This window comes from Mesobacillus sp. S13 (assembly GCF_020422885.1).
In the GTDB taxonomy this organism is placed as follows: domain Bacteria; phylum Bacillota; class Bacilli; order Bacillales; family Cytobacillaceae; genus Mesobacillus; species Mesobacillus selenatarsenatis_A.
Genome location: NZ_CP084622.1, coordinates 4,010,669 through 4,067,207, shown reverse-complemented (window position 1 = coordinate 4,067,207; position 56,539 = coordinate 4,010,669). Strand labels below are relative to the sequence as shown.

The 56,539-nt window shown below is 44.3% G+C and carries 64 protein-coding genes and 3 riboswitches (1 of these 67 only partly in view); of the genes, 49 read left to right on the top strand and 15 right to left on the bottom strand.

Annotated features, from left to right (window positions below; all coding sequences use genetic code 11):
- The 23 genes from LGO15_RS20880 to LGO15_RS20770 all read left to right on the top strand — a co-directional run.
- Positions 1-74: the 3' end of a toprim domain-containing protein gene (locus LGO15_RS20880; RefSeq protein ID WP_167833579.1), read on the top strand. It extends 283 nt beyond the left edge of the window; the window shows 74 of its 357 coding nt (coding positions 284-357); its start codon lies beyond the left edge, outside the window; the stop codon is at positions 72-74.
- A gap of 6 nt (positions 75-80) precedes the next feature.
- Positions 81-392, top strand: coding sequence for a thioredoxin family protein (locus LGO15_RS20875; protein ID WP_226085784.1), 312 nt, complete (start codon positions 81-83; stop codon positions 390-392).
- A gap of 131 nt (positions 393-523) precedes the next feature.
- Positions 524-1,789: an MFS transporter gene (locus tag LGO15_RS20870; protein ID WP_226085783.1), complete on the top strand. Its 1,266-nt coding sequence runs from the start codon at positions 524-526 to the stop codon at positions 1,787-1,789.
- 182 nt (positions 1,790-1,971) lie between these two features.
- Positions 1,972-2,310 (top strand): hypothetical protein, encoded by a 339-nt coding sequence (locus LGO15_RS20865; RefSeq protein WP_226085782.1) that lies wholly within the window; start codon positions 1,972-1,974, stop codon positions 2,308-2,310.
- 86 nt (positions 2,311-2,396) lie between these two features.
- Positions 2,397-2,501: riboswitch (SAM riboswitch) on the top strand.
- Between the two features lie 83 nt (positions 2,502-2,584).
- Complete coding sequence (locus LGO15_RS20860) at positions 2,585-3,901, top strand: O-acetylhomoserine aminocarboxypropyltransferase/cysteine synthase family protein (RefSeq protein ID WP_226085781.1); 1,317 nt, start codon at positions 2,585-2,587, stop codon at positions 3,899-3,901.
- Between the two features lie 112 nt (positions 3,902-4,013).
- Positions 4,014-4,128, top strand: a riboswitch (SAM riboswitch).
- A 257-nt stretch (positions 4,129-4,385) separates the two neighbouring features.
- Entirely contained in the window at positions 4,386-5,411 is a 1,026-nt protein-coding gene (locus tag LGO15_RS20855; RefSeq protein WP_226085780.1) for a methionine ABC transporter ATP-binding protein, read from the top strand.
- Entirely contained in the window at positions 5,404-6,072 is a 669-nt protein-coding gene (locus tag LGO15_RS20850; protein ID WP_167833585.1) for a methionine ABC transporter permease, read from the top strand. The genes LGO15_RS20855 and LGO15_RS20850 overlap by 8 nt, the downstream gene beginning before the upstream one ends.
- 14 nt (positions 6,073-6,086) lie before the next feature.
- A complete protein-coding gene (locus LGO15_RS20845) occupies positions 6,087-6,926 on the top strand; it encodes a MetQ/NlpA family ABC transporter substrate-binding protein (RefSeq protein WP_226085779.1) in 840 nt (279 codons plus the stop codon).
- A 105-nt stretch (positions 6,927-7,031) separates the two neighbouring features.
- Complete coding sequence (locus LGO15_RS20840) at positions 7,032-7,403, top strand: carboxymuconolactone decarboxylase family protein (RefSeq protein ID WP_226085778.1); 372 nt, start codon at positions 7,032-7,034, stop codon at positions 7,401-7,403.
- 279 nt (positions 7,404-7,682) lie between these two features.
- Entirely contained in the window at positions 7,683-7,823 is a 141-nt protein-coding gene (locus LGO15_RS20835) for a YuzK family famiily protein (RefSeq protein ID WP_167833588.1), read from the top strand.
- A 1,129-nt stretch (positions 7,824-8,952) separates the two neighbouring features.
- Positions 8,953-9,738, top strand: a complete 786-nt coding sequence (gene sufC / locus LGO15_RS20830) for a Fe-S cluster assembly ATPase SufC (protein WP_167833589.1) — start codon at positions 8,953-8,955, stop codon at positions 9,736-9,738.
- 18 nt (positions 9,739-9,756) lie between these two features.
- Positions 9,757-11,064, top strand: coding sequence for a Fe-S cluster assembly protein SufD (gene sufD, locus LGO15_RS20825; protein ID WP_226085777.1), 1,308 nt, complete (start codon positions 9,757-9,759; stop codon positions 11,062-11,064).
- On the top strand, positions 11,064-12,293 hold the full coding sequence (locus LGO15_RS20820) for a cysteine desulfurase (RefSeq protein WP_226085776.1): 1,230 nt from the start codon (positions 11,064-11,066) through the stop codon (positions 12,291-12,293). The genes sufD and LGO15_RS20820 overlap by 1 nt, the downstream gene beginning before the upstream one ends.
- The gene (gene sufU / locus LGO15_RS20815; protein ID WP_213370732.1) at positions 12,283-12,729 is read left to right on the top strand and encodes a Fe-S cluster assembly sulfur transfer protein SufU; all 447 of its coding nucleotides are present in this window, start codon (positions 12,283-12,285) and stop codon (positions 12,727-12,729) included. Before LGO15_RS20820 ends, sufU begins: the two co-directional genes overlap by 11 nt.
- Positions 12,730-12,994: 265 nt before the next feature.
- A complete protein-coding gene (gene sufB, locus LGO15_RS20810) occupies positions 12,995-14,392 on the top strand; it encodes a Fe-S cluster assembly protein SufB (RefSeq protein ID WP_167833593.1) in 1,398 nt (465 codons plus the stop codon).
- Between the two features lie 365 nt (positions 14,393-14,757).
- On the top strand, positions 14,758-15,606 hold the full coding sequence (locus LGO15_RS20805; RefSeq protein ID WP_226085775.1) for a DUF72 domain-containing protein: 849 nt from the start codon (positions 14,758-14,760) through the stop codon (positions 15,604-15,606).
- A gap of 66 nt (positions 15,607-15,672) precedes the next feature.
- A complete protein-coding gene (locus LGO15_RS20800; RefSeq protein ID WP_226085774.1) occupies positions 15,673-17,043 on the top strand; it encodes a bifunctional metallophosphatase/5'-nucleotidase in 1,371 nt (456 codons plus the stop codon).
- A 410-nt stretch (positions 17,044-17,453) separates the two neighbouring features.
- Positions 17,454-17,756 carry a YunC family protein gene (locus LGO15_RS20795; RefSeq protein WP_102265174.1) on the top strand — a complete coding sequence of 101 codons (303 nt, stop codon included), beginning with the start codon at positions 17,454-17,456 and terminating at the stop codon, positions 17,754-17,756.
- Between the two features lie 333 nt (positions 17,757-18,089).
- On the top strand, positions 18,090-19,199 hold the full coding sequence (locus LGO15_RS20790) for an HD-GYP domain-containing protein (protein WP_226085773.1): 1,110 nt from the start codon (positions 18,090-18,092) through the stop codon (positions 19,197-19,199).
- A 96-nt stretch (positions 19,200-19,295) separates the two neighbouring features.
- Entirely contained in the window at positions 19,296-20,054 is a 759-nt protein-coding gene (yunB, locus tag LGO15_RS20785; RefSeq protein WP_167833597.1) for a sporulation protein YunB, read from the top strand.
- Positions 20,055-20,120: 66 nt separating this feature from the next.
- Positions 20,121-20,305: riboswitch (Lysine riboswitch) on the top strand.
- 143 nt (positions 20,306-20,448) lie between these two features.
- Complete coding sequence (locus tag LGO15_RS20780; RefSeq protein ID WP_226085772.1) at positions 20,449-22,035, top strand: Na+/H+ antiporter NhaC family protein; 1,587 nt, start codon at positions 20,449-20,451, stop codon at positions 22,033-22,035.
- 251 nt (positions 22,036-22,286) lie between these two features.
- On the top strand, positions 22,287-23,798 hold the full coding sequence (locus LGO15_RS20775; RefSeq protein WP_226085771.1) for a sodium-dependent transporter: 1,512 nt from the start codon (positions 22,287-22,289) through the stop codon (positions 23,796-23,798).
- Positions 23,795-23,899, top strand: coding sequence for a methionine/alanine import family NSS transporter small subunit (locus LGO15_RS20770; protein WP_226085770.1), 105 nt, complete (start codon positions 23,795-23,797; stop codon positions 23,897-23,899). Before LGO15_RS20775 ends, LGO15_RS20770 begins: the two co-directional genes overlap by 4 nt.
- A 40-nt stretch (positions 23,900-23,939) precedes the next feature.
- Here the strand turns inward: LGO15_RS20770 and LGO15_RS20765 are convergent, their stop codons facing one another.
- Entirely contained in the window at positions 23,940-24,941 is a 1,002-nt protein-coding gene (locus LGO15_RS20765) for a M23 family metallopeptidase (protein WP_318999803.1), read from the bottom strand.
- 252 nt (positions 24,942-25,193) lie between these two features.
- On the opposite strand from LGO15_RS20765, the gene lipA reads away from it, so the two are divergent.
- Positions 25,194-26,108, top strand: a complete 915-nt coding sequence (lipA, locus tag LGO15_RS20760; protein ID WP_226085769.1) for a lipoyl synthase — start codon at positions 25,194-25,196, stop codon at positions 26,106-26,108.
- 71 nt (positions 26,109-26,179) lie between these two features.
- Here the strand turns inward: lipA and LGO15_RS20755 are convergent, their stop codons facing one another.
- On the bottom strand, positions 26,180-26,878 hold the full coding sequence (locus LGO15_RS20755; protein WP_167833602.1) for a YhcN/YlaJ family sporulation lipoprotein: 699 nt from the start codon (positions 26,876-26,878) through the stop codon (positions 26,180-26,182).
- Between the two features lie 148 nt (positions 26,879-27,026).
- Here LGO15_RS20755 and LGO15_RS20750 point away from each other — a divergent pair, with 148 nt between their 5' ends.
- Complete coding sequence (locus LGO15_RS20750; RefSeq protein ID WP_226085768.1) at positions 27,027-27,317, top strand: YutD family protein; 291 nt, start codon at positions 27,027-27,029, stop codon at positions 27,315-27,317.
- Positions 27,318-27,368: 51 nt separating this feature from the next.
- On the opposite strand, the gene LGO15_RS20745 is transcribed toward LGO15_RS20750, so the two are convergent.
- The 3 genes from LGO15_RS20745 to glpX form a co-directional block, all read right to left on the bottom strand.
- Positions 27,369-27,656, bottom strand: coding sequence for a cytosolic protein (locus LGO15_RS20745; protein ID WP_167833604.1), 288 nt, complete (start codon positions 27,654-27,656; stop codon positions 27,369-27,371).
- Between the two features lie 78 nt (positions 27,657-27,734).
- Complete coding sequence (locus LGO15_RS20740; RefSeq protein ID WP_167833605.1) at positions 27,735-28,001, bottom strand: DUF3055 domain-containing protein; 267 nt, start codon at positions 27,999-28,001, stop codon at positions 27,735-27,737.
- A 39-nt stretch (positions 28,002-28,040) separates the two neighbouring features.
- Positions 28,041-29,009, bottom strand: coding sequence for a class II fructose-bisphosphatase (glpX, locus tag LGO15_RS20735; RefSeq protein ID WP_226085767.1), 969 nt, complete (start codon positions 29,007-29,009; stop codon positions 28,041-28,043).
- A gap of 921 nt (positions 29,010-29,930) precedes the next feature.
- Here glpX and LGO15_RS20730 point away from each other — a divergent pair.
- The 3 genes from LGO15_RS20730 to LGO15_RS20720 all read left to right on the top strand — a co-directional run bounded on the left by LGO15_RS20730 (position 29,931) and on the right by LGO15_RS20720 (position 32,550).
- Positions 29,931-31,166 carry an EAL domain-containing protein gene (locus LGO15_RS20730; protein ID WP_226085766.1) on the top strand — a complete coding sequence of 412 codons (1,236 nt, stop codon included), beginning with the start codon at positions 29,931-29,933 and terminating at the stop codon, positions 31,164-31,166.
- Positions 31,167-31,188: 22 nt separating this feature from the next.
- Complete coding sequence (locus LGO15_RS20725) at positions 31,189-31,626, top strand: DUF86 domain-containing protein (RefSeq protein ID WP_226085765.1); 438 nt, start codon at positions 31,189-31,191, stop codon at positions 31,624-31,626.
- A 159-nt stretch (positions 31,627-31,785) separates the two neighbouring features.
- A complete protein-coding gene (locus tag LGO15_RS20720; RefSeq protein ID WP_226085764.1) occupies positions 31,786-32,550 on the top strand; it encodes a TIGR01457 family HAD-type hydrolase in 765 nt (254 codons plus the stop codon).
- Positions 32,551-32,609: 59 nt separating this feature from the next.
- Here the strand turns inward: LGO15_RS20720 and LGO15_RS20715 are convergent, their stop codons facing one another.
- Positions 32,610-33,119 (bottom strand): phosphatidylglycerophosphatase A family protein, encoded by a 510-nt coding sequence (locus LGO15_RS20715; protein WP_167833610.1) that lies wholly within the window; start codon positions 33,117-33,119, stop codon positions 32,610-32,612.
- Between the two features lie 97 nt (positions 33,120-33,216).
- Positions 33,217-33,342 (bottom strand): hypothetical protein, encoded by a 126-nt coding sequence (locus tag LGO15_RS24265; RefSeq protein WP_264163795.1) that lies wholly within the window; start codon positions 33,340-33,342, stop codon positions 33,217-33,219.
- Positions 33,343-33,504: 162 nt separating this feature from the next.
- Between LGO15_RS24265 and yutH the strand changes: the two genes are divergently transcribed.
- The 5 genes from yutH (at position 33,505) to thrB (ending at position 39,296) form a co-directional block, all read left to right on the top strand.
- Positions 33,505-34,515 carry a spore coat putative kinase YutH gene (gene yutH / locus LGO15_RS20710; RefSeq protein WP_318999802.1) on the top strand — a complete coding sequence of 337 codons (1,011 nt, stop codon included), beginning with the start codon at positions 33,505-33,507 and terminating at the stop codon, positions 34,513-34,515.
- Between the two features lie 87 nt (positions 34,516-34,602).
- Positions 34,603-35,577 (top strand): 2-hydroxyacid dehydrogenase, encoded by a 975-nt coding sequence (locus tag LGO15_RS20705; protein WP_226085763.1) that lies wholly within the window; start codon positions 34,603-34,605, stop codon positions 35,575-35,577.
- A 196-nt stretch (positions 35,578-35,773) separates the two neighbouring features.
- Complete coding sequence (locus LGO15_RS20700; RefSeq protein WP_226085762.1) at positions 35,774-37,072, top strand: homoserine dehydrogenase; 1,299 nt, start codon at positions 35,774-35,776, stop codon at positions 37,070-37,072.
- Positions 37,069-38,130 (top strand): threonine synthase, encoded by a 1,062-nt coding sequence (thrC, locus tag LGO15_RS20695; RefSeq protein ID WP_226085761.1) that lies wholly within the window; start codon positions 37,069-37,071, stop codon positions 38,128-38,130. The genes LGO15_RS20700 and thrC overlap by 4 nt, the downstream gene beginning before the upstream one ends.
- Positions 38,127-39,296, top strand: a complete 1,170-nt coding sequence (gene thrB, locus LGO15_RS20690) for a homoserine kinase (RefSeq protein ID WP_226085760.1) — start codon at positions 38,127-38,129, stop codon at positions 39,294-39,296. The genes thrC and thrB overlap by 4 nt, the downstream gene beginning before the upstream one ends.
- Positions 39,297-39,349: 53 nt before the next feature.
- Here the strand turns inward: thrB and LGO15_RS20685 are convergent, their stop codons facing one another.
- Positions 39,350-39,586, bottom strand: coding sequence for a NifU family protein (locus LGO15_RS20685; RefSeq protein WP_041966137.1), 237 nt, complete (start codon positions 39,584-39,586; stop codon positions 39,350-39,352).
- A 151-nt stretch (positions 39,587-39,737) separates the two neighbouring features.
- Between LGO15_RS20685 and LGO15_RS20680 the strand changes: the two genes are divergently transcribed.
- Positions 39,738-40,064 (top strand): YuzD family protein, encoded by a 327-nt coding sequence (locus tag LGO15_RS20680; RefSeq protein WP_167833615.1) that lies wholly within the window; start codon positions 39,738-39,740, stop codon positions 40,062-40,064.
- 276 nt (positions 40,065-40,340) lie between these two features.
- On the opposite strand, the gene LGO15_RS20675 is transcribed toward LGO15_RS20680, so the two are convergent.
- Positions 40,341-41,408 carry an NAD(P)/FAD-dependent oxidoreductase gene (locus LGO15_RS20675; protein ID WP_167833616.1) on the bottom strand — a complete coding sequence of 356 codons (1,068 nt, stop codon included), beginning with the start codon at positions 41,406-41,408 and terminating at the stop codon, positions 40,341-40,343.
- 247 nt (positions 41,409-41,655) lie between these two features.
- Here LGO15_RS20675 and LGO15_RS20670 point away from each other — a divergent pair, with 247 nt between their 5' ends.
- The gene (locus tag LGO15_RS20670; RefSeq protein WP_079507135.1) at positions 41,656-41,895 is read left to right on the top strand and encodes a YuzB family protein; all 240 of its coding nucleotides are present in this window, start codon (positions 41,656-41,658) and stop codon (positions 41,893-41,895) included.
- Between the two features lie 88 nt (positions 41,896-41,983).
- On the opposite strand, the gene LGO15_RS20665 is transcribed toward LGO15_RS20670, so the two are convergent.
- Entirely contained in the window at positions 41,984-42,679 is a 696-nt protein-coding gene (locus LGO15_RS20665) for a DUF2225 domain-containing protein (RefSeq protein ID WP_226087951.1), read from the bottom strand.
- A gap of 199 nt (positions 42,680-42,878) precedes the next feature.
- Here LGO15_RS20665 and LGO15_RS20660 point away from each other — a divergent pair, with 199 nt between their 5' ends.
- Positions 42,879-43,058: a hypothetical protein gene (locus LGO15_RS20660; protein WP_226085759.1), complete on the top strand. Its 180-nt coding sequence runs from the start codon at positions 42,879-42,881 to the stop codon at positions 43,056-43,058.
- A gap of 94 nt (positions 43,059-43,152) precedes the next feature.
- A complete protein-coding gene (locus tag LGO15_RS20655; protein WP_167833618.1) occupies positions 43,153-43,515 on the top strand; it encodes a HesB/IscA family protein in 363 nt (120 codons plus the stop codon).
- 63 nt (positions 43,516-43,578) lie between these two features.
- Here LGO15_RS20655 and LGO15_RS20650 read toward each other — a convergent pair whose 3' ends face one another.
- Positions 43,579-44,574 carry an NAD(P)/FAD-dependent oxidoreductase gene (locus LGO15_RS20650; protein ID WP_226085758.1) on the bottom strand — a complete coding sequence of 332 codons (996 nt, stop codon included), beginning with the start codon at positions 44,572-44,574 and terminating at the stop codon, positions 43,579-43,581.
- A gap of 373 nt (positions 44,575-44,947) precedes the next feature.
- On the opposite strand from LGO15_RS20650, the gene LGO15_RS20645 reads away from it, so the two are divergent.
- The 5 genes from LGO15_RS20645 to LGO15_RS20625 all read left to right on the top strand — a co-directional run bounded on the left by LGO15_RS20645 (position 44,948) and on the right by LGO15_RS20625 (position 48,391).
- On the top strand, positions 44,948-46,165 hold the full coding sequence (locus LGO15_RS20645) for an NAD(P)/FAD-dependent oxidoreductase (RefSeq protein ID WP_226085757.1): 1,218 nt from the start codon (positions 44,948-44,950) through the stop codon (positions 46,163-46,165).
- A 101-nt stretch (positions 46,166-46,266) separates the two neighbouring features.
- Positions 46,267-46,749: an NUDIX domain-containing protein gene (locus LGO15_RS20640; protein ID WP_226085756.1), complete on the top strand. Its 483-nt coding sequence runs from the start codon at positions 46,267-46,269 to the stop codon at positions 46,747-46,749.
- Positions 46,750-46,904: 155 nt separating this feature from the next.
- Positions 46,905-47,030, top strand: a complete 126-nt coding sequence (locus LGO15_RS20635) for a YuiA family protein (RefSeq protein ID WP_158651598.1) — start codon at positions 46,905-46,907, stop codon at positions 47,028-47,030.
- A gap of 133 nt (positions 47,031-47,163) precedes the next feature.
- Positions 47,164-47,484: a YuiB family protein gene (locus LGO15_RS20630; RefSeq protein ID WP_167833622.1), complete on the top strand. Its 321-nt coding sequence runs from the start codon at positions 47,164-47,166 to the stop codon at positions 47,482-47,484.
- 196 nt (positions 47,485-47,680) lie between these two features.
- The gene (locus tag LGO15_RS20625; RefSeq protein ID WP_318999801.1) at positions 47,681-48,391 is read left to right on the top strand and encodes a 3D domain-containing protein; all 711 of its coding nucleotides are present in this window, start codon (positions 47,681-47,683) and stop codon (positions 48,389-48,391) included.
- 43 nt (positions 48,392-48,434) lie between these two features.
- Here LGO15_RS20625 and LGO15_RS20620 read toward each other — a convergent pair whose 3' ends face one another.
- On the bottom strand, positions 48,435-49,202 hold the full coding sequence (locus LGO15_RS20620; protein ID WP_226085755.1) for a cobalamin-binding protein: 768 nt from the start codon (positions 49,200-49,202) through the stop codon (positions 48,435-48,437).
- Between the two features lie 38 nt (positions 49,203-49,240).
- A complete protein-coding gene (locus LGO15_RS20615; RefSeq protein ID WP_167833625.1) occupies positions 49,241-49,714 on the bottom strand; it encodes a divergent PAP2 family protein in 474 nt (157 codons plus the stop codon).
- 124 nt (positions 49,715-49,838) lie between these two features.
- On the opposite strand from LGO15_RS20615, the gene LGO15_RS20610 reads away from it, so the two are divergent.
- The 5 genes from LGO15_RS20610 (at position 49,839) to LGO15_RS20590 (ending at position 54,330) form a co-directional block, all read left to right on the top strand.
- Positions 49,839-50,216 carry a DUF309 domain-containing protein gene (locus LGO15_RS20610; protein ID WP_226087949.1) on the top strand — a complete coding sequence of 126 codons (378 nt, stop codon included), beginning with the start codon at positions 49,839-49,841 and terminating at the stop codon, positions 50,214-50,216.
- A 79-nt stretch (positions 50,217-50,295) separates the two neighbouring features.
- A complete protein-coding gene (locus LGO15_RS20605) occupies positions 50,296-51,807 on the top strand; it encodes a leucyl aminopeptidase (RefSeq protein ID WP_226085754.1) in 1,512 nt (503 codons plus the stop codon).
- Between the two features lie 226 nt (positions 51,808-52,033).
- Positions 52,034-53,347, top strand: a complete 1,314-nt coding sequence (locus tag LGO15_RS20600) for a Na+/H+ antiporter family protein (protein WP_226085753.1) — start codon at positions 52,034-52,036, stop codon at positions 53,345-53,347.
- 97 nt (positions 53,348-53,444) lie between these two features.
- The gene (locus LGO15_RS20595; RefSeq protein WP_226085752.1) at positions 53,445-54,041 is read left to right on the top strand and encodes a sulfite oxidase-like oxidoreductase; all 597 of its coding nucleotides are present in this window, start codon (positions 53,445-53,447) and stop codon (positions 54,039-54,041) included.
- A gap of 94 nt (positions 54,042-54,135) precedes the next feature.
- Positions 54,136-54,330, top strand: coding sequence for a hypothetical protein (locus tag LGO15_RS20590; protein ID WP_226085751.1), 195 nt, complete (start codon positions 54,136-54,138; stop codon positions 54,328-54,330).
- A gap of 47 nt (positions 54,331-54,377) precedes the next feature.
- Here the strand turns inward: LGO15_RS20590 and LGO15_RS20585 are convergent, their stop codons facing one another.
- Complete coding sequence (locus LGO15_RS20585; RefSeq protein WP_226085750.1) at positions 54,378-54,728, bottom strand: YuzC family spore coat inner layer protein; 351 nt, start codon at positions 54,726-54,728, stop codon at positions 54,378-54,380.
- A 201-nt stretch (positions 54,729-54,929) separates the two neighbouring features.
- Between LGO15_RS20585 and LGO15_RS20580 the strand changes: the two genes are divergently transcribed.
- A complete protein-coding gene (locus LGO15_RS20580) occupies positions 54,930-55,562 on the top strand; it encodes a DedA family protein (protein ID WP_226085749.1) in 633 nt (210 codons plus the stop codon).
- A 125-nt stretch (positions 55,563-55,687) separates the two neighbouring features.
- Here LGO15_RS20580 and LGO15_RS20575 read toward each other — a convergent pair whose 3' ends face one another.
- Entirely contained in the window at positions 55,688-55,870 is a 183-nt protein-coding gene (locus LGO15_RS20575; protein WP_167833633.1) for an asparagine synthase, read from the bottom strand.
- A gap of 103 nt (positions 55,871-55,973) precedes the next feature.
- On the opposite strand from LGO15_RS20575, the gene LGO15_RS20570 reads away from it, so the two are divergent.
- Positions 55,974-56,360: a PaaI family thioesterase gene (locus LGO15_RS20570; RefSeq protein ID WP_167833634.1), complete on the top strand. Its 387-nt coding sequence runs from the start codon at positions 55,974-55,976 to the stop codon at positions 56,358-56,360.
- Positions 56,361-56,539: the final 179 nt, after the last annotated feature.

The following is a 56,539-nucleotide window of genomic DNA, read 5'->3' as shown; positions in this document are numbered from 1 at the left end:
CAGAAAATCATCTTGCTACAGTTTTAATCGGGGCAAATATTGATGTTCATGCAGAGTACTTAGAAAAAGGATGACTGTAGATGGAAGAATGGAATAAGGAAGAGATCGAAACCTTTCTGGGGGAAAAACGAACGGGTTACCTATACTTTTACACGCCCATGTGCGGCACATGTCAGGTGGCAAGCAAGATGCTGACGGTTATAGAACAGCTATTACCGGATGTGCCTTCAGGGAAAGCTGACTTAAATTATCTGCCTGAAATGGCGGAGCGTTTTGAAATTGAAAGTGTTCCATGTTTGATTGTATTAAGAAAAGGAGAAGAGCAGGAGAAAATCTATGCTTTTCAGTCCGTTCCTTATCTTCATGAAAAACTGAAAGAACTACAGGTTTAATTAAGCGGCTTAGCCGTTTTTTTTTTGCTGATTTGGGAGGATTTTATAAGATGGATGAGTTTAAACATATTTACATATCGTTCCAAAAGGATTATATTTAGTGTATCGAAATAATTGTGAGGCGAAATATAGTGGCTCTATATCAGGAATGGGCTTCCCATATAAAAAGCTATAATCGAAACGTGAAACTTACCTTTTTAGCCAATATCCTGACTCAGGTGGGTCTTGGGATCTTCATGGTGATTTACAACTTTTACATACGTGAGCTCGGATTCAATGAACTGGTTAACGGAAAAGTGATTTCGATGACTTCGTTAGCGACGGCACTGATTCTTATACCTGCAGGAATCTTAAGCGATAAAGCAGGCAGAAAAAAGCTGATGCTTTTTGGAGCTATATCGACAGGCTTCATCTTATTTACCCGCAGTATGGTCGAAACGCAGTCATTGTTGATTTTGTTTGCATTTGGAACAGGTCTGGCGTCCGCTTTTATTCAGGTTTCCATTATTCCGTGGCTTGCGGAAAATTCCAAGCCTGAACAAAGAGTGCACCTTTTCAGTATCCACTTTGCAGCAATGACGGCAGCGAACGTGGTTGGCAGCCTTTTAGGCGGCATTCTTACGGACTTATTTTCATTGGTCGTCCCTGGTTTGGAAAGCATCCGATACACTTTGATTATTGGCTCTGCTCTGTTTATGTCAGCATTGATTCCGATTATGAGGTTAAGTGAAAGTCGGAAATCACACATATCGGCTAGCGATATAAAAGGAAAAACTAAAGGCATTCCCCACAAAGCAAGCTTCAAAATCATTCTCCTATTTGCTGTTGCGCAATTGATGATAGGCTTTGGTGCTGGATTGGTCATACCGTATTTGAATCTTTATTTTGCAGATCGTTTCATGGCTTCTAATTCACTGATAGGTTTGGTCATTTCACTGGGACAGGGAGCTACTGCTGTAGCAATGATTATCGGCCCTATGGTCGTTCGCAGACTTGGCGAAGTGAAAGCAGTAGTGGTTTTGCAGATGTTATCTCTGCCGTTTCTATTGCTGACAGCCTATACGCAAAATTTTTGGTTGGCAGCTTTAGGGTTTTTGTTTCGTCAGGCACTTATGAACGCTGGCAACCCGATACAGATGTCATTAATGATGTCGAAGGTTGATGACTCAATGAAGGGTTTGGCCAACTCTGTGAATCAAATGGTGTTTAATCTCGGTTGGGCCGTCATGGGACCTGTGTCAACTGGGATTGTCCTCAAATACGGATCTTATTGGGGATATGCTACCGTATTTACGATCACTGCGATGCTGTATTTAGTTGGTTCCACGTATTTCTTTGTCGTTTTTAAAAGTATGGATAAGCCAAAATCCGGCATAGTGAGCCCCAAAACAGCCTGATGACCATTTTTCTTGGATTTATTTCTCGGGAAATGAAAGACAATGCCGAATTATCAAAGGGCATTGTCTTTTTTTACGTTATACACGTTGCAAAATCTATTTTAATCGAATTATTTGTCGAAGGATTCTAACAGGTTTTTCCCCTTATTCAAGGAATAGTTATGGTAGGGGAGTTGATCGGAATGCGAGAATGCATTGATAGGTTTGTAACTGTACTTGCCAATAAGGAACATGTTTTTCAACTAGTAAAGAAACTGGACCTGGTGTTGAAAATAGAAGCTGATCATGGCATTCACTATTTACTCTTCAGGGATGGCAAGGTCAGTTACTGCCAATTTTCTAGTCCTAATGGAAACATCGTAACAATCTCAGGAAATGATGCTTATTTGGAGCAATTACTTGATGGAGACCTGAAACTGATGCATGGAGTCAAAATGAATTACTTTAAAACGGATTGTCCATTTCGAGTCCAATTGGTTTTGGAATCATTATTTTACCTTACAAAACCGATTCCATTATAAAACTTTATCTGAAAAGTCTAAATATATTGACCATTATCTATTCACATGATATTATCACTTTAACGCAATAAAAACTTAATTGAATATTCTTATCCAGAGAGGTGGAGGGACTGGCCCTATGAAGCCCGGCAACCGGTTGTGAAAACACGGTGCTAATTCCAGCAGAGTTATTGGCTCTGCAAAGATAAGGAGAGATGATAAATCACCCTCTTCTTAGGAAGAGGGTTTTTTGTATCAGTTTTTCCAAATAATCATGGTGATTGGAGAGATGGAGATGGCAAATGAGCAAAAAAATTATCGGATTGAAACGCTGGGGGTACATGGTGGCCAGTCACCAGACCCGGTGACTGGGGCGAGAGCAGTTCCGATTTATTCGAGCAATGCATTCCAGTTTGAAAACACGGATCATGCCGCAGATTTATTCGCGCTTAAAGAACCGGGCTATATCTATTCACGGATACATAATCCGACCGTAACAGCCCTCGAAGAAAAAGTAGCTTTGCTTGAAGGTGGTGTTGGTGCGCTTGCATTATCAAGCGGAATGTCAGCCATAATGATGGCCATCCTGAACATAGCGCATGCTGGTGATGAAATTGTTGCTGCTGGTAATCTATATGGCGGAACTTACAATCTATTTGCTGTCACCCTGCCAAAGTACGGTATAAAAGTCCATCTGGTGGATTCCACTGATCCTGAAAATTTCCGTAGCGCTATTACTCCAAAAACAAAAGCGGTTTATGCCGAAACAATCGGGAATCCAAGTCTCAGGATCCTCGATATTGAAGCTGTGGCTGAAATTGCTCATGAAGCAGGAGTACCACTGATTATCGATAACACTTTTGCGACTCCTTATCTTTGCCGGCCAATAGAACATGGCGCCGATATCGTCATCCACTCGGCTACCAAATGGCTGTTAGGAAACGGAACAGTTATGGGCGGAATTATTGTGGACGGAGGGAAGTTTGATTGGAAATCAGCTAAGTTCCCAGGTTTCAATGAGCCCGATTCCAGCTATCATAATATTGTCTATAGCGAGGCAATCGGTGCAGCGGCTTATATCGTAAAGGCAAGGGTCCAGCTTTTGCGTGACCTTGGACCGGCAATCAGTCCACAGAGTGCGTTTCAATTCAATTTGGGCATAGAAACCTTGCATGTACGTATGAAGGAGCATATCGCCAATACACGGAAAATCGTAGACTATCTTGAGTCGCATCCCGCTGTTACATGGGTCAGCTATCCTGGCCATGAGTCCCATGCTGATAAAAGTCTTGCAGACCGCTACCTTCCAAAGGGAGCAGGGGCAGTCGTCATCTTTGGGATTGAAGGAGGCAGGGAAGCAGGAGCCAAACTAATTAACTCATTAGAATTATGGTCCCATGTCGCGAATGTCGGCGATGCAAAAAGCCTGATCATCCATCCTGCAAGCACGACACATCAGCAGCTGGATTCTGATGGCCTTAAAGCAGCCGGTGTTCCTGAGGATCTGATCCGTCTTTCGGTCGGGATTGAAAATGTGGACGATATCATTGAAGACCTTGAACAGGCAATCGAAAAAGCGACCGGAGTACCAGGTGTACCGGCAGGAACCTGACATCCATAAGCTTCCAGTTGATATTTAAGAATAATTTTTATTGACACTCTTTTTCACTCCGTGCTACAATCACACTCGTAACTTAAAACCGATTAGATAATTTAATAGCGTGCTCTTATCAAGAGAGGTGGAGGGAAGTGCCCTATGAAACCCGGCAACCGTCATTAAGCTTTGCTTACTGAAATGGTGCCAATTCACACAAAGCAAATTGCTTTGGCAGATGAGAGAAAGGAATCCACTATTACTATGCCTTTCTGCTCACTTGCAGGAAGGCTTTTATTTTGTCTTTTTTTGAAAAAGTTTTTCGAAAAGAGTTTTTCCGAGAGCATGATCATCTCCGATTAAGAGGCTATTTCCCATTTTAGCTAAAGTTTGAATTTTTTCGGTTAGGGAATGGGAAACTAGATTGATAACCTTCTTAAACATAGGAGATTTAACGGTTTTAATAAGTGTAGAATACTCGGTTGCAAAGAGGGGGAGTCAATTGATCACGATAAAGAATGCCAGAAAAATTTACCCTTCCAATAAAGGGGAGGTTAAAGCGGTAGATGATGTCAACCTTGAAGTCAAGGAAGGCGAAATATACGGAGTCATTGGTTACAGCGGCGCCGGTAAAAGTACTTTAATTCGGATGCTGAACGGGCTGGAGATTCCAACATCTGGTTCAGTGGTAGTAGCTGGAAGGGAAGTTTCCCGGATTAAAGGAGCGGAACTTCGCAAGGCCCGTCAGGAAATCAGCATGATTTTCCAGCATTTCAATCTGCTCTGGTCGAGAACGGTAGCGGAGAATATCGCTTTTCCGCTAGAAATTGCCGGAGTGGCTAAAGCAGAAAGAGAGAAGCGGGTCAAAGAATTGATCACACTTGTGGGCCTTGAGGGCCGGGGAGATGCCTATCCTTCCCAGTTGAGCGGAGGCCAGAAGCAGAGGGTCGGAATTGCAAGGGCGCTTGCCAATAATCCAAAGGTTTTGCTTGGAGATGAGGCAACTTCAGCACTTGATCCGCAGACGACTGACCAGATTCTTGATCTCCTTGTTGATATTAATAAAAGACTGGGTCTTACAATCGTCCTGATTACTCACGAAATGCATGTGATTAGGAAAATCTGCCATCGTGTCGCTGTAATGGAAGGCGGAAAAATAGTTGAAACAGGACCGGTATTGGAAGTGTTCAAGAATCCGCAGCAGCCTATTACAAAAAGATTTGTCCAGCAGGTAACAGAACCGGAGGAAACAAAGGAAACAGTTGACCACTTATTGGAGCGTTATCCACATGGCCGCGTTGTTCAGCTGACTTTTGTAGGTGAAGGGACCGAGCAGCCGCTGATCACCAACTTGATTCGTGAGTTTCCGATAACGGTCAATATTGTCCAGGGTAAAATTTCTCAGACACAGAATGGGTCATATGGAACTTTGTTCATCCATCTAGATGGTGACGAAAGCGAAGTAGCCCGGGCAATTGAGTATATTAGCCAGCATGAAGTCGGCGTGGAGGTGATTTCCAATGGCTGAAACATTGTTTCCGAATGTTAATTGGGACCGAATGTGGGAAGCGACACTTGAGACACTATATATGAGTGCCATTTCTGTTCTTGCTACTTTCATCCTTGGAGCCATCCTTGGCCTGCTGCTATTTTTGACATCGAAGGGCAATATATGGGAAAACAAACCGGTCAATTTAGTATTGAGTGGGGTTGTCAATATTTTCAGGTCTATCCCATTCATCATCTTGATCGTTCTGCTAATTCCTTTTACGAAATTCATCGTAGGTTCGATGATTGGCGAAAATGCAGCCTTGCCTGCACTGATCATTGGTTCGGCTCCATTTTACGCGAGAATGGTAGAAATCGGCTTGCGTGAGATTGATAAAGGGGTCATTGAAGCGGCAAAATCCATGGGGGCTAAGACGACGACGATTATCTGGAAGGTGCTATTGCCGGAATCGATGCCAGCCTTGGTGTCCGGTATCACGGTGACGGCAATCGCGTTAGTCAGCTACACAGCGATGGCCGGAGTCATCGGGGCTGGCGGTCTTGGGAACCTTGCCTACATGGAAGGCTTCCAAAGAAGCAGGAATGATGTCACCTTGATGGCGACCATTATTATTTTGATTATCGTGTTTGTAATTCAGTTTGTTGGTGATTTCTTCACTAGAAAATTAGATAAGAGATAAAGGAGAGATATGAATTGAAAAAATGGTTATTAGCACTTTTAACATTGATTTTAACAGCGGGGCTTGCAGCTTGCGGAACATCTGAGGATAACACATCAGGAGAAGGCGGCAAGGAAGAAAGTAAGAAAATCGTCGTGGGTGCCTCAAACGTACCTCACGCAGAAATTTTAGAAGAAGCAAAAGCATTGCTTGAAGAAAAAGGGTTTGAAATGGAAATCAAGACTTTCAATGACTATGTTGTTCCAAACCAGGCACTTGATTCTGGAGAACTAGATGCGAACTACTTCCAGCATATCCCTTACCTTGAATCACAAATGGCTGAACACGGCTATAAGTTTGAAAATGCAGGCGGCATCCACATCGAGCCAATCGGTGTGTATTCCAAGGAACATACTACACTGGACGATCTGCCAAAGGGAGCGCACATTATTATGAGCAGCTCTGTCGCAGACCATGGCCGTATTTTGACAATGCTTGAAAAAGAGGGATTGATCACGCTTAAAGAAGGCGTTGAAAAAGTAAAGGCTACAATTGATGATATTGCAGAAAATCCTAAAGAATTGAAGTTCGATACAGAATATGAAGCGGCATTGCTTCCACAGATCTTTAACAATGGCGAAGGCGACGCAGTATTGATCAACTCTAACTATGCAATTGACGCTGGACTTAACCCTCTGAAAGATTCAATCGCAATTGAGGAGAGCGATTCTCCATATGTGAACGTAATTGCGGTTCGTGAAGGAGACGCTGACAAGCCGGCAATCAAGGCGCTAGTTGAAGTGCTTCATTCAAAAGAAATCCAGGATTTCATCCTTGAAAAGTATGAAGGTGCAGTCGTACCGGTAAAAGAATAACCCTTTAATGAAAGCAGGCGAGCAGCCTGCTTTTTCTTTTTGTCGCATAACTGGCAAGGAAAATTAACATACTAACCGAGAAAAAAGCAGATTGGAGTGGAAACAATGGAGCATCATTATGAACCGCGGAATTCAACAGAAGCAGCTCTTCATGAATATAAGCAAGGATTGGGTGTTTTCACAAAAAAAATGCCGGAGCTTGCAAGCCACTATAATGCCTTTACGGAAGTATGTTTCCAGGAAGGAACTTTGTCGCAAAAGGAAAAACAATTGATTGCCCTCGGAATTTCATTGTATTCCCAGGATGAATATTGCATCATATACCATTTAAAAGGATGCCTGGATCAGGGAGCCACTGAGGAACAAATTTTAGAAGCGGTTGGGGTTACAGCTGCATTCGGCGGCGGCGCGGCAATGAGCCAGGCCGTGACACTCGTCCAGGAAGCAATGGTCGAATTGAACACATTGAAGCAGTAAAACCTGTTCCAAACAGCAAAACCGGCTGTTGGATAACAGGGAAAGGCTTTATTTGGGAGGATATTGCCAGTATTCTAAGAATGGCAGAGGTGAAGCCGCGTTAAGCCTCCTTATTCCATCACATCCAAAAATTAACGGTTTTAAACGCTTTGATAGTGGTAAATAAAAGGTGTTAAGATTGCACTATCAAAAAAACGCTTTTTACAAAGCGAAAAACCGAAGGGATGATTCACTATTAGTCAGCTAAAACTGAACTACACAAGTGAAATGGAGAAGGCGATGCATGGAGCTCATGGAATTAGTTACGAGGTATACAGCATGAACCATGACGCAAGAATGGAAGTCGAAAGAAAACGTGAAAGAGATTACATCAAAAGCCAACGGATGGTTGCGGACCTGGATCGAAAAGTCCACTCGTAACCGAGGATATATAATAATAGAAGAAACGATTTGGAACCAGTGTGATTTTTGCACTGGTTTCTTTATTATTTGGATAACGTGAAGATGGACTTGAAAGCTTCTTGTGCCTTTACGGTCGTTTTCCTGTTCACGCTACCCGTTATTGTGACAGGTTCGAGGTGTTGGAGCGGAAAGCTGTCAAGAAAAGCCCGTTATTGTGACAGGTTCGAGGTGTTGGAGCGGAAAGCTGTCAAGAAAAGCCCGTTATTGTGACAGGTTCGAGGTGTTGGGACGAAAAGCTGTCAAGAAAATCCTGTTATTATGACAGGTTCGAGGTGTTGGGACGAAAAGCTGTCAAGAAAAGCCTGTTATTGTGACAGGTTTGAGGTGTTGGGACGAAAAGGTGTCAAGAAAACGTCGTTATTTTGACAGGTTCGAGGTGTTGGGACGAATAGCTGTCAAGAAAAGCCTGTTATTATGACAGGTTCGAGGTGTTGGAGCGGAAAGCTGTCAGAAGCCTGAGCAAGTTCGGACAAGTTTGGTCTCAAAAGAGAAAAAGCTGTCAGAAGTCCGAGCACCTTCGGACAGAATAGGCTCTAATACAACAAAAGCTGTCCGAACAAGTAGTGCTGAGTACATTTTTTTATAATAGAAGGTAAAAAATAAAATGATGTACAAGCTGTGAGCGGTATATCCGACTTTAAAGGGCTTGGTCTGTTAAAATGGAATTGTGTTATGTCGTCGTATGTCGCGATTCAGTAAGCTGAATCGCGGGGTGAGGGAAGTGGAAAGAAAATAAGGAGATCCACTGAAGATCTAGATGTCCATCAAAGTTCCTGCTGATTTTCGGCTCACTTACGTGAAGCTTACGCTTCACTGGCTTTTCAGCCTCAGCTGAAAAGCTGCCGAGTGGAAATGAAACGCTGAGAGCAAATGAATTTGCTCGGTCGTTTCCTTCCCACTCGGCATGAGCCAAAAATCATTTGGGGTTTGACAATTATCTACAGGGTTCTTTGTTTTTCTTTCCACTTTTAAGGTGTTGCTAACACTTTTCATTTGTTATAAGATTGTAATGAGAATAAAATGAGAATAGAGCTTTTGACGGCTAAAGTCGGCATAAAATCTTTTCTATATTGACGGAGGTAATATTATGGCAGGATCTGTATTATCAATTAAGGACCTTCAAGTTGAGATTGAAGGCAAGCAGATATTAAAAGGTGTGAACATTGAGGTTAAGGGTGGGGAAATCCATGCGATCATGGGACCGAATGGTACTGGTAAATCCACTTTGTCTTCTTCTATCATGGGACACCCTAAGTATGAAGTAACGAATGGAACAGTTACGCTTGATGGCGAAGATGTTCTTGAAATGGAAGTTGATGAAAGAGCACGCGCTGGTCTTTTCCTTGCGATGCAATATCCAAGTGAAATCAGCGGCGTAACGAATGCTGACTTCTTGCGTTCTGCTTTGAACAGCCGTCTTGGCGAAGGAAATGAAATTTCTCTTATGAAGTTCATCCGCAAGATGGATAAGCAAATGGAATTCCTTGAAATGGATCTTGATATGGCACAGCGTTATCTTAACGAAGGTTTCTCCGGCGGTGAGAAGAAGCGTAACGAGATTCTTCAATTGATGATGCTTGAACCTAAAATCGCAATCCTTGACGAAATCGACTCAGGTCTTGATATCGACGCACTGAAGGTTGTTTCTAAAGGAATCAACGAAATGCGCGGCGAAGATTTCGGCTGCTTGATCATCACTCACTACCAGCGCCTTCTTGACTACATCACTCCTGACTATGTTCACGTTATGATGCAGGGCCGCATTGTGAAGTCTGGCGGACCAGAACTTGCACAGCGCTTAGAAGCAGAAGGATACGACTGGATTAAGAAAGAACTGGGCATCGAAGACGAAACAGTTGGGCAAGAAGCTTAAGCGTTGGGGGGATTTATAATGACTACGGAAACGAAATGGGCTTTTGACCAGGAGTACATTACTTCCTTCTCAAAAGAAATGAACGAACCGGAATGGCTTACAGAGCTTCGCACGCAATCTCTTGCAAAAGCAGAAGATCTTTCTATGCCAAGACCGGATAAGACGAAGATCGATAAATGGAATTTCACACAATTCGAGAAGCTGCTCGTTAAAAGCGATGTTTTTTCATCCATCGATGAGCTTCCTGAAGAAGTAAAAGCACTTGTAGGCGAAGAAGCTAAGGATAGCAGCCTGTATGTTCAACGCAACAACAAACCTGCTTACCTTCAGCTTTCTAAGGAAATGCAGGAGCAGGGTATTGTTTTCACTGATATCTTTACAGCTGCTCGCGAATACAGCGACCTGTTGAAGAAATATTTCATGACGGCTGTTAAAACTGATGAGCACCGTTTGACTGCGCTTCATGCTGCATTCATGAACGGCGGAGCATTCCTTTATGTTCCGAAAAATGTTCAAATCGAAAATCCAATCCAGGCAATCTTCCTGCATGATGATGCAGAAGCAAGCCTATTCAACCACGTGCTTGTCGTTGCAGAAGACAATAGCTCTGTAACATACGTTGAGAACTACATCTCAACAACTGGTAAAGTGAACGGATTGGTAAACATCGTTACTGAAGCAATTGCTGGCCAAAATGCGAAAATCCAGTATGGCGCTGTTGATACACTTGCTGAAGGTCTGACTACGTATGTAAACCGTCGCGGCCATGCAGGCAGAGATGCTCGAATTGAGTGGGCTCTAGGCATGATGAACGATGGCAACACTATTTCTGAGAACACAACAAATCTTGTTGGTGACGGTTCTTACGGTGACACTAAGACAGTTGTTGTCGGACGCGGAGAACAGACTCAGAATTTCACAACCAGCATCATCCACTTCGGCAAAAATTCAGAAGGCTATATCCTGAAGCACGGTGTTGTCAAGGATAGCGCGACTTCTATTTTTAACGGTATTGGCAAAATCGAGCACGGTGCATCCAAGTCGAATGCAGAACAGGAATCACGCGTTCTTATGCTAAGCGAAAAAGCACGTGGAGACGCTAACCCAATTCTTCTGATTGATGAAGATGATGTAACAGCTGGCCACGCTGCTTCTGTTGGACGCGTTGATCCATTGCAGCTTTACTACTTGATGAGCCGCGGTATTCCGAAGCATGAGGCAGAGCGCCTTGTCATCCACGGATTCCTTGCGCCAGTTGTAAATGAGCTACCAATCGAAGGAGTTAAAAAGCAATTGGTTGAGGTAATCGAAAGGAAAGTTAAATAATGAACGCCCGCGAAATTCGTGAATTATTTCCGATTTTAAATCAGGAAGTCAATGGCAGCCCGCTAGTCTACCTTGACAGTGCGGCAACATCACAGAAGCCGGTGCAGGTGATTGAAGCGCTGGACAAATATTATCGCGAATACAATTCCAACGTACACCGCGGTGTCCATACTCTTGGAACCAGAGCTACCGATGGGTACGAAGGATCAAGGGAAAAGGTTCGTAAGTTCATTAACGCAAAATCTATTGAAGAAATCATCTTCACTCGTGGTACCACTACTGCAATCAACACGGTAGCTGCAAGCTATGGCCGTGATAATCTTAAAGAGGGCGATGAAATCGTCATCTCCTATATGGAGCATCACAGCAATATCATCCCGTGGCAGCAGGTGGCAAAACAGACGGGTGCAACATTGAAATATATTGACTTGCAGGAAGATGGTACGATTTCGCTTGATACTGTCAGAGAAATCGTGACAGAGAACACGAAAATCGTCTCCATCATGCAGGTTTCAAACGTCCTTGGGGTCATGAACCCAATCAAGGAGATTGCCGAGATTGCCCACCAAAATGGTGCGATCATGGTGGTCGATGGAGCCCAAAGCGCACCGCATATGAAAATCGATGTCCAGGATCTTAATTGCGATTTCTTCGCTTTTTCCGGACATAAGATGTGCGGGCCGACGGGTATCGGCGTATTATATGGCAAGAAGGCACTTCTTGAAAAAATGGAGCCGGTTGAGTTTGGCGGCGAAATGATTGATTTCGTAGGTCTTTACGAATCAACATGGAAAGAGCTGCCGTGGAAATTCGAAGGCGGAACACCGATCATCGCTGGTGCGATTGGTTTGGGTGCTGCAATCGACTTCCTGAACGAAATCGGACTCGACAATATTGAGAAGCATGAACACGCTCTAGCGGCCTATGCGATGGAAAAAATGTCTGAAATCGATGGCATGACCATCTATGGACCGAAGGAAGCCGGTAAGCGTGCTGGTCTTGTAACATTCAATATTGATGACGTACATCCACATGATGTGGCAACTGTATTAGATGCTGAAGGAATCGCCGTTCGCGCTGGACACCATTGTGCACAGCCGCTGATGAAGTGGCTGAAGGCGTCCGCGACAGCACGTGCAAGCTTCTACCTGTACAACACAGAAGAAGATATTGACAAGCTTGTAGCCGGACTTGTCAAAACAAAGGAGTATTTCAGCGATGTCTTTTAATAATTTAGATAACCTTTATCGTCAAGTTATTATGGATCACTATAAGAACCCTCGCAATAAAGGTGTGTTGGAAGAAGGCAGCCTGACAGTCAATATGAACAACCCGACATGCGGCGACCGCATCCAGCTTACGATGAAAGTCGAAGACGGCAAGGTAGCGGACGCGAAATTTGAAGGGGAAGGCTGCTCGATTTCGATGTCGTCTGCTTCCATGATGACGCAGGCGGTCAAAGGAAGAAACATTGAGGAAGCTTTAAAGCTTTCAACGGTTTTTTCTGACATCATGCAGGGAAAAGATTATGAAGAGGATGATCTTGACCTCGGGGATATCGAAGCACTGCAAGGTGTCGCGAAATTCCCGGCCAGGATCAAATGTGCTACTCTTGCGTGGAAGGCAATGGAGAAAGGCCTGAAGGAAGAGGAAGACAGCCAATAAGAAATCATCGCTTGGTGATTTATTTGGCTGTATAAGAAAGGTTGACTTATTAACTTGGATTAGTGTCTAGCTTCAGCGCCTAGCCCCTCGAGTCGCTTCGGTCCGCCCAATGAAGTCAAAAAACGACTTCACTGGTCGGTCCTCCAGCGCTTGTCGGGGCTGACCAAGGCGCTTACGCTTTTGCAGTTGCAGGGGATTGGCCTGCAGCAACAACTACAAAGCAGGAAACATTGTTTCGTTGCTTTAAGAATGGAGGAATTCGACGATGGCTAAAAAAATGCCAGAGATCGGTGATTATAAATACGGATTTTCCGATAAAGACGTTTCCATCTTCCGGTCTAAGCGCGGTCTGACGCGTGAAATCGTTGAAGAAATTTCAAAAATGAAGGAAGAGCCCCAGTGGATGCTGGACTTCCGCTTAAAGTCTTTGGAGCACTTCTACAACATGCCAATGCCTCAATGGGGCGGCGACATGGCTTCATTAAACTTTGATGAAATCACTTACTATGTAAAACCTTCTGAGCGCTCTGAAAAATCATGGGATGAAGTTCCAGATGAAATTAAGCAGACGTTTGATAAGCTTGGAATCCCTGAAGCTGAGCAAAAATACCTTGCGGGTGTTTCTGCACAGTACGAATCAGAGGTTGTATACCACAACATGAAGGAAGAGCTTGAAGAGCTAGGAATTGTCTTCAAGGACACAGATTCAGCTCTTAAAGAGAATGAAGATATTTTCCGTGAGCATTTCGGAAAAGTTATCCCTCCAACAGACAACAAGTTTTCAGCGTTAAACTCTGCGGTCTGGTCTGGCGGATCTTTCATCTATGTTCCAAAGGGCATCAAAGTGGATACTCCACTTCAGGCGTACTTCCGCATCAACTCTGAAAACATGGGTCAGTTCGAGCGTACACTGATCATCGTTGACGAAGGTGCGCACGTACACTATGTTGAAGGATGTACTGCTCCTGTTTACACAACGAACTCGCTTCACAGTGCGGTCGTTGAAATCATCATCAAGAAAGACGCATATTGCCGTTACACAACAATCCAGAACTGGGCAAACAACGTCTTCAACCTTGTTACAAAGCGTGCAGTCTGCGAAGCGAACGCGACAATGGAATGGATCGATGGCAACATCGGTTCCAAGCTGACAATGAAATACCCAGCAGTCATCCTTAAGGGTGAAGGCGCACGCGGTATGACATTATCCATCGCAATCGCTGGTAAAGGCCAGCATCAGGACGCAGGTGCGAAAATGATTCACCTTGCGCCAAACACATCATCAACCATCGTATCTAAGTCGATCTCAAAGCAAGGCGGAAAAGTAACATACCGCGGTATCGTCCACTTCGGACGCAAAGCCGACGGCGCCCGTTCTAACATCGAGTGCGATACGCTGATCATGGATAACAAGTCTACTTCAGACACGATTCCATACAATGAAATCCTGAACGACAACATTTCTCTTGAGCACGAAGCGAAGGTTTCCAAAGTATCAGAAGAGCAATTGTTCTACCTGATGAGCCGCGGAGTCTCCGAAGAAGAAGCAACAGAAATGATCGTCATGGGCTTCATCGAGCCATTCACGAAAGAATTGCCAATGGAATACGCAGTCGAAATGAACCGCCTGATCAAGTTCGAAATGGAAGGTTCTATCGGTTAATAAAGATAAATACGGAATCCACCTGCCTCGGCAGGTGGATTTTTTTTAATTATTATGGAATTCGTAGAGATTCGTGCACATTTCGTAGAGATTAACAATGAAATCGTAGAGAATCAATGTCTATTCGTAGAGATTAAATAAAATTCGTAGAGAATATCAATCAAACCATAGAGAATATCATAAAGTAACCCAGACTCCGCGGTGATTATCAGCAATAAACCTGTATTCATCGGCCAAAACGTGCGAAGCACCTGACTTCATCAATGTTTTTCCTTCTCTACAAGCGGGAAATAAGGTTAGAACATGTCTTAGTTCTTATTCAGCGCTTAATTATGCTATCATGAAGATAAAATGGAGGTGCACAGATGATTATTGTTGGCTTAACGGGCTGGGGGGACCATGACAGTTTATATGAGGGCAAGGTTTCTCCGCGTGATAAACTGAAGGAGTACTCCAGCCACTTTCCGGCAGTCGAGGTCGATGCCTCTTTTTACGCTGTGCAGCCTGTGAAGAATGCCGCGAAATGGGTAGAGGATACACCTGATAAATTTCAATTCATAGTGAAGGCTTACCAGGGAATGACCGGGCATCAGCGCGGTGAGATTCCTTTTACCGATAAAAATGAAATGTTCAATGCGTACAAAGAATCACTGAAACCTTATCTTGAGGCGAATAAACACGCAATGACGCTGTTCCAGTTTCCGCCGTGGTTCGACCTGCGCAAAGAGAATGTAGACTATTTGCGTTGGTGCCGTGACCAGATGGGGGATATCGACTGTGCGCTCGAGTTCCGAAATCAGTCCTGGTTTGCAGGTGAAATGCGCGAGAAAACTCTCGATTTTATGAAAAGTGAAAAATGGATCCACAGCATCTGCGATGAGCCGCAGGCAGGGGAAGGCTCGATTCCGACCGTTCTTGAATCTACATCGAAGCATAAAGTGCTTGTTCGCTTTCATGGCCGGAATGTCCATGGCTGGAACAAGAAGGGAAAAGGACAAGATTGGCGTGAAGTCCGCTATTTGTATCGCTATAACCAGACAGAATTAAAAGAGTGGGCAGAAAACCTGCAAAAGCTCAACGAGAGCACGTCCCAGGTTTTCGTCTTGTTCAACAACAATTCCGGCGGGGATGCTGCTGATAATGCGAAACAAATGCTGGAGTTAATGGATATCGAATATGAAGGGTTAAACCCGAGGCAGCTTGATTTGTTTTAAATATTTTTTACCCTCCTGGCAACAATCAGGGGGGCAATTCACTTTAACAAGAGGATGGATGGTTAGATGGAAGAAGTTATTCATATTTACCATACGAATGATTTGCACAGTCATTTGGAGCACTGGCCAAGCATCCATAAGCTTGTGACCGAGCGCCGGCGTTGGCACGAGGAAATGGGTGACGAGGTTCTTGTTTTCGATATTGGCGATCATATGGACCGCTGGCACCCGCTATCTGATGCGTCAAGGGGAAAAGCGAACTGCCGACTTTTGAATGAAGCTGGCTACGATGCAGCGACTATAGGCAATAACGAAGGCATCACTCTTCCATTTGAAAACCTGGATTCAATGTATCTTGAAAAAAAGTTTGAAATGCTTGTAGCGAATCTTTATTACCAGGATGGAAATAAACCGGAGTGGGCGAAGCCATATCATGTATACATAAGCAACACCGGGACGAGAATTGGGGTCATTGGCGTCACAGTGAACTTTGGCCGGTTTTATGAACAGCTGGGCTGGAAGCTGAATGACCCAATTGAAGAGTTGAAAAATTGCATCGCTCAATTAAAGGGTCAAACCGACCTCATTATCCTTCTCTCACATCTTGGAATCCATGATGATGAACTGATTGCCGGAATGTTCCCTGAGATTGACGTCATTCTTGGCGGCCATACCCATCATATTTTACATGAGGGCAAAGAAGTTGGATCCAGCTTGCTGGCGGGAGCCGGGAAGTTTGGCTACTATACTGGCCATGTGACCTTGAAGCTTGATGGGAAGACGAAGGAAATTATACATAGGAAAGCCGTTCTCTATGATATGAATGAGGCGGATCAGGCTCAAGATGAACGGGAAATGGCCGAAGGATATTTCTTTGAAGGCAAAGAGCTGATGGCAGAAACAGTGGCTGTTTTGCCAGACGATTTAAAGGCAGATCCTCTTCAGCATTCGAAGCTTTCAAAGATGCTCACTCAGGCATTGCGGGAATGGTGCGATGCCGATTGTGCGTTCATGAATGCCGGGATGATTCTCAAGGGACTGAAGCAGGGAAATGTAACGAAATTCGATTTGCTCGAAATCTGCCCGCATCCGATCAATCCTTGTACAATCAGGATGTCAGGAGCAGAGCTAAAAGAAGTGCTCCTGCAGACCAGGGATGAGAAATGGCCACATCTTCAGATTAAGGGCCTGGGCTTCCGCGGTACCGTCATGGGGGTCATGGAATACGATGGAATTGAGTTTCAGCAAAAGGGGAATTATCCGCAGATTCTCATCAATGGCAAGCTGATTGAAGCAAAAGAGCACTATACGCTGGCCATCCCTGATATGTTCACCTTTGGCCGCTTTTTCCCGGAAATTCAGCGGGCTGAGGAAAAACGATACTGGCTGCCCGAGTTTCTTCGCAATTTGCTTGAGTGGAAGCTTGCGTCTCTTTAGAATCGTACAATAAAATGATTGTTGTTTGTATAGAAAATAGACGGAACAATTCCGCTTAAATTTGAAATGACCCTTATTTCTTTAAAAATAAGGGTCGTTTTTCCGCTTATCTCATCCAAATCGTAGTTTTTTGTCTTATTTTTTGCAGTTAACCGGAATATCTCCGTTTATTTACGCTTCAAACCAGTACTCTATTAATTTTAGACGGAATTTATTCGCTTATGAATGCTTCATGAGCGTCCTCTATATACAATAGCCGGAAATTATCCGCTTATGAATTCTCATACCTCTCTCAACAATAGCAGCAACAAAAATAACCAGCCATCGCACATCAATATATGAGCAAAATATCACGCTTTCTCCTTCTCTGTCATAGAGTGTTATTGGGATTGAAGGAGGGAGTTGTGATCATGATCGATATGTCACCTATTGAGATAGAAGGCAGGACATTTTTATGCATTTCTGTAAAACTGCCGAAAACAAACCTGTTAGTCGTTACAGGAGACAAGGGTTATATTATGTGCGGCGCTCTCGATGTCGCTCTTCTCAATGAAAAACTAAAAGGCAGGAAGGTGATTGCCGGCAGGGCGGTTGGCGTAAAAACAATCGAAGAATTGCTTGAAGCCCCGCTGGAATCCGTAACATATGAAGCGGAGAACCTTGGCGCCATAAAAGGCATGATTGGCAAAGAAGCATTGCTGCTCATGAATTAACTAAAGACAGCCTGAATGGCTGTCTTTTTATATAGATAAGATGTATAAATTCTATTTCGAGAATTGTCCAGCTCCAGCGCTTGTCGGGGCTGACCAAGGTGCTTGCGCTTTTCTTAATAATTGTGAATAAATGATGGCAATGGTTAAGAAGAAATGTTGGCATCCGATATAATAACTGAACTGCTTTTTTCCCAACTCAAAAAATGAAAAGGTGTCACCACAGCTATAATTATTGTGATAGAATATAAAGAAAATATTGTCGTTTTATGTAAAATTTTCTTATTTTGTGGCTTGATTCAGCCACCTCAACTAACAGATAAAGTGGGAATTAACATGAGACTCGTAGCCACCACTTCGGTAGAGGAAGGGGCTTTACTCGGAAAAGCCATTCATAATGACAAGGGCCAAGTTCTTTTGAACGTGGGCGCTCGGCTTGAGGGAAAGATCCTTAGACGTCTAGAAGAGTTTGGTATTGACTATATCTATATCAAAGACCCTGACACAGATGATATCATCGTGAAAAATTCCATATCAGATGAATTACGCGTCAATGCAATTATGACAATCGGAGGTACGTTCAAGCAAATTCAACTGGATACAAAGGTTTCGCAGACCTTTGTACTTGAAAAATCAGCAAGGACCTTCAAGAAGCTGATCAGTGATTTGCTTGATGAGCTGCAAAGGAGCAAAGAACTGCTGAACTTGCTGTCCGATGTATTCTTGCATGACCATTATATTTTTTCCCATTCCCTGAATGTCACATTGTATGCTTTGGCAATCGGGATTGAAATGAAGCTGACCCCCAAGGAGCTTGAGCAGCTTGGGCTGGGTGCGATTTTACATGATGTTGGCAAAATGAACGTGCCTGAGGAAATCTTATCGAAGCCAGGCAAGCTGACTGCGGAAGAATTCCAGATCATCAAGGCCCATGCCGAGGACGGATTCCAGATGCTGAGGAATATTCCGACTGTCCCGCTGATTGTCGCTCACTGTGCTTTTCAGCATCATGAACGGTTGAATGGCGGAGGATATCCGCGCGGATTGAAGGAGGACGAAATTCACCTGTTCGGAAAAATACTTGGTGTAGCGGATGTGTTTGATGCCGTCACGTCTAACAGAGTATACCGGCCGGCCATGCTGCCGCATGAAGGCCTGGAAATCCTTTATTCCGGGGCAGGCAGTCTGTTTGATCCAAAAGTGGTCGATGCCTTCCGCAGGGCTGTGGCGATCTATCCGGTCGGTCTGACTGTCATCCTGAGTGATGGGCGGAAGGGAGTAGTGGCCGAGCAGAATCCTGGCTTGAGTGAGCGGCCTGTTGTCCGTATACTCGAGGAAAACGGGCAAAGAGTGGAGCCATATCACCTCGACCTGAAGTCCAGCTTATCACTAATGATTGTCAGTTGCGATACAATCATTAAATACGAGTACGCCAATAGTTATTAATTTTATCTAGTCCATGTAGCAGTACAAAGTTAATTATATTTTTAGGCTAGTTCCCCCCTTTAAAGCATACATATAGCTTTAGAGGGGGGATTTGTTTTGGCAAAATTCGGCCGGCGGCTGCCTCGGAAAGGGCCCTTGCCTTTCAGGTATGTATTCCTGCTGACATTCGTCTTTTTTTCCTTTTCAACAGCAGCAGGACTCTGGATCATAGATAAAGGGCTAGAGCCCACATTGATGAAATATGCAGAATCCCAGACAAGAAAGATTGCCACCCTGGTGATCAATAAGGCCATCAATAAAAAAATCGCCAGCGGGATGGATATTGATAAGGTGATAGAATTCGTCCCTGTCGATGGCGGAACGACCACTGTAGTAAAATTCAATACAGAAATCATCAACAGGGTAAAGGCAGAAACAACTAATATTGTGCAAATGAACCTGAAGGAAGCAGAAAGAGGGAATCTCACCTCACTTGAGATGCTATCAGATGTCGAGCTTGTCACCGATGAAGAAGACAGGGAAGCAGGCATCATCTATTATGTTCCATTGGGCCAGGCAACCAATAATGCACTACTAGGTAATATGGGCCCGAGAGTTCCAGTAAAATTCAATGCAATCGGTGATGTGACAGCCGATGTTGTCTGGGAAACAGAAGAACATGGAATAAACAATACACTGATCAATGTATCGGTTAGAGTAAAAGTGAATGTTCAGATTATCATTCCTTTTGCGACCGAAATCGCTACGGTCCAAGAAAACATTCCGATTGGCAGTTTCTACTACCCAGGAAAAGTTCCGCAGTTTTACAATGGTGGAGGAGATACATCACCAGCCATCCAGCTTCCTGGAGAATAAAAACAGTTGTCAAGTTACCGATATTGTTATATTATAAAACCAATTGAATAATAAACCACATCATTCCGATGGGGTAGAGGCGCAGGATTCAAGAGTAAGCTGTGTGAGGATGACAACGTTGACCACAGCTAAAAGGGAATCTTGCCGAAGCAATAACAAAGTGAGTCACATTTTTTATTGCTGGGGATACTTTGAACAAGAGTATCACTGTCATTATGGAGGTAAATCCATAATGGGGAGCTACAGATCGTGATGGAGACACTAGTTGCTTATTAAGGGCAGCGATAGAATGTTCTCTATCGTTGCCCTTTTTTGTATTTTTTTAAAAGAAAGCAACTAAACTCTTTTCATGTAAAAGTTTCCCCCTGTCAAAAACAAGGAGGAGAAAGAAAGAATGGAAAACACAATTTTTTCATTGTTGCCGCCATTAGTGGCAATCCTGATGGTAGTCATCACCAGACGAGTACTGTTATCATTGGGGACAGGCATCATCGCAGCGGCTTTTTTGCTAGCTGAATTCAATATCGGAGAAACATTTGCTATTATGTGGGACGCAGCCATGGGTATTGTCGTCGCAGATGGAGAACTGAACACATATAGCTTGTACATTATCCTTTTCTTATTATTATTGGGTACGATCACTGCGTTCATTTCCATTTCTGGCGGAAGCCGCGCATTTGGAGAATGGGCGATGAAGCGTGTAAAAACAAGAGTCGGAGCACAGCTTGTTGGTGCATTTTTAGGAGTTATTATTTTCATTGATGATTATTTCAATGCTCTGGCAGTCGGCCAAGTTACACGTCCGATTACGGACCGCCAAAAGGTTTCCCGTGCTAAACTTGCTTATATTATCGATTCAACCTCAGCTCCTATGTGTGTCATTTCCCCGATTTCCAGCTGGGGTGCATACATTATCGCTTTGATCGGTACAATCCTTGCTGCACATGGTGTTAATGAATATAGTGCGTTCTCAGGATTCATGCAAATTGTACCAATGAACTTCTACGCACTTGCAGCATTAGCGATGGTCTTTATTGTAGCTCTACGAAATGTCGAAATTGGACCTATGAAAAAGCATGAAGAACGTGCAATCACAGAAGGGATTGTCGTTCCTCAGGACAAGCCTGTACCGGGGGAACTGAAGGATGACCTGCCTACAAGCACAAAAGGAACAGTTGGAGACCTTGTATGGCCGATTGTTGCTCTTGTCGCTGGAACGGTTGGCATGATGCTTTGGACTGGCGCAAGCGCTGTTGAAGGAGACGTAACCATTTTCGGGATTTTTGAAAACACAGATGTTACTAAGTCTCTTGTAACTGGCGGATTGCTTGGCCTTGCTGTAGCGTTGATTTTCTTTGTTAGACAGGCAGTTGTCTTAAAAGGCGTCAATGCCAATGTTTTTGGAAAAGGACTTGTTGAAGGCATTAAATCAATGCTTCCTGCTATCTATATCCTGGTCTTCGCATGGGTGATTGTTGATCTGATTGGAAGACTTGAAACGGGTAAGTACCTTGCTGGTATTGTTGAAAGCTCTAATATCAATATCGCATTCCTGCCGTTCCTGCTATTCCTTGTAGCTGGAATCATGGCTTTCTCAACAGGTACTTCATGGGGATCATTCGGCATCCTGCTGCCAATTGCAGGGGATATCGCTGCTGCAGCTGATATCACGATCATGCTGCCAGCATTGGCCGCTGTATTGGCGGGCGCGGTATTTGGTGACCACTGCTCACCAATATCCGATACGACGATCCTTTCATCAACCGGCGCTGGCTCACATCACTTAGATCATGTCATGACCCAGCTGCCTTACGCTTTGATTTCCGCTGCGATAGCATCTGTCGGATTCCTGGTCATTGGCTTCACTGGAAGCACGGTGGCTGCACTTGCGGTGGTGGCAATCCTGCTTGTTGCTTTTGCTTTCATCTTCGGAAGTAAAACAACCCAGGAAGAAATGTTAAAAGAAAATCTTGCAGAATAATGTTTAAGGCTGTCTGATTCTCAGACAGTCTTTTTCATATTTTCAAGAAAGTGGGAATAGAATCTTGATTAATAGGGTAGTTGGTATAGTTGGGAAAAATTTTTTAGGAATATTTTTATTATGACGAAAATAATATTTTGACAAGCAATTAAAAACTAGCTATACTATTCCTAGACTAAATAATCTGAAAATATAAAACTTTCTAATTCATCAATATTTTCCAGGTGATTAGAAGGCGAGGGGGATTAAAAATGGAAAATCGTCCACAGTGGGGAACAAGGGCGGGATTTATTCTTGCCGCGGTAGGATCGGCAGTCGGGTTGGGAAATATTTGGCGTTTCCCGGGAGTAGCTTATGAGAATGGCGGGGGAGCATTCTTCTTCCCATACTTATTCGCACTCTTGACAGCAGGTATTCCGATTTTGATTTTGGAATTCACAATTGGTCATAAGTACCGTGGTTCTGCACCATTAAGCTACTTCAGAATGCGTAAAGGTGCTGAGTGGATTGGCTGGTGGCAGCTCGCCGTATCTTTTGTCATCTCGACTTATTATGCAGTCATCATCGCATGGGCAATGTCTTACGCTTATTTCTCATTAAGCAAGCAATGGGGAGACGATCCGCTGACTTTCCTAGTCGGTGATTATCTAAAAGTAGTTGACGCTGGTCAGGTTGGAAGTATCGTACCTGGTGTATTCCTTCCATTGGTCATTGTTTGGGTCATCACTCTTGGTATCCTGTTCAAGGGAGTCAAGAAAGGGATCGAAGTTGCGAACAAGATTTTTATTCCTGCACTTGTTATTTTATTCTTTGTAATCGTCGTTCGCGCATTAACCCTGGATGGAGCCATTGATGGTGTTAACGCATTCTTCAAGCCAGACTGGAGCCAGATCTTTAATGGTAAAGTATGGGTTGCAGCTTATGGACAAATTTTCTTCTCTTTATCCATTGCATTTGCCATCATGATCACGTATTCAAGCTATCTTCCAAAGAAATCTGATATCACAAACAACGCATTCATTACAGCATTCGCAAACTCATCATTTGAGTTGCTGGCTGGTATCGGGGTATTTGCAGCATTGGGCTTCATGGCCATGCAGCAGGGCCAGCCAATTGACCAAGTGGTAAGCAAAGGAGTAATCCTGGCATTCGCGGTATTCCCGCAAATCATCAATGAGTTGCCGGCATTCAGTGCCGCGTTTGGAGTATTGTTCTTCGTGAGCTTGACGCTGGCTGGACTTTCTTCATTGATCTCAATTGTTGAGACTTATGTTGCCGGCGTACAGGACAAATTCAATGTTTCCCGTACAAAGGCTGTTGCAATCGGCGGCGGTTTGTCTGCCTTGATCTCCATCCTGTTCGCTACACAGGGCGGCTTGAATTTCCTTGATACAGCAGATGCGTTCATCAATAACTATGGTGTCGCTCTGGCAGGTCTGGTAGAAGTAGTCTTCATCGTATGGGTAGCCAAGGAACTGACCAACTTGCAAAACCATGCTGATGCCATCTCGGATATCCGACTTGGAAGCTGGTGGGTGATTTCTTTGAAATATATCACTCCAGTAGTACTGGGAATCATGATGGTCATGAATATCATGACAGATATCAAAACGAGCTATGGTGGATATCCGGTTATGTTCAATGTTTATTACGGATGGTTTGTCGCAATCGGTGCGATCTTAATCGGATTTATTTTCGCAAAGGCAAAGAAGTGGGATGCAGCTCTATATGAAGTTCCACAAGACAAGGGGGTTGCTAAATGATGGATGCTAGCGCAGTAGCAATGATGGTCACTGGTATGGTCATTATTTGGGGAGGACTTGCAGCAAGTGTATTGTATGCTGTAAAGAAAGCCCGTTCATAAAATGGAAAGGCCAACCGAAATGGTTGGCCTTTTTGAATGCTTATTTTTTCTTCAGGTTCGCTCTTTCCTGCCTTGCCCATAATTTCAAGTGAGGGTAGGGGTCAAAGGACCATTCGGTATAGCCATTATCTTTGTACATGCCATAATGGAGATGGGGAGGGAATTTTCCGCTTGTCCCCGGTGGTCCGTATCCGGAGCTGCCAACACCGCCAATGACCGTGCCTGGTTCGACGATTTGCCCGACTTTGAGCTCCTTCGCGAAGCCGCTCAGATGGGCATAATAATGGTAGGTATTATTGATATCGCGGATGCCGACTCGCCAACCGCCATACTTGTTCCAGCCTTTCATTTCAACTATTCCGTAACCTGTTGCCCTTACCGGAACTCCATAACCGGCAAAAATATCCGTTCCTTCATGGATCCGTCTGCCGCCCCAGCCGCGGGCATCACCCCATGTATTATTATAGCTGTGGTTGCTTCTAAGTGGCATTGGGAAGACATGCGAATCGAGATTCAAGCGGCCGAAATGCTTGTAAATCATCGCTTTTCCAATGATGATCGCAACGGTTTTATCCCGCTTATAGTAATTCCATAGTCCAATTTTCAAGTTATCATGATCTGTCCCATATGAAAGCAAGTACTGGGCGAAAGCCTGGAGAACATCTTCGTCATCCTTTAAACTTGCTTTTCCATCGCCATTCCCATCGAAACCAATTCCGTTGAAGAACTGAATGGAAACGGGATTGCCATCTTCAAGATTAGGGTTCAGGAGACCGGCCCATTCTTCTGGCTTAAAATAAACACCTGATATTCCTTCCGCCTTAGGTAAATCCCTTCTTGCCTGGCGGACATTCCGCTCATATTGGTCCACTGCAGCAATATAGTACCAGGGAATCTGGCTGACCGCTTCTACTTTGGTATAGAGTTCCATTCTTTTTTTGTAAACATCTTCCTGGCCCTGCTCAGCTGCGTATGCATGATCACTTATCAGGACAGGGGAAAGTAAAAAAAGAACGATAACTGCTTTAAGGATTTTCACCATAATCCTCCCTTCAGGATGTAGCTCCTATAGTTTCAAGCGTCAACATAAAAACACTGCCTCCGCTTTCCTTCTGTTAGTTTGCGATGATGGGGATTTTTCATAAATATCAAATAATGGTAATCACAAGGAACGCAAGGTTATCGTACTTGTCGAGAGTTTTCCATTGTGTTAAAGTGACATCAGAAGCTGTATACCGGCCTTGATTTTTACATGGTGTTCTTGATGTAATGCAGCAGGAATGGAGTGAAAATAATGAGCAAAAAAGAGGTACAGAGAAAGCCTGAATGGCTGAAGATAAAGTTGAACACGAACGAAAACTATACCGGCTTAAAAAAGATGATGCGTGAGAAAAACCTACATACTGTATGTGAAGAAGCCAGATGCCCGAACATTCATGAGTGCTGGGCAGTAAGACGAACTGCTACCTTCATGATCCTGGGGGATGTATGTACACGTGCATGCCGTTTTTGTGCTGTGAAAACAGGACTTCCAACTGAGCTTGACTGGCAGGAGCCAGAAAGAGTGGCGGATTCCGTTGAACTTATGAACCTGAAGCATGCTGTTGTGACTGCCGTCGCCCGTGATGATTTGAAAGACGGGGGAGCAGCAATTTTTGCCGAGACGGTAAGAGCAATCCGTAAGAAAAATCCGTTTACTTCAATAGAAGTATTGCCTTCCGACATGGGCGGAGTTGAGGAGAACCTGAAAACACTTATGGATGCACGCCCAGATATCCTGAATCATAACATCGAAACCGTAAAGCGCCTGACGCCTAGAATCCGTGCACGTGCAACTTACGAGCGTTCTCTGGAGTTCTTGCGCCGTGCAAAAGAAATGCAGCCGGATATTCCCACGAAATCCAGCATCATGGTTGGCTTAGGCGAGACGAAGGAAGAATTGATTGAGGCGATGGATGACTTGCGTGCTAACAATGTGGACATCCTTACTCTTGGTCAATACTTGCAGCCATCCAAGAAGCATCTTGATGTCCAAAAATACTACCATCCTGATGAATTTGCCGAGCTAAGGGAAATTGCGCTCAAGAAAGGCTTCAGCCATTGCGAAGCAGGCCCTCTTGTTCGTTCATCCTACCATGCCGACGAACAGGTCAACTCTGCCGCTAAACATCGACAAGAGCTTGCAGAACAGGAAGCCCAGCAGGCATAAATTGCACTGCCTCTTCTGCCGATAATAGAATCTAAAAAGAGTTCAGCATCCATCATGCTGAACTCTTTTCATTATTTCCCTTTATTCATTTGATTTGAAATTTCGTCTTTATCGGTTTCTTCGTTCAATTCGCCCTCAGCTTCGCCATTTGCGTTTTCGCCAGTGCTCATCGGGCGGCCTTGTGGAGATTTTAGCATTTGTTTAACTACGCCATCAATCAATTCATCGACATCACGGCTATCGGTATCGAGTGAAGCAAAGTTCTCGACTTCGTTGCGCAGGTTAGTGTCATCTGATACATACACGTGAAACCAGCGTGGAACTACAGACATGGCCATCCGCTTCACCTGATCGGCAGTCTCGTTCCGATTTTGAGAATCTGTTGCATATACAATCAGAACTTCCTCATCCGTCACTAGTGTGGATACATCATCCACATTTTGTGCCATCAAGCTGTATTTGCTGATCATGTCGGCGATTTGCTCGCGGTCGATTGCCTGATAGGCACTTTCCATTTCATCTGCACCCATTACGCCTGTTTTTTGGTGGCGCACATAGCCGAAGTCCTCGCTTCTGTCTTTCATTCCTTTGCGTCCATCTTCGTTATACAAATCAGGGCGCTCATCATTCACATTCAGTGTGTTGCCGCTCCGCTGATAAATGCCAGCCCCGCCATCACGGCCGTTTGGTGAAGCTTGATTGTCACCGGCTCCACATCCCGTCATCGCAACAGTCCCGCAAATACCAAGAGCCAATAATGCTTTTTTCAATTAAAACACCCCCTAATCATTAGAATGGCTTCGAATTTATTTTTTTTGCTTAGTAATTGATGGGGAATAAGTTATAATTAAGAAAAGTGCGAGCGATCGGGCTTGCTATAAGGAAGCTTGAAACTGTTACCGAAAAAGAGGTGGACCAATGATTTGCATCAATAACCTTTGCTACGAGATCGTGGATGAAGGACGAGACGGCTTTAACGAAGAAGCCTTTCGTGCGAGATATAGCGAAATTTTAACGAAGTATGACTATATTGTTGGCGACTGGGGTTACGGACAGCTAAGGCTAAGAGGTTTTTTCGATGATCAAAACCAGAAGTCAACTTTCGATACGAAAATTAGTACCGTCAGCGAGTACTTATATGAGTATTGCAATTTTGGCTGTGCCTATTTTGTCGCCAAGAAGGTAGCGAAGCAAGCTCAGGATAAATAGTACAGAACTAGAAAATGCTCCAATCACTACGATTGGAGCATTTCTTGTCTTTTATAGATCGCTATACGGCGGCTGTTCACTTTCATCCGGATCATCATGGGTTGGGTGGGCACCCGCTTCTTTTCTTGGTGTTCCCTGATGAAGGGACTTGAACTCATAGTTGAAGTTGCTGTAGGACCGCTGTCCCTCACGCCATGGTGTACTTTTGCCTTCTACTGGTTCATCTTTCCGGAAAGGTGATCCATATGGACCCTCCGGATAGTCTTCAGCCGTTACATAGTTGCGCTGCTTTTCTACATTCGAAAAATCAGAGTACTTTTCACGGTCTTCCTTGCTCATGAAACTCACCTTCTTTTGCTTGTTGTCCTTTTAGTATTTCTTTGAAAAGACAAATCAAACAAACAGTTCGTTCCAGATTTAAAGGATCGGTCGCAGGAATGAGCGAAGTTCCTCTGCATCTTCTTCAGAAAGATTATAGGCATACTCAAGATAACCCTCTTCATCGAGGTCATCCTGGCCAAGAATCGCAAATCGGCTTCCCTGGATATCCATCACAATGCTTTTGCCATAATAACGGCCAGTTTGCATGATGGCCAGGTCAAAGCGCTGGTTCTCACCTACAAAGCTTACATAGCGAGTTTTTGTTTCTTCAACATCATCGTATAAAAAAAATTCTTCGTTCATCTTCATCCTCCTAAGTGCTGTAAAAAGTATGTATTTTCTTTAAACCATCACTAAGTGTGGCTTGTGTTCTAGGTGATGATGAGCTGTGATGTAACGGACGGTCTTGGTCTTTGAACGCATAACAATGGAATGTGTTTCAACAAGGTCTCCGCCAAGGAAGCGCACCCCGTCGAGCAATTCACCACTTGAAACGCCAGTCGCGGCAAAAATCGCATCGTCTCCGGAAACAAGGTCATCTAACATCAGCAATTGTCTTGGATCTTTTAAGCCCATGGCAATGCATCGCTCTTCTTCCTCAATTGTTTGAGGGACTAGTCTCGCCTGCATATCTCCGCCTAGTGCTTTTAGGGCAGCAGCAGAAATGACTCCTTCCGGCGCACCGCCTGTTCCCACAAAAAGATCGACTCCTGTATGTGGAAGGGCAGTCGCAATCGACGCACCTACATCGCCATCGCCGAAAAGCTTCACTCGTGCTCCTTTTTGCCTAACTCGTTCAATCAAATCATCGTGGCGTTCACGCTCTTGGATGATGACAGTTAAATCTTGAATTCGCTTATTGTTGGCTTTGGCTACGATTTCAATTGTCTTCTCGATAGGATCATCTAGACTGATTTTCCCAGCAGCACTTATTCCGACAGCAATCTTTTGCATGTACATGTCTGGTGCATGAAGAAGGGTACCTTTATCCGCGACAGCAATTACGGCCATGGCATTATTATGCCCTTTGGCGACGATATTTGTCCCTTCCAACGGGTCCACCGCAATATCGACTTTTGGGCCCATTTTTGTGCCAAGGCGTTCTCCTATATAAAGCATCGGAGCCTCATCCAGTTCCCCTTCACCAATGACAACAATTCCATCCATATTGACTGAATCGAACATCTTGCGCATTGCCGTAGTCGCTGCATCATCCGCTTCATTCTTCTTGCCGCGGCCCATCCACTGAGCAGATGCCAGCGCCGCAGCCTCCGTCACTCTGACGATTTCAAGTGCCAATTCGCGTTCCAAATGTTTCTCCTCCATTTTCGACAGCATTCTCACTCAACATCAATCTTACCAGAAAAACAATCATTTCTGAATTTTTCAGGGGGATTTTTGTCATTTTGCTGGGTAAGTTCAAGAGTTCGAACAGCTACGGCAGGGAATGAGATAAAGCTGTTAGAAGAAAGCCAAATTTAAGACAGCTTTGGCGCGAGAAGAGGAAAAGCTGTCAAAAGAAAGCCAAACTTAAGACAGCTTTGGCATGAAAAGAGGAAAAGCTGTCAAAAGAAAGCCAAACTTAAGACAGGTTTGGCGTGAAATCAGGAAAAGCGGTCAGAAGAAAGGCGAACTTAAGACAGGTTTGACGTGAAAAGAGGAAAAGCAGTCAAAAGAAAGCCAAACTTAAGACAAGTTTGCCGGGAAAAGAAGAAAAGCTGTCAAAAGAAAGCCGAACTTAAGACAGGTTTGGCGTGAAAGGAAGAAAAGCTGTCAAAAGAAAGTCAAACTTAAGACAGGTTTGGCGTGAGAAGAGGAAAAGCTGTCAAAAGAAAGCTCAACTTAAGACAGGTTTGGTATGAGAGGAGGAAAAGCTGTCAGAAGAAAGGCGAACTTAAGACAGGTTTGGCGTGAGAAGAGGAAAAGCTGTCAAGAAAAGCACGTAATCATGATAGGTTTGGCAAGGAAACCAGAGAAGCTGTCAAAAGAAAGCCAATTACAACTTTTTACATTAAGTAGATCACAGCTAATGTCACCGCTTTCCACCTTACCTCCATTTCCACCATAAAAAGAAGTAAAAATATTTCGAAATAACTATCTAGGAAAAAAGGTCTATTTTAGCTAAATATGGTACAATTAAGAAAAAGTTCTAGCCATCTTCTGAGAGGATTGAAACCTATGGCCCGCCGTGTTACTAGCATATTAGACAACCTGCTTGGTTGGGGGAAAATAATGTTGCCTCATTCATCAATTTGTTATTACCCTCCGCAGTTCATTTTGAGGGATCCTGTCGTATCAGGGGTGAAAAAGGCTTTTAATAGTGGATTTGAAGTTGCTGTGATTGCCTATACGATTAAGAATCACCATGAACTGGCTTCGCAGCTTGGTGATGAGAACTGGAAGTTTCATAAGGCTTTGAAGCGGCATTTCAAAGCGGTGATCGAGAGTGAGATTGATAGGGAGGACATGATTGTCCTGCATGATTACTATAGTGACAGCCTGAGCCTGTTTATGCGGATCGACCATAATAGGTACTGTATTTCTGAAATTGATGCGAAAATGAAGAAGATCCTCAGGGAAGCGGAAAGCAGGATTTTTCATGAGTACCCTACAGTCCAGCCTATCTTTGATACAGGGTTTATTTTTATCGATAAATCGGTCGGTTCCGTACATGGTGCTGTCTTAAAGGCACACCAGCAGGCCTTTGCGATGGCCGAGAAACGGATCCAAACCGAATTCAATGAAATGGTTTATGAAATGAAGCGGATCATTGCTCAGCAAAATATCAAGCTTTTAGCGCAGCCGATCATAGACGTCAATACAAAGGAAATCCGTGCCTGGGAGATGCTGACAAGAGGTCCTGAGGGAACGGAGCTTGAGAGTCCATTGCAGCTTTTTTCCGTTGCCCGGCAGACTAATATGCTCTATGACCTGGAAATGATTGTGTTAAGAAAAACGTTTGATCAAGTTACATCGACTGGCTGCCTTGATGATATTTTCATCAATTTCACGCCGATTACCCTCGGCAATTCTCGATTCGTCCGGGATCTGAAGAACTTGATGCAAGCTTACGGCAGCATTAAGCCAAACCAGATCACTTTGGAAATCACCGAGAGGGACTCGATTGAGGGAATCGAGAATTTTATCTATAATATAAAGGTGTTAAGAGGAATGGGAATCAAAATAGCGGTTGATGATACTGGAGCAGGGTACGCCAGCCTGAATACCATCAGTGAAATCATGCCGGATGTCATCAAGATCGACCGTTCCGTCATCGAGAACATTGATAAGAATTCTGTGAAGGAGTCTATGCTGAAAGGGCTGTTGCTTGTCGCCAAAGAAGCGGGGTCGACGGTCATTGCGGAAGGAATCGAAAATGAGCATGAAGCATCGGTCCTCTCACGGAACAAGGTAGAGTTGGCGCAAGGGTATTTTTATGCCCGTCCGGGATTGTTGAAAACCGTCTAGCATCTTTATGAGGTGATATTGAATGTACTTTGTCGACAGGGATCAAATCGAAGAAACATTGCAGTTTTTGAACAGGCAAATTGACTTTTTTGAAAGCAATGGACCATGGGAATCGCCAATGGAAAAATCGGCCCTCGAGCGTGCAGCGCATACGATGGTTGAAGCCGTACTCGATGTGGGCAACGCGATGATCGATGGCTTCATCATGCGTGACCCAGGAAGCTATGAAGACATCATTGACATTTTGGATGATGAAAAAGTCGTAACTAAAGAAATGAGCGCAGGATTGAAAAAAATCGTCCTGTTCCGAAAGATGCTTGTCCAGCAGTACACAGCAGTGGACCATGCCGGCCTAATTGAAACCTTCAAGGCCGAGCTTCCTCATCTCAAGCTTTTTTCGGTAAAAGTGAGGGAGTACCTTACCAATGAACTAGGACCGGTTTCCGCTTTTAAAAAGTAAATAGGACAGAAGAGACCGTTATCATGGCGGTCTCTTTTCTGTTTAAATATCCTTTGACTGGTGAACAGTGAGCTTTGTCCTTTGAACTCACCTTTACACTTATATAAAATAGGATTATTCGTTTTTTGATGGGTACGATAATATTTAGGAGTGATCACCATGAAAAAGTATAAAGGTTATTTAATTGATTTAGATGGTACAATGTATCGCGGTTCAGAGCGCATCGAAGCCGCTTCTGATTTTATAAAAAGGCTGATTGAGGCTGAAATACCTTATCTATTCGTTACGAATAATTCATCGCGGACACCGGCACAGGTGGCGGAAAAGCTCCGCAGCTTTGATATCCCTACGACGGAGGAGCAGGTTTTTACGACAAGCCAGGCTACAGCCAACTATATTTATGAACAAAAACAGGATGCGACTGTCTATGTGATTGGTGAAGAGGGCATCCAGACAGCGATTCAGGAAAAGGGACTGAAATTTGCAGGGGAAGACGCTGATTTTGTTGTTTCAGGGATCGACCGCGGCATTACATATGAAAAACTGGCAGTTGGCTGTCTTGCAGTCAGGAACGGAGCAACCTTCATTTCGACAAATGGGGATATTGCAATCCCGACTGAGCGAGGTTTACTTCCGGGGAACGGTTCACTGACGTCGGTAATCGCTGTATCGACACAGACAGATCCGATTTTTATCGGGAAGCCGGAATCGGTGATCATGGAGCAGGCATTAAAGGTACTTGGCACAGAAAAAGAGGAAACTCTTATGGTCGGTGATTATTATGATACCGACATCCTCGCAGGCATGAGGGCAGGGATGGACACACTCCTCGTCCACACAGGAGTTACGACGAAGGAACTTCTCAAAGGGTATCAGGAAATGCCAACCTACACAGTGGATTCACTGGACGATTGGGAAGTGTAAAAAACAAGGGACTTGAGCCGTGGCAGGCATCAAGTCCCATTTTCTTTGCTTTAGCTTAATCAATCTTCAACATTTGCCGCTCGGTGGGCAAGTCGGCTTGAGGCTGCAGCCGCAACTGCTCCAACAATATCATCCAGGAAGGTATGGCATTTGCCGGATGCTTCTTTATCATTAAGCCTATCAAGGATTCCTGGTTTTGCTTTATCGATGTATCCATAATTGGTAAAGCCGATCGATCCATATATATTAACGATTGAAAATGCGAGGATTTCATCCACGCCGTACAAACTTTCGTCTGTTTCAATAATTGATTGCAGCGGTTCGCCAAGCTTCTTTTGTTCTGCAAGGATATCCAGCTGGATTCCTGTCAGAATCGCATTCTGCACTTCACGCTTGGAAAGGACTCGTTCTACATTTTCAATACATTCCTCCATCTGCAGGTTCGGGTGGTATTTTTCCTGAAGGAAAAATACGAGATTGGCGATATCTTCTATTTCTACTCCTCGTTCATGGAGCCATTTCCGGGCTGTTTCCTCTGTCATATGGATGGCACGTTTTTTTTCTAACATCTGCATCACCTTTCTATTTTTAACTGGAATTGTCCAGCTCCAGCGCCTAGCCAGTTTTCATCGCTGAGTTCGCTCCTCGAGTATCTTGCGAGAAGCGTTAGCTTTGAGCAACTCGAGTCGCTTCAGTCCTGCCAATGAAGTCAAAGAGCGACTTCACTGTCAGGCCCTCCAGCGCTTGTCGGGGCTGAACAAGGCGCTTCCGCTTTTCTTTCAGCATACTCATTATCCTATTTAACCTAAAATATTCCGCTTAATCCGTTTTAGTGAAAGAATTCATTCCTTTAAATCATTTCCTGAATGGTGTCTCTTATTCATTGCATTGTTTACACAAGTTTTTTAAAGCAAGACATATATTTGTAAAAGAGCGGCTTGGAAATGAGGTGCGATGATGTTTCAAAAGATGTTAAAAGAAGTATATGGGATTTCTGCAGATTCAGAAGTATCTCTTGGAAGATATCATGGATATAAGCATAATGAAGGGCTTTATTTGATTATGGACGCTAATGGGACAAAAGAGCAAGAAATAAATGAGCTGGCAAGGATTGCTGACCATATGCAAAAAGCGGGGGACCGGAATGTATCGATGCTGCTCGCTGACAAACAAGGCAAGCAAATTTGTGATTGGGAGGGCAGGAAATATTGCGTGCTCGTAAACAAAGCAGTACCGATGCCTGAAAAAATGAAAACAGGCAGGAAGCTGGCCAAGTTTCATGCAAGAGGCAGGCAAATACCTTTCAAGGTTGAAAGCATGAACAGGGTGGGACAATGGAAGCAGCTATGGGAAAAGCGGCTCGACCAGATGGAGAAGGTGTGGAGCGGAAAGCTTTACACTGAACCGGAGAACGATTTTGAGAAGATGTTTATGGAATCTTTTCCTTATTACATGGGTTTATCTGAAAATGCGATTCAATATCTCGCTGATACAGAGATCGATGATAAGCCGACAAGAATTGACCATGGGACTGTTTGTTATGAGCGTTTCACGAATAATGTTTGGAGAGGAAGCTATTTTGTAAAAAATCCTTTTGAATGGGTTTTTGACCATGCAAGCCGGGATCTTGCTGAATGGGTCAGAGATCGTTATTTTGCCAACATCCAGACGAGCCAGCCGGAAATCAAGCACTTTCTGGCAGAATACCAATCGTTGACGATGCTTTCGCCTTTTTCATGGCGGCTGCTTTACGCCAGATTACTGTTCCCGCTCCATTACTATGAGACAGTTGAAAATTATTATATCACCCAATCAGAGCAAACGAAGCGGCAGCTCGAGGACCGTCTGCGGAAGTACCTGACACAGAGCAGTGATCATGAGCGGTTCCTAAGCCATTTTTATCATCTCAGTGATGCCCCGGTAAAAGCAGGGAAACTTCCTCCAGTTGATTGGTTATTACGTTAGTCGAAGCTTTTCTCGATAAAGAAAGTGTAGATTGTGATAGAATAAAATTATTCTATTATATTAAACGCTTTCAAAAGGAGACAGACAATGAAACCCTATGTGTATATCACCAGGAAATTGCCCGAAGAAACAATTGCCGAGCTCACTGAGCTTTTTGATGTGAAAATGTGGGATCATGAAGATATCCCTGCCCCGAGGGAAGTTATTTTAAAAGAAGCTGAAAAATCCAGTGCCTTGATCACGATGCTATCTGACAAAGTCGATGAGGAAGCACTGTCTGCAGGCGAAAACCTGAAAGTGGTTGCCAATCTGGCAGTTGGCTTTGATAATATTGATTTGGAAGCAGCGACAAAGCGCGGAATCATCGTGACGAACACGCCGGATGTGCTGACAGAAACAACAGCAGACCTTACTTTTGCTTTGTTGATGGCTACAGCTAGACGGATTGTCGAAGCGGCAGAATATATTAAGGCCGGCAAGTGGGGAGGCTGGAGTCCGTACCTGCTTGCCGGGCATGATGTTTACGGTAAGACAATCGGGATTGTCGGCATGGGAAAAATAGGGGAAGCGGTGGCGCGCAGAGCTAAAGGGTTTGGCATGGAAATCCTTTACCATAACCGCTCCCGCAAACCTGAAGCCGAAAAAGAACTAGGCGCTGTTTATAGTTCTTTCGAGGATCTTGTGACAAAGGCTGACTTTGTTGTGTCACTTGCTCCGTTGACGCCAGAAACTAAAAATCTTTTTACAGCCGATGTCTTTACGAAGATGAAAAACAGTGCCATTTTCATTAATGCTGGCCGCGGCCCGGTTGTGGACGAGCAGGCGTTATATGAGGCGCTTAAAGATGGGGATATTGCTGGTGCGGGACTTGATGTGTTTGAAAAAGAACCTATTTCCGCCGAACATCCACTGCTTCAATTGCCAAACGTGACGGCGATTCCGCACATCGGCAGTGCGAGCACCGAAACGAGGACAACCATGATCAAATTGTGCTGCACAAATGTGAAAGCTGTTCTGACGGGCGACAGTCCAAAAACAATTGTAAATAAAGAAGTGCTCTAATAATTTTTAAATCCTTCCTGTTCAATGGGAAGGATTTTTTGTAATTTTCTAACCTTACAGCCACATATGATTAAGCGTTTACAGAGATAAAGGACTCCAAAATATTCCTTGTAAAAGCTGTTTTTGGTCTATATAATGTCTACTATACAAAAACAAGTGTTCACTCAGAATAGACACTAAGAGAGGGGAAGAGGAAATGCAGGTAATCTCGGTTGGACTTCTAGGTTTGGGAACAGTAGGGTCAGGTGTGGTCAGGATTATCGAAAACCACCAGGATAAATTGATGCACCAGGTTGGGTGCCCGATTAAAGTGAAGAAAATCCTTGTTCAGGATGTTGAAAAAGAAAGGTCGGTAAAAGTGGATCCTTCTCTCCTGACGGTGAATCCAGCCGAAATTATGGAAGACCCGGAGATTGAAGTAGTCATTGAAGTTATGGGAGGCATCGAGGATACTCGTGAACATTTGCTTCAGGCATTAAGAAGCAAAAAGAATATTGTGACGGCAAACAAGGATTTGATGGCTGTCCATGGTTCCGAGCTTTTAACCGTCGCCAATGAAAATGGCTGCGACCTCTTTTTTGAAGCGAGCGTTGCCGGAGGAATTCCAATTTTGCGCAGCCTGGTGGACGGCCTTGCATCTGACAGGATTACAAAGATGATGGGCATTGTGAATGGCACAACAAACTACATTTTAACGAAGATGAGCCAGGAGGGACTGGCATACGATAGCATATTGAAGGAAGCGCAGCAGCTTGGGTACGCTGAGGCAAACCCTGAATCCGACGTAGAAGGTCTGGATGCGGCGAGAAAAATGGCCATCATGGCCTCGTTGGGATTTTCGATGAAAATTGATCTAGATGATGTAAAAGCGAAAGGAATCACTTCTGTAACCGAAGAGGACCTGCAATACGGGAAACAGCTGGGCTATACAATGAAACTGCTCGGCATCGCCGTCCGTGAAGGCGATAAGGTCGAGGTGTGTGTTGAGCCGGCATTGCTTCCATCATCGCATCCACTATCGTCCGTAAATAATGAGTACAATGCGGTGTACGTATATGGAGAAGCAGTAGGAGAAACAATGTTTTACGGTCCAGGAGCGGGAAGCCTGCCAACTGCCACAGCTGTGGTCTCGGATCTTGTGGGCGTCGTCAAAAATATGCGCCTTGGAGTCAACGGCAGTTCTTTTGTCACTCCGCAGTATGAGAAGCAGTTGAAGGATGATGGTGAAGTGAATTCTAAGTACTTCCTGAGACTTCACGTCTATGACGAAGTAGGCGTATTCTCGGAAATTACATCCCTTTTCGCGAACCATAATGTCAGCTTCGAAAAAATCCTCCAGATGCCTTTAAAGGAAAAGGAGCTTGCGGAAATTGTGGTTGTTACACATCAGGCTTCCCTGAAGGATTACCAGAATATTTTAATGGAGCTGCGCGACCTCAGGGTGGTGAAGGAAGTCAAAAGCTCTTACAGGGTCGAAGGAAGTGTCAATGTATGAGGTGGCGGGGGCTGTTAAGTGAATATCGTGAATACCTGCCGGTTAAAGCCGAGACACCGTTGCTTACCCTCCATGAGGGCAATACGCCGCTGATCAGGCTCGACCAGCTGTCAGAGGAATGGGGAATTGACCTATATGTAAAAGTGGAAGGAGTAAATCCTACCGGTTCCTTTAAAGATAGAGGAATGGTCATGGCTGTCGCCAAGGCTAAGGAGGCAGGCAGTGACACAGTCATCTGCGCCTCCACAGGCAATACCTCAGCGTCGGCAGCGGCTTATGCAGCAAGAGCTGGGTTGAGGTCGATCATCGTCATTCCTGAGGGAAAAATTGCGATGGGAAAACTCGCACAGGCCGTTATGTATGGCGCAAGCATTGTGTCGATTGAAGGAAACTTTGATGAAGCGCTGAAAATGGTCAGGACGATCAGCGAAACTGAGCCAGTCACACTAGTGAATTCAGTCAATCCATTCCGCCTTGAAGGACAAAAAACAGCTGCGTTTGAAATTTGTGATCAGCTAGGTGGAGCACCTGATATCCTGGCGATCCCGGTGGGAAATGCCGGAAATATCAGCGCGTATTGGAAAGGCTTCAAAGAATACAATGACAGTAAGCGTACAGGTTTGCCGCGAATGTTTGGTTTTGAGGCAGAGGGAGCGGCCGCGATTGTCAAAGGGCAGCCGATTGAACAGCCGGAGACAATCGCAACGGCCATCCGCATTGGCAACCCGGCAAGCTGGGATCTTGCGGTTGCAGCCCGTGACGAATCAGAAGGGAAGATCGATTTCGTAACAGATGACGAAATTTTACAAGCATACAGCCAGCTAGCTGGATCGGAAGGGATTTTTGCAGAGCCAGGATCCTGTGCATCGCTGGCAGGTGTCCATAAACTTTTACAGAGAGAAGAAATATCTCGAGGATCCAGAATCGTTGCCGTTCTGACTGGTAACGGTTTGAAAGATCCTTCAACTGCCATTGACATCAGCTCCATCTCACCAGTGCTGCTTCCAAATGACGAGAAAATCGTAAGCGACTATATCAGGGGAGTGGTCCGGCAATGAGGGGCATCGAGGAACCATTGGCTGCGGCTGGGGGCAGGAAACCAAGCGGGCATTCACTAACTGATGACAGTAGTAGCGCATTAGCTGCTGAAAGTGGAGTACCACTGGCTACTGAGAGCAGGAACATATTATCTGCTGAAAGTGGAAAACCACTGGCTGCTGAAAGCAGGAACATATTAGCTTCTGAAAGCGGGGAAGCACTAGCTGCTGGGAGCAGGTGCAAATCAACTGGTAAAAAACGTGAACTACAATCTGCTGCTGGAAGACCGAGGGGGCAAGTCCTGTTCGTAAAAGTTCCAGCCAGCTCTGCGAACCTGGGCCCAGGATTTGACTCACTCGGCGTCGCTTTGAACCTCTACATGGAAGTTCATGCTGAAATAAGCGACAGTTGGAAGGTTGTTCCTCTTTCCGACTCCTTAGCAGGGTTTCCTGTGGATGAGAAAAACTTCATTTGCCAGATTGCAAGCCGAACTGCGGAGTTGTACAAGCAAACAATGCCTTCTCTCCATATATCTGTAAAAAGCGATATCCCGCTAGCTAGAGGACTTGGTTCGAGTGCAGCAGCGATTGTCGCGGGAGTGGAACTGGCCAATGAATTTTGCGGGCTTGGATTGACCCGGTATGAAAAGCTGGCCATCGCCTCCCGGTTCGAAGGCCATCCCGATAATGCCGGAGCATGCTTATTTGGGAGCGTCGTAGTTGGCAGCCAAATCGGGGATGAGGTCGATTTAACGGTCCTTGACCAGGTTGAATTTGATCCAATCCTTGCTGTACCGAATCAGGAGCTGCTGACGGAAATGTCCCGTGATGTCCTCCCGTCAGTGATGGATTATCAGCGCAGCGTCCAGGCAAGCGCTATTGCTAACCAGCTTCTCGCCGCTTTGATGACAAAGAATTGGGCGCTGGCAGGTAAAATGATGGCAACAGACTTGTTTCATCAGCCATACAGGAAAAACCTTGTTCCATTTTTTGAAGAGCTGCAGGAAAAAGCGATTCAATCAGGAGCGTTCGGTGTTGCTTTGAGCGGAGCAGGACCATCGATCCTCTGTCTGGCAGAACCCGGCAAAGGGGAAGAGGTCGCAGAAGGATTGAGGCAGCATTTAACGGGAATGGAGATTTTCAGCTTGCACATCGATCGTGATGGGTGCAGGTCATCCGTCATTTAGACGAAAAAAAGCGGTTTTGCCATTGTCGGCAAAACCGCTTTATTATTGGTTAATTAGAATACCTGTTCAACCTCAACAACACCAGGTACTTCCTCTAAAAGTGCGCGTTCGATTCCAGCCTTAAGCGTGATTGTGGAGCTCGGGCAGCTTCCGCATGCACCAAGCAGGCGAAGTTTAACAATGCCATCCTCAATATCAACTAGTTCGCAGTCTCCGCCATCGCGAAGAAGGAATGGACGCAATTTATCTAATACTTCCTGTACTTGCTCAAACATTTGCTGTTCAGTCATGCAAATCGACTCCTTTCATAATACTTATTATAATCTTATCGGCCGGAAAAATCTATCCAATTAACCGAAAAACCAGTGAACACAGTTTTTTCCTTATGCATCTTTTTCATCGTATAGTAAAATAAAAGAAAATAACAGGGGGTAATTGATAATGGAACGCAAAGAGGTAGAAATCGTCGTTTACGGTGCAGAAGTATTATGCCCAAGCTGTGTGAACCTGCCATCATCAAAAGAAACATATGAATGGCTTGAAGCTGCCATCAGCCGCAAATACGCAGACCAGCCATTCCAAATTGTTTATGTTGATATCCATAACCCTCCAGAAGAGGAAGCAAAAAAGGAATTCGCCGAAAAAGTAATCGAAGAAGACATGTTTTATCCCGTCGTCCTGCTCGAAGGCAAGATCGTCGGTGAAGGGAACCCGAAATTGAAAACCATTTACGCAGAATTAGAGAAATACGGCTACGTTTCCGCGTAATTTTGGTAAAAGCATTCCGAAATGGGGTGCTTTTTCCTCTTTTTTCGGGGTAGAAATCCCGATTTATTCATAGCGAAAAACTTTTTATAGCGACTTTGAAGATTATATAGCGAGAATTTCATTAATATAGCGACTTTAAAGATTATATAGCGAGAATTTCATTTTTATAGCGACTTTACAAATTATTTAGCGAATTGGAAATTTCACTGACTTTTTACCAATTTTACATACTCGTTCAAATCAAAAAGAACCGGGCACTCGCCCGGTCCAACATGATCATCCATTATGATATTTATACATCCACAAGATCCCTGACTTCAGCAAGCGTGCGACGCGGCCTGTTATCGGGCGTTCGGCGACAAGGCCGAAGCCGTGCTTTTTGCCGAGTGAACCGATGACACCTTTCAGCTTGATCGGCGGGAATGACTCCGGCGGTTCTTCACCTTTCCAGCGTTTTTGCAACACTTGGACGATCTGTTCTGCCTGTCCTTCTGCAAGCTGCGCACTTGGTGCGTGAGGCAGGCTTGCGCAATCACCGACGATATAAACATTTTCATAGCCTGGCAGATTATGCTGCGGAGTGACTACAGCGCGGCCCATGCCGTCTTGCTCAACGTCCATTTCGCGGACAAGTCGATTAGCCTGAATTCCAGCTGTCCATACAATCGCATCGCAGACAATCGGCTCATCGTGATTGTAGAGGACGTTTTTCTGAACTTCCGTGATATTCGCATTGTTGATGATTTCAACATTGTGATTATCAAACCAATTTTCCACATATGTGCTCAGGCGCTCAGAGAAGGCGGAAAGAATATGGTTTCCACGATCGAAAAGCTTTATTTTCAAGTCTTTGCGGCTTTCCGCCAATTCGCTCGCAAGCTCAACACCGCTTAATCCTGCGCCGACGATTGAAACGGTTGAACCTGCTGGCAAATTGTTCAGTGCCTGATAGGTTGCTCGGGACTTTTCAATGGATTGGATGCTGTATGTGAATTGGTCAGCTCCTGGGACATTGTGATATTTATCTTCACAGCCAAGTCCGATAATAAGGTCATCGAACTGAACGGACTCATCACCCTGCAGCTCCACCTTGCGATCCTCAAGATTGATGGCAGTGACTTCAGCATATTTTAACTGAAGTCGATCGTGCTCAGGAAAGGAAACCCGGATATGCTGGTCGGAAATCGTACCTGCAGCCAGGGCATAGTATTCTGTTTTTAAACAGTGGTATGGAACACGGTCAATCAGCGTGATTGATACATCTTCCGGCAGGTCATTCGGCAGCAATTTATGAAGGACGCGCATGCCGCCATAGCCGCCGCCAAGAATAACGAGATTTTTCATGTGAATTTCCCCTTTTTAACTCATCGAAAGACAGTTAATGAAGTTTCTCCAGCTCGTTTTACAAAATCCGCAAACGGATACATTTTTCGAAATTATTCTGCAATATTTTTATGTTCAATAAATCACCATTAAAAGTATAACGAAATTGTGACAAAATAACAACAATTTTATGGATGCCATGAGCCGGGAAAATTGACGATTTGCCTGAAAAAGGGTACGATTAAAAATTAGTAGAGAGGTGAAACTAATGATTAAGCCAATCATTGAATTCTGTATCAGCAATCTTGCCAGCGGTTCTCAGGCTGCGAGGGCAGAGCTTGAGCGTGATCCTGACCTTGATGTCATCGAATACGGTTGCCTTGGTTATTGTGGGAAATGCGCGATGTCAATGTTTGCGCTTGTAAACGGCGACCCGGTAGTGGGAGACACCCCTGAAGAACTAGTAGAAAATGTTTATAAATACCTGGATGAAAATCCAATGTTTTAATAGATAAAAAGGCTGGCATGGAGTTCCCCATCGCCAGCCTTTTTCATGAATTTCTATAAAGAGGTTGTACCCCTACAATGAGGTAAACTTAGGTGCCTCCAACCGTTTGCTCTTCCCGCATCTCCTGCCAGCGTTCCTTGGCAAGTTCGACTATTTGCGGTTCGACAGATTGTCTTTGCTTTTCGATGACTCTTGAGAAAAATCGCACGGCATCCTGTGTTTGTCCGACTCTTCTGGAGAGTTCGCCAATCAGGTACATGAGGCGCAGTTCGGATACTTGTGTCCCTTTATAGTCGCCGGTGCTGTATGACTCCGTATACTCCTTAAGGGCAAGTTTTAAAAAGCGCATTTCCTGATCGTGGTTATCGGTTGTGCGATAGAGCCAGGCAATCCGGATGTACAGGCCGGCTGTTACTATATGCTTTTCTTTTTTTAGCATCGAACTATAGGCTGCAAGTTTGAAGGTATTTACTGCCACCTGGATTGTCCGCTCTTCACCATAGTTATGAGGGACCCATTGGCTGCAGATTTTTTCCTGGATGACTTGTTTAGCTCCTGGCGGAAAATAACTGCTGAAGTCGTCGGTGAAGGAATAGCCACAGTCAGGGCAGACATTGATATAGTAAAAATTCGGATTTTCATAACCATTGGCATACAAAGGGGCGAAGTCAGTATCGAAGCGGATGACTTTTACAAAACGGGAGCGGACCTTCTTTGTCGTGAAGGAGTTTTCACACATTGAGCATGTGTACTTTTTATCATAAAGAGGTACTAGTTGAGTCATCATCGTCACCTGCCAATTTTCCTATAATTTTTAAAAGAGGTTTGGGTATATTATACCAATTTAATTGGCTTGTGAGTGGGAAAATATGAAGAGAATTCTTTTTCGGCTCGATTGGTTGAGGAATGGAAAAATGCTGTATATACTATAAGAAAGACGTAAGTGCCTTGTTCAGCCCCGACAAGCGCTGGAGGGCCGACCGGTGAAGTCGTTCTTTGACTTCATTGGACGGACCGAAATCGAAATGTATAGCCGACTGCCCAGAAACGCAGAAACTGGAGACTCCGACAAAGAAGCGCTTTTTGCTTCTGCCGACGGAGTAGAAGTTTCGGAGTTTCTAGGAGGCGACACTAGACAAGCGACTCGAGCTGCTCAAAGCTAACGCTTCTCGCAAGATACTCGAGGAAGTTCTCGCAGGGATGAAAACTGGCTAGGCGCTGAAGCCAGACAAAGAAAGGGATCAAGGAGGTTTTAAAATGGATAACATTGTGATTCTAACTGAAGAAGCTGCATTGCAGGTTAAAGATATGATGAAGCAAAATGAGACAGAGGATGCGTATCTTCGCGTTTCTGTAAAAGGCGGCGGCTGCAGTGGCCTTTCTTACGGCATGGGTTTCGCTCATGAAGTGGAAGCTGGCGACACTCAGCTGGAGCAGCATGGCATCAAAATCCTTGTGGATAAGGAAAGCGCGCCAGTCCTGAATGGGACGAAAATCAGCTATAAGCAATCGTTGATGGGTGGCGGCTTCACAATCGACAACCCGAACGCAATCGCCTCATGCGGCTGCGGTTCTAGTTTTAAAACAGCAACGAATGCTGGAACACCTGAAGATTGCTAAACAAAAAGCAAGGTCCTCGGACCTTGCTTTTTTGTTAAAGAAGCGTTTGCGCTTTTCAATATTTTATTTAAACATTGAAGAACTGTGAAGCGGCTGTGTCTTCGCTTTTGGATCCATGTAGGATTTTGCATTGTTGACAGCTGTCGGAGCTTCACCAAATCCTGTTGCGATCAGCTTGACTTTGCCTTCGTATGTGCAAATATCGCCTGCCGCATAAACGCCTGGGATATTCGTTTCCATTTTCGAATTGACGACGATGGAATTCTTTTCGATTTCAATGCCCCATTCCTTGATTGGTCCAAGAGATGAAACGAAACCAAAGTTGCAGATAACTGCGTCAACATCAACGGCTACAGAATCTTCCCCATTTGCGTCCTTAAGAACGATTTGGCTGATTGCATTGCCGTCGCCGATCAGTTCTGTTGGCACATAAGGTGTCTTGATATCAACCTTTGAGTTTTGCAGGTTTTCGACACTGTGCTCATGGGCGCGGAACTTGTCGCGTCGGTGGACAATCGTTACTTGTTCAGCGATTGGCTCAAGCATCAATGCCCAGTCAACAGCAGAATCGCCTCCGCCTAATACCGCAACTTTTTGGCCAGCGAATTGGTTTAAGTCGTCGATAAAATAGTGCAGATTTTTGCCTTCGTATTGGGCAGCGCTTTCAAGTTCCAGTCTGCGAGGCTGGAATGCACCGTTTCCTGCTGTGATGATGACTGTTTTTGTATAGTGAACTTCTTTATCAGTAGTGAGCTTAATTGTTCCGTCTTCCAGTTTTTCCAGCTTTTCAACGGATTGCTCAAGAGCAGTAGTCGGCTCGAATTTCGCCATTTGCTCTTTCAGATTGTTGATCAGCTCCTGGGCACGAACCTTTGGAAAACCGGCAACATCATATATGTACTTTTCAGGATAAAGTGCTGATAATTGCCCGCCTAATTGCGGCAAACTTTCAATGATTTTAACAGATGCTTGTCTCATTCCGCCGTAGAAAGCAGTGAACAGACCAGCAGGCCCCCCGCCGATAATCGTGATGTCATAAACTTTTTGATCTTCTTTCACTCCATATCCCCCTCACATGTAGTAAAATTGCTCCAATTTTTATAATACCATAAATCGTAAAAATAAACTCCTAATCATAATTGCAGATACCTTGTGGAACAATATATTTCATAGAAAAATACCTATATATTACTGAAAAATAGTGAAATCAGCCTATTTTCTGAATATTTCCAAGTTAACTCAATCGCTTGAAAATGCGACGCAAAAAGAATAAGATGGATGGTAGGCAATAATGTTAAGATTTTGTGACATTTTTAGGACATTTTTTTGAACATTTTAGTGAATAATATCACAAACTTATCCGGAAAAAGATGGCGGCAGATAGAGATGAGCCATTCGCCAAAAATATTTTAAAAAGGTGGAAGTGATCACTTTGAGAAAGCCAAAGATCGTAATCTTAGGAGCAGGATACGGGGGATTAATGACAGCTACCCGTTTACAAAAAGCTGTTGGAGTAAACGAGGCTGACATTGTCCTTATCAACAAAAATGATTACCACTACGAAACTACATGGCTGCATGAAGCATCAGCAGGAACTTTGCACCATGACAAAGTCCGTTATGATGTACGTGATGTAATTGATCGCCATAAGGTTGAGTTCGTCCAGGGTTCTGTTGAAGAAATCAAGCTGGAGGAAAAACGAGTCATTCTTGATAGTGGCGACGTCGTATATGATTACCTAGTCATCGCACTTGGTGCTGAACCTGAAACTTTTGGTATTAAAGGCTTGAAGGAGTATGCTTTCTCTATCGTAAATGTCAACTCAGCCAGACAAATCCGTGAGCATATCGAGTATCAATTTGCAACTTACAATACTGAAGCAGAAAAGAAAGATGAGCGCCTGACAATCGTCGTTGGCGGTGCAGGCTTCACAGGAATCGAATTCCTTGGTGAGCTGACAAACCGAGTTCCTGAGCTTTGCCGTGAATATGATGTCGATTATCATAAGGTAAAAATCGTATGTGTGGAAGCTGCACCAATGGTTCTGCCTGGATTCGATCCAGAGCTTGTGAACTATGCGGTTGCTACGCTTGAGAAAAAAGGTGTGGAATTCCGCATCGGTACGGCAATCAAAGAAGCGACTCCAGAAGGCATCATTGTTGCCAAAGGCGAAGAAGAAGTGGAAGAAATCAAAGCTGGCACAGTGGTATGGGCTGCTGGTGTCCGCGGAAACTCTGTCATCGAAAAATCAGGCATTGAAGCAATGCGCGGCCGCGTGAAAGTCCAGCCTGACCTTCGCTTGCCGGGATCTGAAAATGTATTCATCGTCGGTGACTGCTCATTGATCATCAATGAAGAAATTAACCGACCATATCCTCCGACTGCACAAATCGCGATGCAGCAGGGTGAGGTTTGTGCAAGGAATCTTGCAGCGCTAGTTCGCGGCAAATCCGAGCTTGAGACTTTCACTCCAGATATCAAGGGAACAGTATGTTCTCTTGGTGAAGATGACGCAATCGGCGTGGCATTCGGCAAGAAAATGGTTGGTACAAAAGCTTCCTTCATGAAAAAAATGATCGACAACCGTGCGCTATACATGATCGGCGGTCCTTCTATGGTCCTTAAAAAAGGTAAATTCAATATTTTATAAATGTAACAAGGAAACAGGCTCTCTGGGAGGGTCTGTTTTTTTATTCCCAGTGGACGATAAGGTACAATAATAGTAAAACGATCAATTGGATGGGGAAATGAATGGGGAAACGTGAAAATGTCTGGCTTGGTGTGGCTGGTGTTGTGATTTCGGAAGATGGTAGCTGGCTTGTTGTCAAAAAGCGGTATGGGGGCTTGAAAGGCAGCTGGTCTCTGCCTGCTGGATTTGTAGATGAAGGGGAAACGGCCAATCAGGCAGTACTCAGGAAAGTTTTTGAAGAAACTGGTGTGGAATGTACGGTTGCCGGACTTCTTGGATTGCGAACTGGAGTGATACGTGAATCCATCAGTGATAATATGCTTGTTTTTCTGCTGTCCCCATTGACAGGTCAAAAAGTCAAGGTGGAAGAAAGTGAGCTGTATGATGCCAGGTTCATGCTGCCTGAAGAACTGGAAGCAGATCCTGCTACTTCGCTGCTTCTCCACTATCTTATAAGTAAACCAATTGACCAAGTTGTGGCCGGAAAGGCTGGTCTGGATCCAGGAGAGCAATTTCATTATAGTGCATATCAATTATTTTTATAATTTTCTGAAATTTAAAGAGAGTGACAGATATCTAAAGAAAAAATAGGATGTATCCGTTTTCAATGTGGTTTTTTGGTCAAATTTGAACCTTTTCAAAATTAGAGATTCTCTGATATATTATCAGAAAATTCAATAATAAAAGGAGAGGTTCATAAATGAAAATGCACACTCATGATTCAAAGGAATGTCCATACTGCTCTGGTAAAGGCTATTTCCAACTGTTGCTTGGCGGTTCAGAAACATGCACATGCTGCAGCGGGTCAGGTAAGTCAAAAAAATAAGGCAATCATCTTTGACCTTCGCACAATGCGGGGTTTTTCTTTTTGGCCAAAATGATTGGACTTACACCATTTCATTGACTCAAAAACGGACAAACAGTAAACTAGAAATGATGTTTAATGGGGGGATATAGACATGATGACGGTTGTCACACTGATCATTTCGATGTTATTGTTTTTTGTCCTGTTCTTTGGGATTGGATTTTTATTGAATATGCTGCTGCGGATGTCATGGATCATGGCGATCATTTATCCATTGATTGCGATTTTCATTATTGATAAATATCCGTTCATCGACTATTTCAGAAATAGCGGTGAAGCCTTCAGTGATCTTGGTCAGCGCCTTACACATTTGGCAATGGCAGATGTGCTGATTCTAAGCAGCGGGATGGCTGGTGCGATTTTGGCTGGAATAGTCATCAGACTGTTGCGAAAAAAGGGATATCAAATGTTCTGATACAAGAAACCTTCAATTAGTTGGAGGTTTTTTTCATGCATAAAATTCCCCTCATTTTTGGACACTATAACTAAATAGCAGTAATATTTTACTTTTAATGGAAGTGTAAATAGGACTTTTAGCACTTTTTTGCTCCTTTTGGAATATTTCTTGTTTCTTTGGGAAATTAATAGTTTTGGGAGGAGTGAAAAATTATATGAATATTTTAAAAATATGGGCTAGACGCTCAGCAATGGCAGTTTTATTTTTTGCTGCTATAACTTCTACGCTTCATTCGATTTCGGGAGTTGAAGCTTCCACTGTTTCTACATACGTTTTTGATCATGCGGGAACACAACAAGAGGAAAGTTCAGGTACAGAACATAAAAAGAAATCCATGGGACTTGCTTTTAAATTTTTGAAAAAAATCACCGATTTCTCTACAAAAATTTCTTCAAGCCAAAAGGTAGCCGGGACGCAGCCCACGCTTGAGGAATCATTGAACTGGTCGCAATATCCGACTAAAAAAATCATTGCTACAGGGTATACATCAGGGGTTGAATCCACCGGTAAAAATCCTGACCATCCAGGCTATGGAATTACTTATTCTGGTGTGAAAGTAAAGCGTGATCTGTATTCGACTGTCGCAGCTGATTTGAACGTATTCCCGATTGGGACAATCCTGTTCATCCCGGGATACGGATTCGGTGTGGTTGCCGATAAAGGCGGGGCAATCAAAGGGAATAAAGTTGATCTTTATTATGATACTGTAAAAGATGTTTACGAACAGTGGGGCAAAAAGACATTGGATGTCTATGTCATTGAAATGGGCAACGGCAAACTGACAGAAGAAGATTTAAAAGCCCTTAACGAAAATGAATCGATGCAGGTCTTCCGCCAGCAATACACAGGCGGCAAAAAATCATAAAATTTTAGGCACTTTCCTTGGATATGGAAAGTGCCTTTTTAGATCAGTTATGAAGGAGATGCTGCAGTTTTTCCAGGCCATCGAGAAGCCGCGGGGAGGGACGGCAATAAAGTTCTTCTTCGAGAATCAGGATCCGGTCATTTTTGACAGCTTCGAGTTCTTCCCATCCAGGCCTGTTGATGATCAGCTCTTTCTTGACCTTTTGCTTTCTGACGCCGACCCATGCGACGCATATGTAATCCGGTTTTCGCGATTTCACATCATCCCAGTCCGTCTGCACGCTTGCAAGCTCAACGTCCTTGAACAAATTTTCAGCACCGGCAGCCTCGGACACTTCTGTCAGCCAATTAATGCGGCCTGGAGTGAAAACGGGCTTGGGCCACCATTCCCAGTAAAGCTTCGGTTTCCGGGAAGCGCTGGCCCCTTTTTGCTTGATGTTCTCCAGTCTGTTCCTGAACTGTTCAGCTGCTTCCTGGCCTCTTTCAGGCATGTTAAGGGCATTGGCGGTTATGATCAAATCATTTTCGATGTCCGTCAGCGATTGTGGATTCAAAATGATATACGGAATATTCCGTTCTGCCAGGCCTTCTACGTTCTTCTCCATGCCTGGAACGCTTAATGAAGCAAGAACAAGATCTGGCTGTAATTCCACAACGAGGTCAAGATTAATTGAAAGGTCTGGTCCGAGCTGAGGAAGTGACTTTACACTTTCTGGCCAGTCTGAAAAATCATCGACACCGACAAGGAGATGCGTAAGCCCAAGAAATTCCATGATTTCGGTATTGCTGGGACATAAAGATATGACTTTCATAAGATTCACCTGCTTTTTATCTGATACCGTGAAATGCATTAAAGGAAATAGTGAAGAAGTAATGTCAATAATACACCTGTCAACCCGCCGAAAAAAACTTCGATTGGCTTGTGGCCAAGCAATTCTTTCAATTCTTTCTGTTTCTCTTTTTCAGGCTTAGCCTGCCAGCCTTTAGCCTCCTGGGCGAACCGGCCGAAATCAGCCACAAGCTGGTTCAGGACGATGGCCTGCTCACCCGCCTGCCTGCGAACACCTGATGCATCAAACATCGTGATAATCGCAAAAACAGCGGCAACAGCGAAAACGGCTGAATCCAGTCCGGTTTGAAGCGCCACGCCTGTTGCCAGCGCTGTAACCGCAGCAGAGTGTGAACTTGGCATTCCCCCAGTACTTGTCAAAAGCGACCAATCAATTTTTCTTGTCGCGATATATTGAATCGGGACCTTTACGAACTGCGCGAAAAAAATGGCAGCAAGTGAAGCCCATAATGGGAAATTCGTTAATAATTCCATGACTGTTCCCCCTATATCTAAAAAAGTACCTTCCTAAGTAATACCCAACTTCAATTATAACATTACAGCAAATTTTCAAGGTTTGATAAAATAGTTTTAAAACTTCAGGATTGAGGTGAAGGAGTTGACTGACTACCCTGTTGAGTATTACGAGTTTTTTATTAAATTCAACGAAGGGGACTATTATACCTGCCACGACTTGCTTGAAGATATGTGGATGACCGACAAAGGCAATCTGTTTTTAAAAGGCCTGCTGCAAATGAGCGTCTCGATTTACCACTACAGTTATGGAAATGTGAAGGGAGCCCGTTTGATGATGCAGGCAGCCCATGACTATTTGCAATCGTACCGTCCGGTTTACTGGGGCCTTGATTTGGAGAAGGTCTATCCCTTCATCGAAGAGTGTCTGGGTACATTCCCTGCTGAACTCGATCGGGTTCCGTATGAGGATGTGACGATGCTGCCAGAGCTTCCAGTTTTATATTTATATCTGGATGATTAATATTACAGCAAGATTAGGAAGTCGAAATATTACAAGAGTTTCGATATAATGAACTTATCAATTTGTAGGGGTGAATGATTTGTTTAAAGTACAGAATCAATTTAATTTTTCAAACAGCCATGACTGTCTAGTCATTGGTTTGTTCAACAAGCCGTCAGGTCTCGAAGGCACCTTGGGAGAAGCTGACGAGCTTTTTGGCGGACAGTTGACGGAACTGGTAAAAAGCGGTGATATTTCGATCAAAAGAAAAGCGATTTCAAAAATACATACTTTCGGTAAAATTGGCGCAAAAAAAGTTTATTTTGTCGGTCTTGGACATGAAAAAGAATTTAATTTCGAATCATTAAGGGACGCATTTGGCCGATTGTTCAAAACGGCGAAACAAGAAAAGTGGACGGAAGCTGCCGTGCTTTTAGATACTTTTACAAGTGAGAAGGTTGAGCTTAATGATGCTGCGCATGCATTAGGGGAAGCGTTCCCGATGGCCACATATGAGTTCGAAGGATACAAGCAAAAGTCAAACGAACCTGAAAAGCGGATCGAAAGCCTGACGGTTTACAGTGCAGACGAAGAGGGAGAAGTGGAAGCGGCAGTTGAGGTTGGCTATGTTTTTGGTAAAGGAACCAATTCCGCACGTACACTCGTGAATACTCCTGGAAACCTTTTGACTGCGACAGACATGGCTGAATATGCGATGAAATTAGCAGAGAAATATGAATTCGAAGCAGAAATTCTCGAAAAAGAAGAAATGGAAAAGCTAGGCATGGGCGCACTGCTTGCTGTCAACCAGGGATCTGCGCAGCCGCCGAAAATGATTGTCCTGAAGTATCAGGGAAAAGAAGAGTGGAAGGACGTAATCGGGCTTGTCGGCAAGGGAATCACGTTCGATACTGGCGGTTACTCGATCAAAACGAAGGCTGGCATCGTCGGCATGAAGTCCGATATGGGCGGTGCAGCAGCTGTACTTGGCGCAATGGAAATCATCGGCGAAATCAAGCCGGAGCAAAATGTTGTGGCCGTGATTCCATCTACAGACAATATGATCTCGGGTACAGCTTTCAAGCCGGATGATGTGATTACGTCCATGAGCGGAAAAACAATTGAAGTGTTGAATACAGATGCGGAAGGCCGCTTGGTCCTTGCAGACGCAATGACATATGCGAAGCATCATGGTGCGGACTACCTGGTGGATATTGCAACTCTGACAGGCGGTGTCATTACGGCGTTAGGACTGCATACATCCGGAGCTTTAACGAACAATGAAGCGTTTTTTGAACAAGTGCTTGAGGCTTCATATGAATCAGGTGAACCAATCTGGCGCCTGCCATTGTTCCAGCGTGACATAGAACGTGTCCGCGGCAGTAAAATCGCTGATCTGAATAATTCTCCAGGCGCAGAAGGCCATGCCATCATGGGTGGAGCATTTGTTGGCGAATTCGCAGAAGGCACTCCATGGGTGCACCTGGACATCGCCGGAACAGCGACTACAAGCAAAGATTATGACCTGGGACCAGCAGGCGCTACCGGCGTCATGGCCCGCACACTGGCATTGCTAGTCGAAAGATTCGAGACATCGTCTGATCAAGACTAGTACATGGAAACCCCGAAGCTGCATATTAAGGCTTCGGGGTTTTTAATTTTTCTCCCCGAAACCCGTCCTGCCTATAAATATTCAACAACTTCCAAATACTAATACAAACAAACCCATTGACATAAAAAACAAATCTATGATAATTTAATACTTGTCATTTTAATTCTCTACCAATTTACCAAACTAAAGTAAAAAACAGACACCATCATCGAGAGGAGAAACCATAATGAATGCAGTTGTTATTGCTGTCCTGGCCATGCTGATCCTGAGCCTGCTTCGCGTCAATGTTGTACTGGCTTTGATTGCTGGAGCCCTGATTGGCGGGCTTACAGGCGGCTTAAGTATAGAAAAGACGATTGAAGTTTTCACCGGAGGACTTGGAGGAAGTGCAGAAGTTGCATTAAGTTACGCACTTCTTGGAGGGTTTGCAGTGGCGATTTCCAAGACAGGCTTGCCCAATCTAATTGTTGACTGGATGGTCGGCATGATTGGCAAGAACGGAGAGTCAAAAGCCAAAACCTATTCTAAAGCGATTATTGTCATCCTGATTTTAATGATGTCGATTTTCTCGCAAAACCTGATTCCAATCCACATCGCGTTTATTCCGATTTTGATTCCGCCGTTGTTGATTATTTTCAACGAGCTGAAAATCGATCGCCGTTTAATTGCGTCTGTCCTGACATTCGGCCTGACAGCGCCATATATTTTACTTCCTGTAGGGTTCGGCGGTATTTTCCACGACATCCTGGCTACGAACATGGCTGATAGCGGAATGGAAATCGATATGGGCGATATTCCAACAGCGATGCTCCTGCCTGTTTCCGGTCTTGTTGTTGGATTGTTGATTGCGATATTCGTATCTTACCGAAAGCCTAGAACCTATCAGGACCATCAAGTAGTCCAGGTAGAAAAAAGTGAGTACTCCAAAATCGGAATCATTTTCTCAATCATTGCGATTGTCGCAGCGCTTGCTGCCCAGCTTTACTTTGGGTCGATGATCATCGGTGCGCTTGCAGGTATCATTGTCGTCTATGCAAGCGGTGCGATCAAGTGGCGCGAAGCCGATAATCTTTTAACAGAGGGCATGAAGATGATGGCGTTCATTGGATTCGTCATGCTTGCTGCATTCGGTTTCGCTGATGTCCTGAAGGAAACTGGCCACGTTGAAACGCTAGTAGCGCAGGCTGCTGATGCGATTGGCAATAATAAAGCACTAGGCGCGCTGGCGATGCTGATTGTCGGATTGCTCGTCACAATGGGAATAGGCTCTTCATTCTCGACGATTCCGATCATCGCTACGATTTTTGTGCCGTTAAGCCTTCAGCTTGGCTTCAGCCCGATGGCGACAATTGCGATTGTTGGCACGGCAGCTGCACTTGGAGACGCAGGATCCCCTGCCTCTGACAGTACACTTGGACCGACCGCCGGTTTGAATGCTGATGCACAGCACAACCATATCTGGGACACGGTTGTCCCTACATTCGTTCACTACAATATTCCGCTGATCATTTTCGGCTGGATTGCCGCGATGATTTTATAGTTAGGAAAAATAAAAGTCGTCTTGCTCATTTGGGCAGGGCGGCTTTGTTTATTTTAAAATGAACTTTCGGTAGGATAATAAAAAGGGGTGATCAATCATGTATTTCGGAAAAACACGTAAAAAGGGCCCATCCGACAGAGTCCCGCCGAACCAAAATGTCACGACCTCTTTTCCTGTCCTGCATTATGGCAATGTGCCGCATTATAAGAATCTGGAAGAGTGGAACTTGAAGATTTTCGGTCTTGTAGAAAAAGAAGTGATTTTATCATATAAAGAAATGATGTCATTGCCGCAAACGACCTCCGGCAATGACATCCACTGCGTGACTGGCTGGTCCAAGCTGGATAATGTCTGGGAAGGGGTATCCACTCAGGAGTTAGCAAAGCTGGCAGGACCGACTGCAGGCGCTAAATATGTCATTCTCCATGCTGAGGAAAATTGGACGACGAATCTCCCGATCGAGGATTTTCTCAACGAAACAAGTCTGCTTGCCCATTCCCATAACGGGACGGAGCTAACTCCGGAACATGGTTATCCTTTGAGAGCCGTCATTCCGCATTTGTATTTTTGGAAAAGTGCAAAATGGCTCAGAGGCATAGAGTTTTCAGCTGAAAATCGGCCAGGGTTCTGGGAAGAAAATGGCTACCATATGTATGGGGATCCATGGAAGGAACAGCGGATGACGTGGGACTAGGCATTTTTTCTAGTTCAATGGACAAACGCCCATTCAATACCCTCAATGTTCGCATATGAAGTAATGTAGGCAAATATATGAGGGAGGTAGCTTTATGCATAGAAGAAGACCATTCTACGGTGGCAGACGTCCATTTGGTTTTGGTTATGGTTTCGGAGGTCCGTTCGTTGGAGGAGTATTGGGTGGCCTGTTAGGCAGCGCATTACTATATCCACGTCCATATGGTTACGGATACGGCGGTTTCCCGCCATACGGATATGGATACGGATATGGATATCCGTATTATTAAAATGTAAAGTTATGGCCGCTGTATGGAACAGCGGCTTTTTTAGGGGCTCATTCCCATCGCAGCTGGGTGATGATATGGCAGCATTCCTTGTCACCTACATAATCCACATAGTTCATCGTGAGTCCGTCCGGATTATAAGTGATTTTAGGTTTTTTCTTGATCCCGGTTGACTGAATCAATCTTTCGACTTCTTTTTGTTGAGATTGCTGTGCAGCAGCCATTAAGTCATTGGAGAAAGAATTGGATGTAGTTATTTGCGCCATCACAAGGTTAGCGTCTTTCATCAAGGCGATGGCTTTTTCAGCTGAAGCTCTGAACAATGTCGCATTCACATCCGGAAATGGACGAGCATGACCATTCTCCGCTTTCCTGTTTTTATGAAAAAATAAACAATGCATAAGCAGCTTCCCCTTCCTAACGGGTAAGTTTTCACCTTTTTCAATGTATGAACATAAGCCGTTAAGTATGAAGACGGGAAAAGCCTAAGCACTTCAAAAAGGAAAAAAGAGGTGAATGAAGGAGGAAAGGAGAATTGTTATACATATTAACTTATAGTGTGAAATAGAATCGGACCAAGGTGGGATGGAGGGAGGAGACCCATGGATCTGGACCTGGTGATCAATATTATTGAAGATAATGGCTATTTGGGTTTGTTTTTTTGGCTATGGTTCGGGGTTTTCATTATTCCTGTTCCCAATGAGGTTATCTTGATGACTGTAGGCCTCGCTTCGGCTAAAGGGGCATTGAACCCGATCCTTGCATTTTTGGTTACATACATGGGGATTTCTGCAGCCTTTACCTCAAGCTATTTGCTGGGAAGAATTATAGGAAGAAGAGTGCTTCGCATCTTAGAAAAAAAGAAACGATTCGCTGCTTCGATTGAATCGGCGATGAAATTAATGGAAAAGTACCATGCCTTTTCATTATCGTTAAGCTGCTTTGCACCAGGAGTCCGCTATTTGCTGCCATTGCTTTACGGCTTCAGCCGGCTTCCGTTTAAAACCTTTGCCATTTTTGCTTATAGCGGCGCATTTGTGTGGGTTTCTATCATTTTTGTGCTAGGCTATCTATTTGGAGATAAAATGGACATTATCATGAAGTACAACAAAGAAGCCTGGTTGGCAATAATTGCTCTCGCGATGATCACCCTGGTTATCGTCCTTCGCCGTAGAAAAATAAAAAAGGCGATTGTGCCTGAAGAAGTGATCCTGCAAGAAAGGCAGTCAAAATAGCTGCCTTCCTTCAGGAACGGTTTGTTAGTATGATGTGCCTGTTATATCATGTTACACAGACTGTGTCTTACACATTGGTGCATGTAACAAGATAATCACCTAACTTGCAGCCGAAACTCGATGAGCTAAAACTCGTTCCGGTGTTCAACTAAGTCAATCGCACCCAGAACGATATGGGCCAATCCGAAACCGAAAATGGTGTTGGAAACCATTTTATCGATTTTACGATTCTGCTTCATAGCGTAGCCTGCTGCTGTCACAGCCGTTCCTAAAACCGCAGGGATCATGCCTTCACGAACTCGGTTCATATGGATCACCTCATTTTAATGATGCGTCCTATTGCGAAGGACAATAATAGTTTCCCCTGGTCTTGAACATAAATTGTTTGCCAAATATAAGGAGGTAATGAAATTGGAACTTAATAATACACTGCTTGGCTCACTGGGAATAGAAATAACTCAACTGCAAAAAGGAAAGGTTGTCGCTACAATGCCTGTCGATGACCGGACAAGGCAGCCATTCGGCCTGTTGCATGGAGGAGCATCAGTAGCACTTGCAGAGACGGTCGCCAGCGTCGGAGCATTCGAACTAGTCGATAAGGAAAATGAAGTAGTCGTCGGTCTCGAAATCAATGCCAACCATATCAAGGCAAAAAGAGATGGAGTAGTTAAAGCTGTAGGAACGGTCCTCCATCAGGGAAAAACAACCATGGTTTGGGATATAAAAATCACCGATGAAGAAGAAAACCTTGTTTGCATTTCAAGATGCACAATCGCCGTGATCAAACGCAGAAAATAGACCAGCCAACTTTGGCTGGTTTTTGTATTTAAGGCGGGAAGCAGTTGACCCTCGATTGCCCATTACCGCTTGTGATTGTGACAGGTTCGGCGGGAGAAGGGGAAAAGCTGTCAAGAAAAAGCCGTTATTGTGACAGGTTGGGTGTGAAAAGGAGCAAAGCTGTCAAGAAAAGCTCGTTA

Bases quoted from the DNA above. Each gene is read 5' to 3' on its own strand.
- LGO15_RS20875 (WP_226085784.1), top strand. From the start codon at position 81: ATGGAAGAATGGAATAAGGAAGAGATCGAAACCTTTCTGGGGGAAAAA.
- LGO15_RS20865 (WP_226085782.1), top strand. From the start codon at position 1,972: ATGCGAGAATGCATTGATAGGTTTGTAACTGTACTTGCCAATAAGGAA.
- LGO15_RS20860 (WP_226085781.1), top strand. From the start codon at position 2,585: ATGGCAAATGAGCAAAAAAATTATCGGATTGAAACGCTGGGGGTACAT.
- LGO15_RS20850 (WP_167833585.1), top strand. From the start codon at position 5,404: ATGGCTGAAACATTGTTTCCGAATGTTAATTGGGACCGAATGTGGGAA.
- LGO15_RS20840 (WP_226085778.1), top strand. From the start codon at position 7,032: ATGGAGCATCATTATGAACCGCGGAATTCAACAGAAGCAGCTCTTCAT.
- LGO15_RS20835 (WP_167833588.1), top strand. From the start codon at position 7,683: ATGCATGGAGCTCATGGAATTAGTTACGAGGTATACAGCATGAACCAT.
- sufC (WP_167833589.1), top strand. From the start codon at position 8,953: ATGGCAGGATCTGTATTATCAATTAAGGACCTTCAAGTTGAGATTGAA.
- sufD (WP_226085777.1), top strand. From the start codon at position 9,757: ATGACTACGGAAACGAAATGGGCTTTTGACCAGGAGTACATTACTTCC.
- LGO15_RS20820 (WP_226085776.1), top strand. From the start codon at position 11,064: ATGAACGCCCGCGAAATTCGTGAATTATTTCCGATTTTAAATCAGGAA.
- sufU (WP_213370732.1), top strand. From the start codon at position 12,283: ATGTCTTTTAATAATTTAGATAACCTTTATCGTCAAGTTATTATGGAT.
- sufB (WP_167833593.1), top strand. From the start codon at position 12,995: ATGGCTAAAAAAATGCCAGAGATCGGTGATTATAAATACGGATTTTCC.
- LGO15_RS20805 (WP_226085775.1), top strand. From the start codon at position 14,758: ATGATTATTGTTGGCTTAACGGGCTGGGGGGACCATGACAGTTTATAT.
- LGO15_RS20800 (WP_226085774.1), top strand. From the start codon at position 15,673: ATGGAAGAAGTTATTCATATTTACCATACGAATGATTTGCACAGTCAT.
- LGO15_RS20795 (WP_102265174.1), top strand. From the start codon at position 17,454: ATGATCGATATGTCACCTATTGAGATAGAAGGCAGGACATTTTTATGC.
- LGO15_RS20790 (WP_226085773.1), top strand. From the start codon at position 18,090: ATGAGACTCGTAGCCACCACTTCGGTAGAGGAAGGGGCTTTACTCGGA.
- LGO15_RS20780 (WP_226085772.1), top strand. From the start codon at position 20,449: ATGGAAAACACAATTTTTTCATTGTTGCCGCCATTAGTGGCAATCCTG.
- LGO15_RS20775 (WP_226085771.1), top strand. From the start codon at position 22,287: ATGGAAAATCGTCCACAGTGGGGAACAAGGGCGGGATTTATTCTTGCC.
- LGO15_RS20770 (WP_226085770.1), top strand. From the start codon at position 23,795: ATGATGGATGCTAGCGCAGTAGCAATGATGGTCACTGGTATGGTCATT.
- LGO15_RS20765 (WP_318999803.1), bottom strand. From the start codon at position 24,941: ATGGTGAAAATCCTTAAAGCAGTTATCGTTCTTTTTTTACTTTCCCCT.
- lipA (WP_226085769.1), top strand. From the start codon at position 25,194: ATGAGCAAAAAAGAGGTACAGAGAAAGCCTGAATGGCTGAAGATAAAG.
- LGO15_RS20750 (WP_226085768.1), top strand. From the start codon at position 27,027: ATGATTTGCATCAATAACCTTTGCTACGAGATCGTGGATGAAGGACGA.
- LGO15_RS20745 (WP_167833604.1), bottom strand. From the start codon at position 27,656: ATGAGCAAGGAAGACCGTGAAAAGTACTCTGATTTTTCGAATGTAGAA.
- LGO15_RS20740 (WP_167833605.1), bottom strand. From the start codon at position 28,001: ATGAACGAAGAATTTTTTTTATACGATGATGTTGAAGAAACAAAAACT.
- LGO15_RS20730 (WP_226085766.1), top strand. From the start codon at position 29,931: ATGTTGCCTCATTCATCAATTTGTTATTACCCTCCGCAGTTCATTTTG.
- LGO15_RS20725 (WP_226085765.1), top strand. From the start codon at position 31,189: ATGTACTTTGTCGACAGGGATCAAATCGAAGAAACATTGCAGTTTTTG.
- LGO15_RS20720 (WP_226085764.1), top strand. From the start codon at position 31,786: ATGAAAAAGTATAAAGGTTATTTAATTGATTTAGATGGTACAATGTAT.
- LGO15_RS20715 (WP_167833610.1), bottom strand. From the start codon at position 33,119: ATGTTAGAAAAAAAACGTGCCATCCATATGACAGAGGAAACAGCCCGG.
- LGO15_RS24265 (WP_264163795.1), bottom strand. From the start codon at position 33,342: ATGAGTATGCTGAAAGAAAAGCGGAAGCGCCTTGTTCAGCCCCGACAA.
- yutH (WP_318999802.1), top strand. From the start codon at position 33,505: ATGATGTTTCAAAAGATGTTAAAAGAAGTATATGGGATTTCTGCAGAT.
- LGO15_RS20705 (WP_226085763.1), top strand. From the start codon at position 34,603: ATGAAACCCTATGTGTATATCACCAGGAAATTGCCCGAAGAAACAATT.
- LGO15_RS20700 (WP_226085762.1), top strand. From the start codon at position 35,774: ATGCAGGTAATCTCGGTTGGACTTCTAGGTTTGGGAACAGTAGGGTCA.
- thrC (WP_226085761.1), top strand. From the start codon at position 37,069: ATGAGGTGGCGGGGGCTGTTAAGTGAATATCGTGAATACCTGCCGGTT.
- thrB (WP_226085760.1), top strand. From the start codon at position 38,127: ATGAGGGGCATCGAGGAACCATTGGCTGCGGCTGGGGGCAGGAAACCA.
- LGO15_RS20685 (WP_041966137.1), bottom strand. From the start codon at position 39,586: ATGACTGAACAGCAAATGTTTGAGCAAGTACAGGAAGTATTAGATAAA.
- LGO15_RS20680 (WP_167833615.1), top strand. From the start codon at position 39,738: ATGGAACGCAAAGAGGTAGAAATCGTCGTTTACGGTGCAGAAGTATTA.
- LGO15_RS20675 (WP_167833616.1), bottom strand. From the start codon at position 41,408: ATGAAAAATCTCGTTATTCTTGGCGGCGGCTATGGCGGCATGCGCGTC.
- LGO15_RS20670 (WP_079507135.1), top strand. From the start codon at position 41,656: ATGATTAAGCCAATCATTGAATTCTGTATCAGCAATCTTGCCAGCGGT.
- LGO15_RS20665 (WP_226087951.1), bottom strand. From the start codon at position 42,679: ATGACTCAACTAGTACCTCTTTATGATAAAAAGTACACATGCTCAATG.
- LGO15_RS20655 (WP_167833618.1), top strand. From the start codon at position 43,153: ATGGATAACATTGTGATTCTAACTGAAGAAGCTGCATTGCAGGTTAAA.
- LGO15_RS20640 (WP_226085756.1), top strand. From the start codon at position 46,267: ATGGGGAAACGTGAAAATGTCTGGCTTGGTGTGGCTGGTGTTGTGATT.
- LGO15_RS20635 (WP_158651598.1), top strand. From the start codon at position 46,905: ATGAAAATGCACACTCATGATTCAAAGGAATGTCCATACTGCTCTGGT.
- LGO15_RS20630 (WP_167833622.1), top strand. From the start codon at position 47,164: ATGATGACGGTTGTCACACTGATCATTTCGATGTTATTGTTTTTTGTC.
- LGO15_RS20625 (WP_318999801.1), top strand. From the start codon at position 47,681: ATGAATATTTTAAAAATATGGGCTAGACGCTCAGCAATGGCAGTTTTA.
- LGO15_RS20620 (WP_226085755.1), bottom strand. From the start codon at position 49,202: ATGAAAGTCATATCTTTATGTCCCAGCAATACCGAAATCATGGAATTT.
- LGO15_RS20615 (WP_167833625.1), bottom strand. From the start codon at position 49,714: ATGGAATTATTAACGAATTTCCCATTATGGGCTTCACTTGCTGCCATT.
- LGO15_RS20600 (WP_226085753.1), top strand. From the start codon at position 52,034: ATGAATGCAGTTGTTATTGCTGTCCTGGCCATGCTGATCCTGAGCCTG.
- LGO15_RS20595 (WP_226085752.1), top strand. From the start codon at position 53,445: ATGTATTTCGGAAAAACACGTAAAAAGGGCCCATCCGACAGAGTCCCG.
- LGO15_RS20590 (WP_226085751.1), top strand. From the start codon at position 54,136: ATGCATAGAAGAAGACCATTCTACGGTGGCAGACGTCCATTTGGTTTT.
- LGO15_RS20585 (WP_226085750.1), bottom strand. From the start codon at position 54,728: ATGCATTGTTTATTTTTTCATAAAAACAGGAAAGCGGAGAATGGTCAT.
- LGO15_RS20580 (WP_226085749.1), top strand. From the start codon at position 54,930: ATGGATCTGGACCTGGTGATCAATATTATTGAAGATAATGGCTATTTG.
- LGO15_RS20575 (WP_167833633.1), bottom strand. From the start codon at position 55,870: ATGAACCGAGTTCGTGAAGGCATGATCCCTGCGGTTTTAGGAACGGCT.